The following is a 43,843-nucleotide window of genomic DNA, read 5'->3' as shown; positions in this document are numbered from 1 at the left end:
GGGGTTCGGTGGGCGGGGTTTGCGGGGCGGGGCCCGGCGCCGGCGGGGGGGGGGGGGCCCTTCCCGTACCCCCCGTGTCCCCGGCGGGTTCAGCCCCGGCGCAGTCGGCGCCGCAGCTTGCCCCGCTGGGTCTCCCACAGCCACTTCTGGAGCAGCAGGGTCAGGGTGCCCGACAGCATGATGCCCAGCAGGTTGAGCAGCAGCTGCTGCACCGAGCCCCAGGTCTGGCCGACCTCGCCGTAGCTCAGCGCCACCGCCGCGTTCGCCGCCGCCGGCACGGTCGTCACCGAGATCGCCACGCCCACCAGGGCGCCCGCCTTCGACGAGGTCAGCGACAGGGTGCCGGCCGCGCCCGCGAGCAGCGCCACCACGAAGGAGAACGGGTCCGGCTGCCAGATGAACGCGGTCTGCGGCCGCTCCGCGTCCAGCTGCGCCTTGCTGAACAGGCCCAGCCAGTCCATCAGCAGGCTGAACAGCGTCGTGACCGCGATCGCCGCCAGGAAGCCGACGAGCAGCGCCATCAGCGAGCGCGCCGCCAGCCGCGGGGCCCGCTGCACGATCGCCGTGCACACCCCGGCGAGCGGCCCGAACTCCGGGCCGACCGCCATCGCGCCCACGATCAGGATCGCGTTGTCCAGCACCACACCGCAGGCCGCGATCATCGTCGCCAGCAGCATGAAGGCGAGATAGGTGAAGGAGAGCGTCGACTCCTCGTGGGTCGCGGTCGCCAACTGCTCCCAGAGCACCGCGTCCGCGCCCTCGCCGGGGGCGTCCTCCTCGGCCGCGTCGGCCCGCTCCGACATCGACAGGTCGATGTTCTCGACCGCGATCGAGCCGTCCTGATCGAGCTTCAGCTCCCGGAGCCCGTGCAGGAGTTCGTCCCCCGCCTCGCGGGCGACGTCGCACATCACGACGTCACCGGACGGGTCGAGGGCCGCTCCCGGCAGCACCACCACATGGGTGGTGCCGACCGTCGACCCGATCAGTTCGGTCACCGCCTCCGTGCGGTCCGGGGGCACGATCATCCGCAGATGCAACATCCCCCGAGCTTACGGAGGTCAGAGCTTGCGGAGGCTGAGGCGCTGCACCTTGTGGTCCGGGCCCTTGCGGACGACGAGCGTCGCCCGGCCGCGCGTCGGCGCCACGTTCTCCAGCAGGTTCACCTTGTTGACGGTCCGCCACATCGTGCGGGCGTAGTCCAGGGCCTCCTCCTCGGACACCTGCGTCCACCGCCGGAAGTACGAGGAAGGGTCCTGGAAGGCGGTCTCCCGCAGCTTGCGGAAGCGGTTGAGGTACCAGCCCTCGATGTCCTCCGGCCGCGCGTCCACGTACACCGAGAAGTCGAAGTAGTCCGCCAGGCCCACCCGGGTCCGGCCGTCCTTGCCGGGCAGCGCCGGCTGGAGCACGTTCAGTCCCTCGACGATCAGGATGTCGGGCCGGCGCACCACCAGCTCCTCGCCCGGCACCCGGTCGTAGATGAGGTGCGAGTAGACCGGGGCGGTGACCTCCTCCTTGCCCGCCTTCACGTCGGCGACGAACCGGGTCAGCGCCCGCCGGTCGTACGACTCGGGGAAGCCCTTCCGGGACATCAGCCCGCGCGCCTTCAGCTCCGCCATCGGGTAGAGGAAGCCGTCGGTGGTGATCCGCTCCACCCGAGGGTGCTCGGGCCAGCGGGCCAGCAGCGCCTGGAGGAGGCGCGCCACCGTCGACTTGCCGACCGCGACCGACCCGGCCACCCCTATGACGAACGGCGTGCCGCGCTGCTCGCCGCTCTCCCCGAGGAAGGTGTTCAGCGCCCCCCGCAGGCCGCTGGTGGCCTGCACGTACAGGTTCAGCAGCCGGGAGAGGGGCAGATAGACGTCCCGCACCTCGTCGAGGTCGATGACGTCCCCGAGTCCCTTCAGCTGCTCGACCTCGTCGGCGGTGAGGGGGAGCGGGGTCTTGTCGCGCAGGGCGCTCCACTCGGCGCGGGTGAGGTCGACGTACGGGGTCGGCTCGGCGCCCCTGCGGGGGCCTCCGCTTCCGGCTCCGTTGCCGTTGGCGCTTCGTGGCGGCGAAGTGATCACCCCGCCATTGTCCCGGCTTCCCGGGCCGCGTGGGCCGTGGGGTGGGTCACGTGCCGCACGGTTGACGCCGGCCGGCCCCGCTCCGTGCGGGGTACCGGCCCGGCGCGGGGTTCGGCCGTAGGCTGCCGCCATGTGCGGAATCGTGGGATACGTCGGCGGGCAGTCGGCGCTTGATGTGGTCGTCGCGGGGCTGAAGCGGCTGGAGTACCGGGGGTACGACTCGGCCGGCGTCGCCGTGCTGGCGGACGGCGGGCTCGCCGCCGCGAAGAAGGCGGGCAAGCTCGTCAACCTGGAGAAGGAGCTCGTCGACCGGCCGCTGGCCGGCGGTTCCGTCGGCATCGGGCACACCCGGTGGGCCACCCACGGCGGCCCCACCGACGCCAACGCCCACCCGCACCTCGACAACGCGGGCCGGGTCGCCGTCGTGCACAACGGCATCATCGAGAACTTCGCCGCCCTGCGCGAGGAGCTCGCCGAGCGCGGCCACACCCTCCTCTCCGAGACCGACACCGAGGTCGTCGCCCATCTGCTGGCGGAGGAGTTCTCGTCCGTCGGCGACCTCGCCGAGGCCATGCGGCTGGTCTGCCGGCGGCTCGACGGGGCCTTCACCCTGGTCGCCGTCCACGCCGACCAGCCCGACGCCGTCGTCGGCGCCCGCCGCAACTCGCCGCTCGTCGTCGGCGTCGGCGAGGGCGAGAACTTCCTCGCCTCCGACGTCTCCGCCTTCATCGCCCACACCCGGTCCGCGATCGAGCTCGGCCAGGACCAGGTCGTCGAGCTGACCCGGGACGGCGTCACCGTCACCGACTTCGACGGGGCGCCCGCCGACGTCCGGGCCTTCCACGTCGACTGGGACGCCTCCGCCGCCGAGAAGGGCGGCTACGACCACTTCATGCTCAAGGAGATCGCCGAGCAGCCCAAGGCGGTCGCCGACACCCTCCTCGGGCGGATCGACGCCTCCGGGCGGCTCACCCTCGACGAGGTGCGCATCCCCGACGCGGTGCTCCGCGAGGCCGACAAGGTCGTCATCGTCGCCTGCGGCACCGCCTTCCACGCCGGTCTCATCGCCAAGTACGCCATCGAGCACTGGACCCGGATCCCGTGCGAGGTGGAGCTGGCCAGCGAGTTCCGCTACCGCGACCCGATCCTCGGGCAGCGGACGCTCGTCATCGCCATCTCGCAGTCCGGCGAGACCATGGACACCCTGATGGCGCTGCGGCACGCCCGCGAGCAGGGCGCCAAGGTCCTCGCCGTCTGCAACACCAACGGCTCGACGATCCCGCGCGAGTCGGACGCCGTGCTGTACACCCACGCGGGGCCCGAGGTCGCCGTCGCCTCCACGAAGGCGTTCCTGACGCAGCTGGTGGCCTGCTACCTCCTCGCCCTCTACCTGGGCCAGGTCCGCGGCACCAAGTGGGGCGACGAGATCCACGCCGTCGTCCGCGAGCTCGCCCGGATCGGCGAGGAGGTCGAGCGGGTCCTGGAGACGATGGAGCCCGTCCGGGCCCTCGCCCGCTCCCTCGCCCACAAGGACACGATCCTCTTCCTCGGCCGGCACGTCGGCTACCCGGTCGCCCTGGAGGGCGCGCTGAAGCTGAAGGAGCTGGCGTACATGCACGCCGAGGGCTTCGCGGCCGGCGAGCTGAAGCACGGGCCGATCGCCCTCATCGAGGAGGACCTGCCGGTCGTCGTCGTGGTGCCCTCGCCGAAGGGGCGCTCGGTCCTCCACGACAAGATCGTCTCCAACATCCAGGAGATCCGGGCCCGGGGCGCCCGGACCATCGTGATCGCCGAGGAGGGCGACGAGGCCGTCGTCCCCTTCGCCGACCACCTGGTCCGCGTCCCGGCCACGCCCACGCTGCTCCAGCCGCTCGTCTCGACGGTGCCGCTGCAGGTCTTCGCCTGCGAGCTGGCCACCGCCCGGGGCAACGAGGTGGACCAGCCGCGCAACCTGGCCAAGTCCGTGACGGTGGAGTGAGGGAAGACAGATGATCATCGGGGTGGGGATCGACGTGGCGGAGATCGACCGCTTCGCCGCGTCGCTGGAGCGGACGCCGGCGCTGATCGAGCGCCTCTTCGTGGAGGCCGAGCTGCTGCTGCCGAGCGGCGAGCGCCGGGGCCCGGCCTCCCTCGCGGTGCGCTTCGCCGCCAAGGAGGCGCTGGCGAAGGCGCTCGGCTCGCCCGGCAACCTGCACTGGACGGACGCCGAGGTGTACGCCGAGTCCACCGGCCAGCCCCGGATCCGGGTGCGCGGCACGGTGGCGGCCCGCGCGGCCGAGCTGGGCGTGCGGCACTGGCACGTCTCGCTGAGCCATGACGCGGGCGTCGCCTCGGCGGTGGTGATCGCCGAGGGCTGAGGCGCCCGCGGACGAGAGCGGGACCCGGCCGCGGGGAGGCGGCGGTGCCGGGCCCCGTTCCGTGCCCGTCGGGGCGTTCGGGGCGCTTCCCCGGCACGGGGGCGGGTGCGCGTCACGGAGCCGGCCTCCCCGGGGCGGGCCGACCCGCCCTTTCCGGCCGCCGCTCGGGAGCCCCCGGGCACCGGCCCCGCCCCTGGGGCAGACTGCTGACCATGCGCACCGCTCACCACGTGGAGACCGTCCGGGCCGCCGAGGCCGCACTCATGGCGGGGCTGCCCGAGGGCACGCTGATGCAGCGGGCCGCCGCCGGACTCGCCGCCGCCTGCTGCTCGCTGCTCGGCAAGGGCCGGGTGTACGGCTCCCGGGTCGTCCTCCTCGTCGGCACCGGCGACAACGGCGGCGACGCCCTCTACGCAGGAGCCCGGCTCGCCCGGCGCGGCGCCGGCGTCACCGCCGTGCTGCTCGGCCCCCGCGCCCACGGCGCCGGACTCGCCGCGCTCCGGGCGGCCGGCGGACGCGTCACCGAGGACCCGTACGAGGCGCTGGCCGCCGCCGACCTCGTCCTCGACGGCATCACCGGCATCGGCGGGCGCGGCGGACTGCGCCCCGAGGCCGTCCCCGTCGCCCGGGCCGCGCGCGGCTCCGACGCGGTCGTGGTCGCCGTCGACCTGCCCAGCGGCGTCGACGCCGACACCGGCGAGGTCGCCGGGGAGGCCCTGCGCGCCGACGCGACCGTCACCTTCGGCACGTACAAGCCCGGCCTGCTCGTCGACCCCGCCCGGGAGTACGCGGGCGCCCTGCGGCTCGTCGACATCGGGCTCGCCGCCACCCTCCCGTCCGTCCCCGACGCCGAGGCGCTCCAGCACCAGGACGTCGCCCGGATGCTGCCCGCGCCCGGCGCCGAGAGCGACAAGTACCGGCGCGGCGTCCTCGGCGTCGTCGCCGGCTCCGCCCGCTACCCCGGGGCCGCCGTCCTCGCCGTCGCCGGCGCCCTGCGCGGCGGCGCCGGGGCCGTCCGGTACGTCGGCCCCGCGCGCGAGGCGGTGATCGCCGCCCACCCGGAGACCCTGGTGCACTCGGGGCCGCCGGAGAAGGCCGGCCGCGTCCAGGCGTGGGCCGTCGGACCGGGGCTCGGCGACGGGCCCGGCGCCGCGGTCGCGGTCGCCGAGGTGCTCGCCTCCGACGTGCCCGTCCTGGTCGACGCCGACGGCCTGCGCGCCCTCGACCCGGAGGCCGTGCGCGGACGGACCGCGCCCACCCTGCTCACCCCGCACGCCGGCGAGGCGGCCGCCCTGCTCGGCACCGAACGGGCGGCCGTGGAGGCCGGCCGGCTCGCCGCCGTCCGCGAACTCGCCGCCCGCTACGGCGCCACCGTCCTCCTCAAGGGCTCCACCACCCTGGTCTGCGGGCCCGGCGGCACCGGCCCGGTCCGGGTCAACCCCACCGGCACCCCCTGGCTCGCCACCGCCGGCTCCGGCGACGTCCTCTCCGGCCTGGCCGGCTCCCTCCTCGCCGGCGGCCTCGACCCCGTCGACGCCGCCTCCTGCGCCGCCTACCTGCACGGCCTCGCCGCCCGCCGGGCCGCCGCCGGCACCGGCCCGATCACCGCCACCGAGGTCGCCGACTCCCTCCGCGCCGCCTGGCAGGACGTCCGGGAGCCCTGACCCCGCCACGCCCACGGTCGGCCCAACTCGGCTGCTCCGCCCGGGGGTCAGCGCGTGCCGGGCCGGTCCGGGGCGGGTTCGGATGGACCGGTGACCAGATGGAGAAGCCGCATCCTGCCGCCGTTGCTCGCCGCCGCCCTCCTGGCCGGCACCGCCCCCGCGCACGGGGACGAGCCCGACCCCACACCGCCCGGCCCCGCGCCCGAATCCGCAGCCGAATCCGCCGCCGATCCCGCGTCCGACGCGCTCGTCCCCGGGATCGCCGGCGCCGGGCGCCCCGAGTACCCCATGGACACCCCCGACCAGGTCCTGCCGCCGACCACCCCCGACGGCGAGTTCCCCGTCCCCGAACCGGAGGAGGAGGTCGACGAACTCGTCGAGTACCTCCCGCGCGGCGCGGTCAAGGCCGCCTGCACCGCCTCGACCGGGCTCTACCAGCGCCAGGTCGAGCGGCTGCTGAAGCTCAAGGCCGACGGGAAGCAGTCCGCCGCCGACTGCCGGGCCATCCGCGCCTTCCAGACCGCGCAGAAGATCAAGCCCGCCAACGGCTACGCGGGCCCCGTCACCTGGGCCCGCGCCGAACTCCTCGCCGCCCGCAAGAACCCCAACGCCGCCAAGAAGTGCCCCGTCCGCACCTACCCGGTCGCCTGCGTCGACCTGGACCGCGAGCTGATGTGGGTGCAGAAGGGCAAGAAGATCACGTACCCCGTGGTCAACATCCGCAGCGGCCGGGCCGGCTACCGCACCCGCACCGGCTGGCACTCCGTCTACTGGCGCCACAAGGACCACTGGTCGACCATCTACGACACGCCGATGCCGTTCTCCCAGTTCTTCGACGGCGGCCAGGCGTTCCACGGCGTCTACGGGGCGATCGCCACCCCCACCGGAAGCCGCGGCTGCGTGAACCTGAGCTACCGGAACGCCGAGAAGCTCTGGTCCGTCCTCCGCAAGGGTGACCGGGTCTACATCTGGGGCAAGCGGCCGGGGCTGTGACCACCTGAGAGACTGGGCGCGATGACTGAGACAGCACTCCCGCCCCGACGGGCCCGCGCCGAGATCGACCTCGGGGCGCTGCGCGCCAACGTCCGCGCGCTGCGCGCCCGCGTCGCCCCCCACGTCCGCGTGATGGCCGTGGTCAAGGCCGACGCGTACGGACACGGCGCCGAGCGCTGCGCCCGCGCCGCCCTCGACGCGGGCGCGGAGTGGCTCGGCACGGCCACCCCGCAGGAGGCGCTGGCCCTGCGCGCCGCCGGGATCACCGGCGTCCCGGTCCTGTGCTGGCTGTGGACGCCCGGCGACCCGTGGGACGAGGGCATCGAGGCCGGCCTCGACATGGCGGTCAGCGGCCGGTGGGCCCTCGACGAGGTCACCGCCGCCGCCCGCCGCACCGGCGGCACCGCCCGCATCCAGCTCAAGGCCGACACCGGCCTCGGCCGCAACGGCTGCCAGCCGGCCGACTGGCCGGCCCTCGTCGCCGAGGCCCTGAAGGCGGAGAAGGCGGGCCTCGTCAAGGTCACCGGCCTCTGGTCCCACTTCGCCTGCGCGGACGAGCCCGGCCACCCGTCGATCGCCGCCCAGCTGGAGGTCTTCCGCTCGATGCTCGACTACGCCGAGAAGGCCGGCGTCGAGCCCGAGGTCCGGCACATCGCCAACTCGCCCGCCACGCTCACCCTGCCCGAGGCCCACTTCGACCTGGTCCGCCCCGGCATCGCGATGTACGGCGTCTCGCCCGCGCCCGAACTCGGCACCTCCGCCGAGCTCGGCCTGCGCCCGGTGATGTCGCTGAAGGCGAGCGTCGCCCTGGTGAAGGAGGTCCCGCCCGGCCACGGCGTCTCCTACGGGCACCACTACGTCACCGGCGGCGAGACCACCCTCGGCCTGATCCCGGTGGGCTACGCCGACGGCGTCCCCCGGCACGCCTCGGGGCGCGGCCCGGTCCTGGTCGACGGCACGGTCCGCACGGTCGCCGGGCGGGTCGCCATGGACCAGTTCGTGGTCGACCTCGGCGGCGACCGGCCCGCCCCCGGCACCGAGGCCGTCCTCTTCGGCTCCGGCGAGCGCGGCGAGCCGACGGCCCAGGACTGGGCGGAGGCCGCCGACACCATCGCGTACGAGATCGTGACCCGGATCGGCGCGCGGGTGCCGCGCGTGTACGTGGGGGAGTAGCCCGGCGTGGGGGAGACGAGCGGGGGCGGGGGCTGGCGGCGCGCGGGGATCGCCGGCGCCGCGATAGGCGTGCTCGCCGCCGGCGCGGCGGCCGGAGTGGCGATCGAACGGCTCACGGTGGGCCGCTCGGTACGCCAGAAGGCCCGGCTCGCCCTGGACGCCACCGGCCCGTACGGCACCCTCCGCGGCACCCCCGGCCGGGCGCTCGCCGACGACGGCACCGTCCTCGCGTACGAGGTCGACGAGGCCGACGAGGCCGCGGCGAGCCCGGTCACCGTCGTCTTCTCGCACGGCTTCTGCCTCAGCCAGGACTCCTGGCACTACCAGCGCGCCGCCCTGCGCGGCCGGGTCCGCGCCGTCTTCTGGGACCAGCGCGGGCACGGCCGCTCGGGCCGCGGCGCGCGGGAGCCGGTCACCATCGACCGGCTCGGCCGCGACCTGAAGGCCGTCGTCGACGCCGCCGCGCCCGAGGGGCCGCTCGTCCTCGTCGGGCACTCGATGGGCGGCATGACCGTCATGGCGCTGGCCGACCGCCACCCGGAGCTGATCCGGGACCGGGTCGCCGGGGTCGCCTTCGTCGGCACCTCCCCGGGCCGCCTGGAGGAGGTCTCGTACGGACTGCCGCTCGCCGGCGTCAACGCGGTCCGCCGGGTCCTGCCGGGGATGCTGCGGGCCCTCGGCTCCCAGGCCGAGCTGGTCGAGAAGGGGCGCCGGGCCACCGCCGACCTCTTCGCCGGGCTGGTGAAGAAGTACTCCTTCGCCTCGAAGGACGTGGACCCGGCCGTCGTCCGCTTCGCCGAGCGGATGATCGAGTCCGTCCCGGTCGACGTGGTCGCGGAGTTCTACCCGGCCTTCGGCGCGCACGACGAGCTCGCCGCCCTCGCCGCCTTCCGGGGTCGGCCCGCGCTGGCCCTCGCCGGCGACCAGGACCTCGTCACCCCCGCCTCGCACACCGAGGCCATCGCGGCCGAGCTGCCCGGCAGCGAGCTGGTCGTCGTCCCCGACGCCGGCCACCTGGTGATGCTGGAGCGCCCCGACGCCGTCACCGCGGCGCTCGCCGCCCTGCTGGCCAGGGCCGGGGAGGGGCCGGACAACGGATAGGTTGGCGGCATGGAAGCAGCGCACCCGCCCGTCTCCGGCGCCACCCTGTCCGTCGACTCCCCCGAGCAGATGCGGGAGATCGGCCGCCGCCTCGCGAAACTCCTCCGGGCCGGCGACCTCGTCATGCTGACCGGCGAGCTGGGCGCCGGGAAGACCACGCTGACCCGCGGCCTCGGCGAGGGCCTGGGCGTGCGCGGCGCGGTCACCTCGCCGACCTTCGTCATCGCCCGCGTCCACCCGTCGCTGACCGGCGGCCCGGCCCTGGTGCACGTGGACGCCTACCGGCTCGGCGGCGGGCTCGACGAGATGGAGGACCTGGACCTCGACGTCTCGCTGCCCGAGTCCGTGGTGGTCGTGGAGTGGGGCGACGGCAAGGTCGAGGAGCTGACCGACGACCGGCTGCACGTGCTCATCCACCGCGTCACCGGCGACACCGACGACGACCGGCGCACGGTGGTGCTGCGCGGCATCGGCGGACGCTGGGCCGACGAGGACCTCGCGCTGCTCTGAACGTACGTAGGTTCCGACAGCATGTCGGGAAAATGTTGCGCAGCCGCTCCGCGCCGTGGTGACATGGAGGCACGAGCTGGTTAGGTGAACCTAACCTACGGGAGGCATGCATGGCGACGCAGATGCCGGAGCGCGACGACCGCACCGCCGAGGAGCGCGTCTCGATGAGCGAGCTGCTGGCCTCCTGCGCCGCGGCCAGCGCCGTCTCGACCCCGCCGCGGCCCGCCCTCGCGCCGGCCGCGGACGAGACCGGCCCCGACCCGGAGCTCCGGGACGAGGCCGCGTAACCCGTACGGGCGGTGGGGGAGGGGCGTCAGGAGACGACGACGACCTTCGCGCCGATCGACGCGAAGGTCCACATCGCGTCGCCGTCCGCCCGCTTCATCCGGATGCCGCCGGTCTTCTTCGTCGGGTCCGCCGACGGCATCGAGCCGTCCACCGCCGCGCTGAAGCCGACCGTCACGCCGTCCACGCTCGCGAAGCGCACCACGTGTTCGATCTGCACCCCGTCGGAGCCGGTCACCGAACCCGACCGGGAGGTCACCGCGTACGCCCCCGGCTCCGGGGAGACCGTGCTCGGCGCCACCGTGAAGGTGCGGACCGCCTTGTTCTTCTCGTCGACCAGCCACACCCGGCGGTCCTTCAGCGCGTACACCACGCGCTCGCCCGTGCCCGAGGCCGCCGGCACCGCCAGCGGGTTCTTCGCCGGCTTCGTCGCCCCGGCCGACGCCGAGGCCGACGGCGCGACCGTGCCCGGCGTCCGCGGCTGCTCCGCGAGGTCCGCCGGCACGCTCGCCGACGCCTGGTAGGCGAGGAAGGCGACCACGGCGACGGCCGCCGCGGTGAGCCCGGCCACGAATCCCGAGCTGCTCCTTGCCACCGTCTCCACCTCTTCGTACGTACGTGCCGAGCCTGATCGAGCTATCGCGCCTGACGGTAGCAGCCGGGTCCCCGAACGGCCGCGCGCCGCATCGCCCGCTCGTGGCGCCGTAGGCTGTTCGCGTGCTGTTGCTCGCCATGGATACCGCCACCCCCGCCGTCACCGTCGCCCTCCACGACGGCGCGGCCGTCGTCGCCGAGTCGACCGGCGTCGACGCCCGCCGCCACGGGGAACTGCTGCTCCCCGCCGTCGACCGGGTCCTCAAGGAGGCCGGGACCGCGCTCGACGCGGTGACCGGGATCGTCGTCGGCGTCGGCCCGGGCCCGTACACCGGCCTCCGGGTCGGGCTCGTCACCGCCACGACCTTCGCGTCCGCGCTCGGCGGCGTCCCCGTGCACGGCCTGTGCACGCTGGACGGCCTCGCGTACGCCTCCGGCATCGAGGGACCCTTCGCGGTGGCGACGGACGCCCGCCGCAAGGAGGTCTACTGGGCGCGCTACGACGACGCCCGCACCCGGGTCACCGACGCCTCCGTCGACCGGCCCGCCGACATCGCCGACCAACTCGCCGGACTCCCCGTCGTCGGCGCGGGCGCCCTGCTCTACCCGGACGCCTTCCCCGACGCTCGCGGCCCCGAGCACCAGTCCGCCGCCGCGCTGGCCGCCCTCGCGGCCGAGCGGATCGCGGCCGGCGGGGACGGCTTCCTCGACCCCCTCCCGATGTACCTGCGGCGGCCCGACGCGCAGGTGCCGAAGAACTACAAGGTGGTCACGCCCCAGTGAGCGGCGCACTGACGACCGGCGCCGTCCTGCGCGAGATGCGCTGGTGGGACCTGCCGGAGGTGCTCGCCCTGGAGGCCGACCTCTTCCCCGAGGACGCCTGGTCGGAGGGGATGTTCTGGTCCGAGCTGGCGCACGCGCGCGGGCCCGCGGCCACCCGGCGGTACGTCGTCGCCGAGACGCCCGCCGGGAAGCTGGCCGGATACGCGGGCCTGGCGGCGGCCGGCGGGCTCGGGGACGTCCAGACCATCGCCGTCGCCCGCGAGCAGTGGGGCACCGGGCTCGGCGCCCGGCTCCTCACCGACCTCCTCCAGCACGCCACCGCCTTCGAGTGCGACGAGGTCCTGCTCGAAGTGCGCGTGGACAACACCCGGGCGCAGAAGCTGTACGAGCGCTTCGGCTTCGAGCCCATCGGCTTCCGGCGCGCCTACTACCAGCCGGGCAACGTCGACGCGCTCGTGATGCGACTGACTGTTCAAGGAACTGGGACCGATATCTGATGGCTGCTGACGAACCCCTCGTGCTCGGCATCGAGACCTCCTGCGACGAGACCGGCGTCGGCATCGTGCACGGCACCACCCTGCTGGCCGACGCCGTGGCCTCCAGCGTCGACACCCACGCCCGCTTCGGCGGCGTCGTGCCCGAGATCGCCTCCCGGGCCCACCTGGAGGCCATGGTCCCGACGATCGAGCGGGCCCTGAAGACCGCCGGCGTCTCCCCGAAGGACCTCGACGGCATCGCCGTCACCGCGGGCCCCGGCCTCGCCGGCGCCCTGCTCGTCGGCGTCTCCGCCGCCAAGGCGTACGCCTACGCCCTCGGCAAGCCGCTGTACGGCGTCAACCACCTGGCCTCGCACATCTGCGTCGACCAGCTGGAGCACGGCAGGCTGCCGGAGCCGACGATGGCGCTGCTGGTCTCCGGCGGGCACTCCTCGCTGCTGCTCTCCACCGACATCACCTCCGACGTGCGGCCGATGGGCGCCACCATCGACGACGCGGCCGGCGAGGCCTTCGACAAGATCGCCCGGGTCCTCGACCTCGGCTTCCCCGGCGGCCCGGTCATCGACCGGCTCGCCAGGGAGGGCGACCCGGCCGCCATCGCGTTCCCGCGCGGCCTGAGCGGCGCCAAGGACCCCGCGTACGACTTCTCCTTCTCCGGCCTGAAGACCGCCGTGGCCCGCTGGATCGAGGCCAAGCGGGCGGCCGGCGAGGAGGTGCCGGTCCGGGACGTGGCCGCCTCCTTCCAGGAGGCCGTCGTCGACGTCCTCACCCGCAAGGCCGTCCGGGCCTGCAAGGACGAGGGCGTCGACCACCTGATGATCGGCGGCGGCGTCGCCGCGAACTCGCGGCTCCGCGCCCTCGCCGAGGAGCGCTGCGAGCGGGCCGGGATCCGGCTCCGGGTGCCCCGGCCGGGCCTGTGCACCGACAACGGCGCCATGGTCGCCGCGCTCGGCTCCGAGATGGTCGCCCGCAACCGGGCCGCCTCCGACCTGGAGCTGTCGGCGGACTCGTCCCTTCCGGTGACCGACCCGCACGTCCCCGGACACACCCACGACCACGACCACGTGCACGAGGTCAGCAAGGAGAACCTGTACTCGTGAGGGTCGCGCTGATGTGGGAGGCCCGGGCCGTGCAGGGCCGCGGCGCCGAGCTCCTGGAGTGGGCGCGGGCCCGGGTCCTGGCCCGCGAACCGCTCCGTCGGGAGGTCTTCCGCGCCCCCCAGGACCGGGTCCTCGTCCTCACCTGGTGGGAGGCGGACGGCCTCGACGCGGAGCTGCCCGAGCTGCCCGAGCCGGACGCGGAGCTGATCACCCGTCCGGTCCACCGCTGGCGCTTCGAAGCGGTCGAATAGGCGAACAATCCGATGATCGGGCAACCTTTCGATCGGATCGGGCATCCCACAGCCCGTGAAGAAGCAGATCGCGGTGTGGGCGGCGCTGACCGCAGTGACCCTCCTGATGACGGGCTGCACGGCCGAGACCCCGCCCCCGGCGGTCGCCCCGGCCCCGGCGACGCCCACCGAGGCCGTCGCCACCGCCCCGGAACCGGCGCCCGCCCCTGAGGCGGCCCGGGCGGCCGCGTACCGCAAGTGGGGCGTCGAGCCCCTTCCGGCGCCGCCCGCCCCGCCCGCCGTCAAGCCGGTGAAGCGGGCGCCGGGCGGCCCGGTCCCGGTGATCAGCGACATCCCGACCACCGACAAGGTCGTCTTCCTCACCATCGACGACGGCGCCGAGAAGGACCCCGAGTTCACCCGGATGATGGACGAGCTCGGCGTCCCCTTCACGATGTTCCTCACCGACTCCGTGATCAGCGCGGACTACGGCTACTTCGACCCGCTCGTCGCACAGGGCCACGGCGTCGCCAACCACACCCTCACCCACCCGAACCTGCGCACCCTCTCCCCGGAGGCCCAGCGCCGCGAGATCTGCGGCCAGCAGGAGAAGCTGCGGAAGCGCTACGGCACCGCCCCGCGCCTCTTCCGCCCGCCCTACGGCAACTGGAACGAGGCCACCCGCGCCGCCGCCGGCAGCTGCGGGATCGACGCGATCGTCCTGTGGCGCGAGTCCATGCAGATCAAGAACATGCAGTACCAGCGCGGCGACCGGAAGCTCCGCCCCGGCGACATCGTCCTCGCCCACTTCCGCGGCCCCGCCGAGCTCAAGGGCCGCACGATGACCGAGATGACCGCCACCCTGCTCCGGAAGATCCAGGAGCAGGGCTTCACGGTCGCCCGCCTGGAGGACTACGTCTGAGAAAAGTCCGGGCGCGGTGTCGATGCGGGCCCGGCCCGTTCGACGTATGAGTGGACGGCGGGGAACGGCCCCGCCACCGCACCCCCAGGAGTCACCATGCCCCGCTTCCTCTCCCTCGTCCGCATCGAGGAGAACACCATCGACATGGAGAGCGCCGACCCCGGCTTCGAGGAGCGGATGGGCGCCCTCTTCGAGGAGATCACCAAGGCCGGCGCCATGGTCGACACCGCAGGACTGAAGCCGACCGCCGAGGCCACCCGGATCACCTGGTCGGACGGGAGGCTGTCCTTCACCGACGGCCCCTTCACCGAGACCAAGGAGGTCGTCGGCGGCTACGCGATGCTCCAGTGCAAGGACATGGCCGAGGCCGTCGAGTGGGGCAAGCGGTTCCTCGCCGTCCACCCGCCGCACTGGAAGGTCGGCCTGGAGGTCCGCGAGGTCGAGGAGATGCCGGAGGGCTGACCCCCGCTGTGCTGTCATGTGGGGCGTGACGGTGGAGAGCACGCTGGAGACGGTCTTCCGGATGGAGTCGGCGCGGATCATCGCCACGGTGGCGCGGATCGTCCGGGACGTCGGCATCGCCGAGGAGATCGCCCAGGACGCGCTCGTCGCCGCCCTGGAGCAGTGGCCCGAGGCGGGCGTCCCGGACCGCCCGGGCGCCTGGCTGACGGCCACCGCCAAGCACCGCGCCGTCGACCTCGTGCGGCGCCGCGAGACGTACGCCCGCAAGCTCGCCGAGGTCGGCCGGACGCTCCCGGAGGAGTCGTACGACCCCGAGCCCTCCGGCCCCGGCGACATCGACGACGACGTGCTCCGGCTGGTCTTCACCACCTGCCACCCGGTGCTCTCCGCCGAGGCGCGCGCGGCGCTCACCCTGCGGCTCGTCGGCGGGCTGCGCACGGACGAGATCGCCCGCGCCTTCCTCGTCCCCGAGGCCACCGTCGCGGCCCGGATCACCCGCGCCAAACGGGCGCTCGCGAAGGCGGGCGTGGCGTTCGAGGTGCCGTACGGGGAGCAGCGGGCGGCCCGGCTCGGCTCCGTCCTCGAAGTCGTCTACCTGATCTTCAACGAGGGGTACGCGGCCACCGCCGGCGACGACCTGCTGCGCCCCGGGCTCTGCGAGGACGCGCTCCGGCTCGCCCGCGGGCTCGCCGCCCTGATGCCGGGCGAGAGCGAGGTGCACGGCCTCGCCGCCCTGCTCGAACTCCAGGCGTCCCGCGCCCCCGCCCGCATCGGCCCCGACGGGCGGCCGGTGCTCCTCGCGGAGCAGGACCGGCGGCGCTGGAACCGGCTCCTCGTCCGGCGCGGCTACGCGGCCCTCGCCCGGGCGGGCGACGGCCGCGCCTACGGCCCGTACGCCCTCCAGGCCGCGATCGCCGCCTGCCACGCGCGGGCGGCCTCGTACGAGGAGACGGACTGGGCGGTGATCGCCGGGCTCTACGGGCGGCTCATGGAGCTGGCCCCGTCGCCGGTGGTGGAGCTGAACCGGGCGGTGGCCGTCTCGATGGCCGACGGCCCGGCCGAGGCGCTCGCGATCGTCGACGCGCTCGCCGCCGAACCGGCCCTGGACCGCTACCACTTGCTGCCGAGCGTCCGCGGCGACCTGCTCGCCCGGCTGGGCCGCGACGCGGAGGCGCGGGCGGAGTTCGCGCGGGCGGCGGAGCTGACCCGGAACGAGCGGGAACGGGCGCTGCTGCGGGCCCGCGCCGGAGAACCGGACGCCGGGAGCGCCTAGGGTGCGGGGTATGTCTCCGCGCATACCGCTGCCCCCGCCGCCCCCGCCCGTCGAACTCCGCAGCTGGCCCGACCGGGACGCCCTGCTCGCGGACCGGGCCCTGGCGCTGGGGGAGTTGACGCGGCGTTCGCTGGGCGGCGGGCGGTTCGCGCTGTTCGCCGGCGCGATGCTGGTGCTGCAGCTGGGCTGGGGCATGGTGGGCGTGCTGCTCGTCGACCTCGGCCACGGGGCGATCCTCGACCCGATCACGTTCTTCATCGGCCTGTTCGTCGCCCTCCTCGGCCTCGGGGTGCTGGTGCCGGGCGTCTGGCTGGTGGTGCGCGGGGTGCGCCGGGACCGCGTGGTGCGCGAGCGGCTGCTCCTGTGGGCGGCGCTGGACCGGCACGGGCCGACGGACGCCCGGCTGCGGGCGCCCGTCGCCAGCGCGTGCTGGATGGTGGTCTCCGCCGTGCTGTGCGGCCTCGGGCTGTGGCTGGGCTTCGCCGTGCCCGCCGGGACGGACCCGGCGAACGGCTACGGCCTCGTCGCGTACGGCATGGGCGTCGCGCTGATCTGCTGGATCAACGGCCTGATCGGGCTCTTCAAGGCCGTCGGGCACTTCCGGACGGTGCTCAGGGTCGTGCCGGCCGGCCGATCAGCATCGTCGGGGCGCCCGCGACACGTGTGAGCAGCACCGTCGCGGAGTGCGGGCCCTTGGGCCGCACCTTCCGGCGGATCTCCTCGGGCTCGACGGCCGAGCCGCGCTTCTTCACCGTCAGGTTGCCCACCTCGCGTTCGCGGAGGAGGGCCTTCAGCTTCTTGAGGTTGAAGGGGAGCACGTCGGTGATCTCGTAGGCGGAGGCGTACGGGGTGGGGGTCAGGGTGTCGGCGGTGACGTAGGCGATCGTCTCGTCGATCAGGCCGCCGCCCAGCTCCTCGGCGGCCTCGGCGACCAGATGGGCGCGGATGACGGCGCCGTCGGGCTCGTAGAGGTAGCGGCCGACCGGGCGGACCGCCGGGTCGGGCAGGCCGCGGCCGGTGAGGCTCGCGCCGGAGGGCAGCAGGGTGGCGCGGCGCGCGCCGGGCTCCGTGCCGAACCAGAGCACCGCCTCCTTCACGTCGCCGCCGTCCGAGATCCACTCGGCCTCGGCCTCGTCCGGGACGGTCTCGTGCGGGATGCCGGGGGCGATCTTCAGGGCCGCGTGCGGGGCCTTGCGGGCGGCGTCCATGGCCCAGGAGAGCGGCGGGGAGTAGGCCTCGGGGTCGAAGATCCGGCCCCGGCCGCCGCGTCGCGCCGGGTCGACGAAGACGGCGTCGTAGGGTGCCGTGTCGATCTCGGTGACGTCGGCGCAGCGGACCTCGATCAGCCCGTCGAGGCCCAGCGCGGCGGCGTTGGCGCGGGCGACCTCGGCGGTGAGCGGGTCGCGGTCGACGGCGAGGACGGAGATGCCAGCGCGGGCGAGCGCGAGCGCGTCGCCGCCGACGCCGGAGCAGAGGTCGGCGACGCTGCGGACGCCGAGCGCCTTCATGCGGCCGGCGCGGTAGGAGCCGACGGTCGCCCGGGTGGACTGCTCGACGCCGTTCGGCGTGAAGTACATGCGGTACGCGTCCTCGGCGCCGAACTTCGCCACCGCGCGCTGCCGCAGCCGGGCCTGCCCGAGGGCCGCCGAGACCAGGTCGGCGGGGTGGTCGCGGCGCAGCCGGGAGGCGACCGCCAGCTCCTGGGCGGGGTCGTAGTCGCGCAGGGCGGCGAGGAGGGTCTGGCCCTCGGGGGTGAGCAGGGCGGTGAAGGCGGCGAGGTCGGTCACCGTCCCATTCTCCCTGTGGGCCGGGCGGGGGACCGTGGGGCCGGCTCGGCGGTGTCGCGGCCGGACGGGCGGGTCGCGCTGACAGGATGCGGCGCCATACCGGTCGTACGACAAAAGGAAGAAATGATGGCAAAGGGTCACTCCCGTCGTGCCCTGGGTGCCGCGCTCCTCGTCGCCGCGCTCACCTCCACCGCCGCCTGCTCCGGCGGTTCCGACGCCCCGGGCGCGGGCAGCGGCGGCGCCCCCGCGCCCGCCGCCGGCCAGCAGGCCCCGGTGAAGACCGCCGCCCAGCTGGCCCGGGAGAAGAAGGCCGCGCTGGCGAAGCGGCGGGCCGCCCGGGCCGTGGCCGCGAAGAAGTGGGGCCTCAAGCTGACCCCCCTCGAAGCGCCCGCCCCGCCGAGGAGCAAGCCGAGGATCACCACCCGGAAGGGATTCGAGACCGACGGCGAGGGACTGCCGCCCGTCTTCACCACCGTCCCCACCAAGGAGAAGATCGTCTTCCTGACGATCGACGACGGCGCCGAGAAGGACCCCGAGCTGATCCGGATGATGGCCGATCTGGACATCCCCTACAGCGCCTTCCTCAGCGACTACGTGGTCAGCGACGACTACGCCTACTTCGCGAAGATGCAGAAGTCCCAGCCGCGCGGGATCTCCCTCCACAACCACACCCTCAACCACAAGTACCTGCCGGGGCTCTCCTACGCGCGCCAGAAGCGCGAGATCTGCGGCATGCAGGACGTCATCGAGAAGAAGTACGGCAAGCGCCCCGAGCTCTTCCGCCCGCCGTACGGCAACTACAACGAGGACACCCTGCGCGCCGCCAAGTCCTGCGGCGTCAAGGCCGTCCCGCTCTGGGCCTCCGAGGCGTTCCCCGACCACATGGAGTGGCGCGAGTGGGACCGCGACCTGCACCCCGGCGACATCGTCCTCACCCACTTCCGCGGCGAGGAGGACTGGAAGGGCAGCATGCCCGACATGATCCGCCGGGCGATGAACGTGATCACGTCCAAGGGGTACGCGGTCGCCCGGCTGGAGGACTACGTATGAGCCGGCTCCGCCCGCTCGTGGTCGCCGCCCTCCTCCTCGGCCTCACCGGCTGCGCCTCCGCCGTCGACCCGCTCGAACGCCTCGGCCGCAAGGCCGTGGAGCGGGTCGGCGACGACAGGGACGCCGACCGCGGACCGGTCCGCGCGGAGGGGGGCCCGCGCTCCTAGCGGGCGGTGGCCACGGCGACGACCGCCGTGAGGACGGCGAGCAGACCCGTCGCGACCAACTGGGTCCACGCGGCCAGGCGCCAGCCCTGGCTCCGCAGGGCCCAGCAGGTCACCCCCGTGACCGCCGCGAGGCCGGCGAACCAGCAGGCGGGGACCCAGTCCGGCGGGGGCGGCGGACCGGGATAGCGGACGTCGCCCATGGCCCGCAGCCCCATCAGGACCATGACCGCCACGGTGACGAGGGCGTCCGCCGCCAGCAGCAGGACGGAGAGGGCGAGATCGGGGAGCGGGCGGACCCGGGGCGGGGCGGTGGTCATCTCCGTACCTTCGTACGGAACCCCGGACTCCGCGCGTACGTTCCCCGGATCGAGACCGGATCGCGGCGCCGGCACGCCCTTCCGGGGCCGCCACCGGGTGAGGAATTGGCACTCCGCTTGACCGAGTGCTAATCGCGGTCATAGTCTCGGCTCTGGCACTCCCCACCGGAGAGTGCCAACACAGCGACGGGCAGGTCCGGCACCCGCGACGACGGATCGACCTGGTCGCCACCTCAGACAGTTAACCCCGCGAGATCTCCGAAGGGGGAGGTCGGATCGTGACGACCGCCAGCTCCAAGGTTGCCATCAAGCCGCTCGAGGACCGCATCGTGGTCCAGCCGCTCGACGCCGAGCAGACCACGGCCTCGGGCCTGGTCATCCCGGACACCGCGAAGGAGAAGCCCCAGGAGGGCGCCGTCCTCGCCGTGGGCCCGGGCCGCTTCGAGAACGGCGAGCGCCTGCCGCTCGACGTCAAGGTCGGCGACGTCGTGCTCTACAGCAAGTACGGCGGCACCGAGGTGAAGTACAACGGCGACGAGTACCTCGTCCTCTCGGCCCGCGACGTGCTCGCGATCATCGAGAAGTAAGAGACGCCGTACCCGCAGTGCACCGCGCCCCTGACCCCTTGATCTCTTGGGCGTCCAGGGGCGCGGTTGTTTTCTCCACACGATTTCCGAGAGGGCTGAATCGCTCCCATGGCGAAGATCCTGAAGTTCGACGAGGACGCCCGTCGCGCCCTTGAGCGCGGCGTCAACAAGCTGGCCGACACGGTGAAGGTGACGATCGGCCCCAAGGGCCGCAACGTCGTCATCGACAAGAAGTTCGGCGCGCCCACCATCACCAACGACGGTGTCACGATCGCCCGCGAGGTCGAGATCGAGGACCCGTACGAGAACCTCGGCGCCCAGCTCGTCAAGGAGGTGGCGACCAAGACCAACGACATCGCGGGTGACGGCACCACCACCGCCACCGTGCTCGCCCAGGCGCTCGTCCGCGAGGGTCTGCGCAACGTCGCCGCCGGCGCCTCCCCGGCCGCCCTGAAGAAGGGCATCGACGCCGCCGTCAAGGCCGTCTCCGAGGACCTGCTCGCCACCGCGCGCCCGATCGAGGACAAGTCCGACATCGCCGCCGTCGCCGCGCTCTCCGCCCAGGACCAGCAGGTCGGCGAGCTCATCGCCGAGGCCATGGACAAGGTCGGCAAGGACGGTGTCATCACCGTCGAGGAGTCCAACACCTTCGGCCTGGAGCTGGAGTTCACCGAGGGCATGGCCTTCGACAAGGGCTACCTCTCCCCGTACATGGTCACCGACCAGGAGCGTATGGAGGCCGTCCTCGACGACCCGTACATCCTGATCAACCAGGGCAAGATCTCCTCGATCCAGGACCTGCTGCCGCTGCTTGAGAAGGTCGTCCAGGCGGGTGGCTCCAAGCCGCTGCTGATCATCGCCGAGGACGTCGAGGGCGAGGCCCTCTCCACCCTCATCGTCAACAAGATCCGCGGCATCTTCAACGCCGTGGCCGTCAAGGCCCCCGGCTTCGGCGACCGCCGCAAGGCGATGCTCCAGGACATGGCCACCCTCACCGGTGCCACCGTCATCGCCGAGGAGGTCGGCCTCAAGCTCGACCAGGCCGGTCTGGACGTGCTGGGCACCGCCCGCCGCGTGACCGTCTCCAAGGACGACACCACCATCGTCGACGGTGGCGGCAAGTCCGAGGACGTCGCGGGCCGCGTCGCCCAGATCAAGGCCGAGATCGAGAACACGGACTCCGACTGGGACCGCGAGAAGCTCCAGGAGCGCCTCGCGAAGCTGGCCGGCGGCGTGTGCGTGATCAAGGTCGGCGCCGCCACCGAGGTGGAGCTGAAGGAGAAGAAGCACCGTCTGGAGGACGCCATCTCCGCGACCCGCGCCGCGGTCGAGGAGGGCATCGTCTCCGGTGGTGGCTCCGCGCTCGTCCACGCCGTCAAGGTGCTGGAGGACAACCTCGGCAAGACCGGCGACGAGGCCACCGGTGTCTCCGTCGTCCGCCGCGCCGCCGTCGAGCCGCTGCGCTGGATCGCCGAGAACGCCGGCCTGGAGGGCTACGTCATCACCTCCAAGGTCGCCGACCTCGACAAGGGCCAGGGCTTCAACGCCGCCACCGGCGAGTACGGCGACCTGGTCAAGGCCGGCGTCATCGACCCGGTGAAGGTCACCCGCTCCGCCCTGGAGAACGCCGCCTCCATCGCCTCCCTGCTCCTCACCACCGAGACCCTCGTGGTGGAGAAGAAGGAGGAGGAGCCGGCGGACCACGGCCACGGCCACGGTCACGGCCACTCCCACTGAGGCACGCCGCAGTCGTTGTCCCAGGCCCCGGGGGGCCCCGCCGCCGGGGGCCCCGCGCGCGCGCGGGAGCGGGGCAGGCCCGCCGCCCCCCCGCGGAGCCCCCGTGTGCCGCTCCGCTCGCGGGGGGGGGGGGGGGGGGCGGGGGGCGGGGGGGGGCGCCCCCCCGGCCGCTCGGTGCTTCCTCCGTTCACGCCTCCACGGCGCCGAGCTGCCCCATCAGGCCGAGCAGGTCGTACTGCCACCAGCCCTCGACCGCCTTGCCGTCCTCCCGGAAGCGGTGGACGACCATCCCGGTCATGCTCACCTCCATGCCGGTGGGCTGGATCCCCATGAAGTCGCCGTTGTGCGTGCCGTTCCACGTCCACCGGGTGCAGACCCGGTCGCCGTCGGCGATCTGGTCCTCGATGGTGAAGGCGAAGTCGAACCCCGCCCGCCACATCTCCGCCTCGCGCCGCAGCGCGTCCATGCCGTAGACGTCGCTCGGGTTGCTCGGGTCGTGGTCGTGGTAGCCCTCGGCGAAGACCTCGTCGAGCGGCGGCAGCTCCCCGGGCGAGGAGATCAGCTCGAAGAACCGCCGCGCGTTCGCCTTGTACAGCGCCTCGTCCCGGACCACGTCCAGGTCCGTGAAGGTCGGCATCTCGTCACAGAGGGCGACCATCTCCCGGAAGATCCGGTCGGTCTCCGGCAGCTGCGAGTTGCGCATGGCCACGTCGTACGAGGGGAACTCGACGATCTCCACGATGTGCGAGGCGTCGGACCGGTCCGTCCCGACGATGCTGTGGGTGGCGGTCCGTTTCCCCCGGGTCTCCTCGACCCACCGGTCCATGAGCCGGTTGAGCTCCTCGACCCGGCTCGTCCTGCACTCGATGATCTGCACGAAGGTCATGGCCGCCTCCGACCGGGCGAAGCCGCGGATGGACCTCTCCAGTCTAGGCCGAGTGGGTGAGGTCGGCGGCTCTGACCTCCTCGGCGAAGGGCTCGCCCCGGGTGTAGCGGGCGATCTCCGCCAGGGCCTGGTCGGTCATCCGGTGCAGCTCGTTGCCGAGCGAGCCGGCGATGTGGGGGGTCAGGAGGACGTTGGGGAGGCTGTAGAGCGGGGAGTCCGCCGGAGGGAGTTCCGGGTCGGTCACGTCGAGGACCGCGTGGAGGCGGCCCGCGGTCAGATGGGGGAGGAGGGCGTCCTCGTCGATCAGGGAGCCCCGGGAGGTGTTGATCAGGGTGGCGCCGTCGGGCAGGGCGGCGAGCTGGCGGGCCCCGATCATGCGGTACGTGGACGGGAGTTGGGGCGCGTGCACGGAGACCACCGAGCTGCGGGCGCAGAGTTCGTCCAGGCCGGCGAGGGCCGCGCCCGGCGGCGGGGCCGTCAGGTACGGGTCGTACAGCAGCACCTCGACGTCGAAGGGGCGCAGCAGTTCGACGACCCGGCGGCCGATGCGGGAGGCGCCGACGATGCCGACCGTGCGGCGGTAGTTGCCCCAGTCGGCGGACTCGGCGAGCCAGGCGTGGTCGGCGCGGAGTTCGGCGTACCGCTGGGCCGAGCGCAGCACCCGCTTCCCGGCGAAGAGGATCGCGGCGAGGGTGTACTCGGCGACCGGCAGGGCGTTGGCGGCGGCGGCGCTGGTGACCCGGAGGCCGCGTTCCCAGCAGGCGTCGGTGATGTGGTGCTTGACCGAACCGGCCGCGTGCACCACGGCCTTCAGGCGCGGGGCGCGGGCCAGCACCTCCGGGGTGAGCGGGGTGGCGCCCCAGCAGGTGAGGAGGAGTTCGGCCTCGGCGAGGGCGGCGGCGGAGCGCGGGTCGGGGGCGGTCAGGTCGTGGGCGACCAGGTGCGGGTCGGTGCGGGTGAGCTCCGCGAGGCGGGCGCGGTGGGCGTCGGTGAGGAGCCGGCCGGCGACGCCGGGGCCCATCGCGAGCAGGAGGGAGGGGCGGTTGTCGGTGGTGGGGTGCATGGTGGGACCTGGGCTCCTCACTTGACGCTGCCGGCGGTCAGTCCGGCCTTCCAGTGGCGCTGGAGCGAGACGAAGGCGACGACGAGGGGGACGACGGCGAGCAGCGAACCGGTGACGACGAGGGGGTAGTAGTCCGGCTCGGCGTGGGCGTTGCTGTTCCACGCGTAGAGGCCGAGGCTCAGCGGGAAGAGCTTCTGGTCCGAAAGCATCACCAGGGGGAGGAAGAAGTTGTTCCAGACGGCGGTGAACTGGAAGAGGAAGACGGTCACGAAGCCCGGCATGACCGTGCGCAGACCGATCGACCAGAAGACCCGCAGCTCGCCGGCGCCGTCGATCCGGGCGGCTTCGAGCGCCTCGTCGGGGACGTAGGCGGCGCACAGCACCCGGGAGAGGTAGACCCCAAAGGGGTTGACCAGGACCGGCAGCAGCACGGCGGCGTAGGTGTTGACGATGCCGATCTCGCTGGCGAGCAGGTACATCGGCAGGGCGAGGGCGGTGGGGGGGACGAGGACGCCGAGGAGGACCAGGCCGAAGAGCTTCTCCTTGCCCCGGAAGTCGTAGACGTGGAAGGCGTATCCGGCGGCGACGCTGATCAGCGCGCAGGCGGCGGCGCCGACGCCGGCGTAGAGGAGGCTGTTGAGGTACCAGCGGAAGTAGACGCCGTCGTTGTACTCGGCGAGCCGGGCGAGGTTGCCGCCGAGGTCGAAGCCGTCGAAGGAGAAGGCGTTCCCGGCGAGCAGGCCGCCGGCGTCCTTGGTGGCGGCGGTGACCAGCCAGACGAGCGGGAAGAGCATGTAGCAGGTGGCGAGGAGCAGGACGCCGTTGACGGCGGTCCTCGACAGCCAGCGGGAGCGGGGGGCGCTCATGCGGCCTTCTCCTTCCGGTCCCGGGTGAGGCGGGTGACGGCGAAGGACAGCAGCGCGGCCGTCAGGGCGAGCAGGATCGAGGCGGCCGCGGCCAGTCCGTAGTCGTTGCGGTCGAAGGCGGCGGAGTAGGCGTACATGTTCGGCGTCCAGGTGGAGGTGACGGCGGAGCCCGTGCCCCTGCTGAGGATCAGCGGTTCGGTGAAGAGCTGGAGGGAGCCGATGACGGTGAAGAGGCCGACCATCGCCAGGGAGCCGCGGAGCAGCGGGATCTTCACGGCGAAGGCGGTGCGCCAGGCGCCGGCCCCGTCGACGGTGGCGGCTTCGAGGACGGAGCGGTCGATGGCCTGGAGGGCGGCGTAGAAGATGATCAGGTTGTAGCCGAGCCATTCCCACAGGGCGATGTTGACGACGGACGGCAGGGCGCCCTCGGGGGAGAAGAAGTCGAAGCCGATCCCGCCGGCCTCCATCGCCTGGACGACCGGGCTGAGCTGGGGCGTGTAGAGATAGACCCAGATCAGGGCGGCGATGATGCCGGGGACGGCGTGCGGCAGGAAGAGCGCGAGCTGGAAGAAGCGGCGGGCGCGGGCGAGGGCGGTGTCGAGGAGCAGCGCGAGGCCGAGGGCCCCGGCGAGCAGCAGCGGCAGGTAGAGCAGGCAGTAGCCGAGCAGCACGCCGAAGCCCTCGCGGAAGGCCCGGTCACCCAGTGCCGCGGCGTAGTTGCCGAGTCCGGTGAAGACGGTCTCGGAGCCGCCGAAGCCCAGTCCCGACTGCTTCTCGGTGAAGAGGCTGAGCCAGACCGCGTATCCGATCGGCACCACCAGCACCGCGGTGAAGAGCAGGAAGAACGGGGTCAGCAGGAGTGCCGCGGCACGGGTGCGGGCCTTCACGCGCTCAGCCCTCGACCTTCAGGCCGCGCTTGGTGAGTTCGGCGACGGTGGCGTCGTGGCCTGCCTTCACCGCGTCGGCGAGGGTGGGGCCGCCGGGGGCGACGGCGCCGAAGCGGTCCTTGATGGCGGTGTTGGTGGTGCCGGTGGTGGGGCCCCAGGACCACTGCGGGGTGATGGAGGCGCCGGCGGCCTCGAAGAGGGCGTAGATGTCCTGGCCGCCGTAGAAGCTCGCGTCGAACGCCTTCTTGGCGGCGGGGCGCAGGGCGGTGGCGGCGGGGAAGGCGCTGGAGGTGCCGGAGGCGATGCGGGCCTTGACGCCCTCCTCGGTGGTGGCCATCCAGGTCGCGAACTCGACGGCCGCGGCCTTCTTCCGGCTGTTCTTCGGCACGGCGAAGGTGGAGCCGCCGAGCATGCCGGAGGCGGGCTTGCCGTCCCAGCTGGGCATGGGGGCGACGGCCCACTTGCCGGCCTGCTCGGGGAGGGTGCCCTTGAGGACGCCGGCGCCCCAGGAGGCGCCGAGGTAGGCGTAGGTGGTGCCGTTCTTCAGGGAGCCGGTCCACTCGGGGCTGAAGGAGGCGTTCTTGTGGACGAGGCCGGCGTCGAGGAGGCCCTGCCAGTAGGCGGTGACCTTGGTGGTGGCCGGGTCGGTGGTGTCGATCTTCCAGGTGTCGTTCTCGGCCTTGAACCACTGGGCGCCGGCCTGCCAGGCCATCGCCTCGAAGGTGGTGGGGTCGTCGGGGAAGAAGGTGGCGATGCGGGCCCCGGCGTCGGCCTTCCGCACCTGCTCGGCGGCCTTCCGGAAGGCGTCCCAGGTGGTGGGGACCTGGATCCCGTGCTTCTCGAAGAGGTCCTTGCGGTAGTAGAGCGCCTGCGGGGCGGCGTCGAAGGGGACGGCCCAGCTCTTGCCGCCGAGGGTGGTGAGGTCGACGGCCTGGGGGAGGAGGCCGGCCCGGGCGGACTCGGGGAAGACGTCGCCGATCTCCTGGAGGGCGCCGGAGGAGACGAACTCGGGGAGCGAGGGGTACTCGATGGAGACCAGGTCGGGGGCGTTGCCCGCCTTCACGGCGTTGGAGATCTTGGCGTAGCCGCCGGCGTTGCCGGAGGGGATCTCCTCGAAGGTGACCTTGATGTCGGTGTGGGAGGCGTTGAAGGCGTCGACGACGTCCTTGGAGCCCTTGGCCCAGCCCCAGAAGGTGACGGTGACGGGCTTCCCGGCGGCGGAATCGGTGTCGTCACCGCCTCCGCCGCAGGCCGTGAGGACGGCGAGGGCGGTGGCGGTGCCGGCTATGACGCGGGACGTTCTGCTCCAACTGAGGCTCACGGCACGGCTCCTGATCGGCGGCGTGGACGGGGTTGGCCGTGATCCTGGGACCGTTCATGAACGAAGTCAAGAGCGAAAGATTGAATGATCGAAAAAAGATCAGATCGATCAGGGGGAGGCGACCGGGCGGGCGGCCCCGCAGGACGCCCGCACCCGCAGCCGCGGCAGCAGGCTCACATGGCGGCTCGCCGCGTCCTCGTCGGCACCCCCGGCCAGCCGCTCCACCAGCAGTTCCGTGGCGTGCCGGCCCACCTGTCGCTTGGGCGGGGCGACCGCCGTCAGCGGGGTGTCGGCCAGTGCGGCGACCTCGTCGTCGTACGCGATGACGGCCAGGTCCTCCGGGACGCGCACGCCGAGCGGGGCGAGCCGCTGCACGATCTCGATCGCGTCCACGTCGTTGTGGACCAGCACCGCGCTCGCCCGCCCCGAGCGGACCTCCTCGTACAGCGCCCGCACCGCCCGCTCGAACCCCTCCGGATCCGCGTCGGCCGGTACGGAGTCGATCACCGGCCGCGGCTGCGCCAGGCCCAGCACGGCCAGCGCCTCCGCGTACCCGGCCCGCACCGCGAGCGCGGTCGGCGAGTCCCCGCGGGCCACCAGGAGCGGGGTCGCGTGCCCCAGCCCGACCAGATGGCGCAGGGCGAGCAGCACCCCGTGCGCGTGGTCGGAGGAGACCCGGTCGAGCCCGTCGAGCGCACTGCCCGGCTCGGCGCGCCGCTCCAGGAGCACGGCCGGCACCGGCAGCCGGGTCAGCCAGTCCCCGTACGCCCGCCGGTCCTCGGGCCCGAGCCAGCCCGGCGCCACGAGCACGCCCTCGGCACCGGCCGCGAGCAGCCCCTCGGTGCGGGCCCGGTCCTCCTCCGGGCGGTAGTCCGAGATCCGCAGCACCAGCCGCGCGCCGGCCCGGGCGGCCGCCTCGTGCGCGCCCCGGATGACCTCGGCGAAGTAGTACGTGGCGGAGGGCGCGAGCAGGCCGAGCACCAGGCCCTCGCCGGCACCGGGCCCGGGCCGCTGGTCGCCCGGCGCGGCGGGGCGCGGCCAGGAGACCTGGCCGTGCACCCGGTCGAGCAGCCCCCGCGAGGCCAGCGCCTCCGCGTCGCGGCGGGCGGTGACGGGGGAGACCCCCAGGAGGCCGGCCAGCTCGGCGACGCGGACCGTGCCGCGCTCGCGCACCAGGTCCAGCAGTCGGGCGTGTCGTTCGGCGGCACTCTCGCGCACGTGCGGTTCCCCCTCGCGGTGTGGTGGTTCCCCGACCTTAGACGACAATGATCGAACGCCGGGAGTTTCGATCATTCGCTCCGAATCTCTTGACGATTCGATCGGGCCCCGCGGAGGATGCGAGCGCGGGCCCGACGGGCCTACTGGGGCCCGTACTTGCGGCCCGCCTTCGACGACACCCCGCCGAGCAGCGCGCGCGGCGCCAGCTTCACCACGCCCATCAGGGCCTTGTAGCGCGGGTCCGGGATCGACAGGGTCCTGCCCCGCGCCAGGTCCGACAGGGCCGCCGCCACCAGCTTGTCCGCGTCCAGCCACATCCAGCCGGGGATGTTGTCCGTGCCCATCCCGGCCCGCTCGTGGAACTCGGTGCGGACGAAGCCGGGGCAGAGCGCCATCAGCCGCACCCCGCTGCCCGCGAGGTCCCGGGCCGCGCCCTGGGTGAACTGCACGACCCACGCCTTCGAGGCGCCGTAGGTGCCGCGCGGCACGAAGGCCGCCACCGAGGCCACGTTCACCACGCCGCCCCGCCCGCGCTCCTTCATCGCCGCGGCCGCGGCCGAGGTCAGCCGCAGCACCGCCTCGCAGTGCACGGTCAGCATCCGCAGCTCGTCGGCCATCGACACGTCGAGGAACCGGCCCTTGTTGCCGAAGCCCGCGTTGTTCACCAGCAGGTCGACCGGGCGGCGCGGGTCGGAGAGCCGGGCCTCCACCGCGGCGATCCCCTCCTCCGAGGAGAGGTCCGCGGCGAGCACCTCGGCCTCCACCCCGTGCCGGTCGTGCAGCTCGGTCGCCTGCTCCCGGAGGCGCTTCAGGTCCCGCGCCACCAGGACGACGTCATGGCCGTCGGCCGCCAGCCGCCGCGCGAACGCGGCCCCGATGCCGGCGGTGGCTCCCGTGATCAGTGCAGTGGTCATACCGGAACCGTAGTGCCCGGAACCGACGCCCCGGGCCCCGTACGGCCCCGGCCCCGACCCCGTACGACCCGGGCGTCCCGGCGCGTACGGCCCCGGCGTCCCACCCCCGTACGGCCCCGGCCTCAGGCGCCGTACTTCTCCACGTGCTGGCGGGCCAGCGCGAGGAGTCCGGACTCCATCCACTCGGCGGCCACCAGCGTCTCGGCCAGCCGCTCCCGCTCGGTGGTCGCCGCCCGGTGCAGGAGGGCGACCGTGACGTGGTGGTCCGGCCGGTGCACCACCGTGACCGGGTCGCCGGCCCGCACCTCGCCCGGCTCGATCACCCGCAGCAGCGCGCCCGGCGCGCCGGCCTGGGTGAACCGCTTCACCCAGCCCTTGGGATCGTGGCCCTGCTCCTCCAGGTGCCCCTGGAAGGTGCGGCAGGGGATCCGGCCGCCGGTGACCTCGACGACCAGGGACCCGCCGATCCGCCAGCGCTCGCCGATCAGCGCCCCGTTCACGTCCAGGCCGTTCGTCGTCAGGTTCTCCCCGAAGGAGCCGTTCGCCAGCTCCCGGCCCAGCTCCCGCTCCCAGTGGTCCAGGTCCTCGCGGGCGAAGGCGTACACCGCGCGGTCGGCGCCGCCGTGGAAGCGCAGGTCGCACACGTCGTCCCCGGCGACTCCGCTCGCCCCGACGCCGTTGGGCCCGGGCGACTCGATCCGTACGGGGCCCTCGACGGGGCGCTTGTCGATGCCCGTCATCCCGGAGGCGGAGTCGGTGTAGTCGACCGTCTTCGCCCGGCCCGCGTTCACACTCAGCAAGGTCGTCATGGGGGCAGCGTAAGCGCGGACCCACCCTCGGGTCTCAAAGATTTGATCGAAGATTCGCGCCCGGATCCAAGAGTCGCTTATGCTCGACCCATGATCGAGGCACGTCATCTCCGCGTCCTGCGGGCCGTCGCCGCCACCGGCTCCTTCTCCGCCGCCGCGCGCGAACTCGGCTGCACCCAGCCCGCCGTCAGCCAGCAGATGAAGGCCCTGGAGACCTCGGCCGGCACCCCGCTGCTCATCCGGACCGGCCGCGAGATGCGCCTCACCCAGGCCGGCGAGGTCCTCGTCCGGCACGCCGCCGGCATCCTCGCCGGACTCACCGCCGCCGAGGAGGAGGTCGCCGCCATCGCCGGGCTGCGGGCCGGCCGGGTCCGCCTGGTCTCCTTCCCCAGCGGCAGCTCCACCCTCGTCCCCACCGCGCTCGCCGCCCTGCGCGCCGCCCACCCCGGCACCCGGGTCTCCCTCGTGGAGGCCGAGCCGCCGCGCTCCGTCGAGATGCTCCGCGAGGGCGACTGCGACATCGCCCTCGCCTTCCGGTACGGCTCCGGCCAGACCGTCGGCGAATGGGACGACCTGGTGGTCCGCCCGCTGCTCACCGACCGGCTCGTCGGCCTGGTCCCCGAGGCGCACCCGCTCGCCGGCGCCGGCTCGGTCTCCATCGCCGAGCTGGCCGGGGACCCCTGGATCGCCGGCTGCCCCCGGTGCCGCCGACAGCTCGTCGACGTCTGCGAGGAGGCCGGCTTCGCCCCGCGCATCGACTTCGCCACCGACGACTACCCGGCCGTGGTGGGGCTGGTCGGCGCGGGGCTCGGCGTGGCCGTCCTGCCGGAGCTGGCCATCGAGTCCGTACGGCCCAAGGGCGCGCGGACCGTCGCGGTCGAGCCGGCCGTGGAGCGGGAGATCGTGGCGCTGACCCTGCCGGACCTGGCCCAGGTCCCGGCGGTCGCGGCCACCCTCGACGAACTGGCCCGGGCCGCCACGCGCGCGTGATCCGCACCCGGGGCCACGCGCGCGTGCGCCCGGGTCGCCTGGGGAGCCCCGGATCAGGGGCTCAGCTCACGAGGAAACGTTCCTTCATGCATGCCCCACGATCGATCGACCGGCGGCCGACGTCGCCGGCGCCGCCGTGATCAGTCGGTTGCGCGCGCGTCCCATGAGTTCTTCGCGTTCGTCCTCGGTGAGGCCGCCCCAGACGCCGTAGGGCTCCCGCACGGCGAGTGCGTGTGCCGCGCACTCCGCGCGGACCGGGCACCGCATGCAGACCTCTTTCGCCGAGTTCTCACGCGCACTCCGTGCCGCGCCGCGCTCTCCCTCGGGGTGGAAGAACAGGGAGCTGTCGACCCCGCGGCAGGCCGCGAGCAGTTGCCAGTCCCACAGATCGGCGTTGGGTCCGGGAAGGCGGGAGAAATCTGCCATTGCGCTAGTCCCCTTGAAACCGTGTCGAAACGGGTTGGTGGGTGGGCGGGAAGTGGCTGTCGCTCCGGGGTTCCTCGGGCCCCGGTCGGTCCGGATGTGTCCGACTACTGTCGAAGTAGATGTAAATATGACTCATTGCGAATCTAGCCACAGACACCGCGAAAAGGGAAGAAAACCCGCTAAATGGGGCATAGCTTCTGATGTGTGGACGCACGACCTGCGACGCTCTTCTCCGTGCACGGCCCCTCACAAGGAGTGCCGAAGGTCTCGTCCGACCCGTAACTCTTTCGAGTGACCATCGTTGAGAGTGCGAGGCGGTTGAATGAACAAGCGATCGGGCAGGTGTCCGGGAGCGTCAACCGCACAGGTGACGATACGTACCAGCCCTGGAGGCTCAAGGTGACGCGCATCAGCTGCGAGAGCCGCGGAGGTCGGTCATGACCTCCGTTCTCGTCTGCGACGACTCCCCGCTTGCCCGAGAGGCGCTTCGCCGCGCGGTCGCGACCGTGCCCGGCGTGGAGCGCGTGACCACCGCGGCCAACGGCGAGGAAGTCCTCCGCCGCTGGGGCGCGGACCGCTCGGACCTCATCCTGATGGACGTGCGCATGCCCGGCCTCGGCGGTGTGGAAACCGTCCGCCGGCTGCTCTCCGCCGACCCCGGCGCCCGGATCATCATGCTCACCGTCGCCGAGGACCTCGACGGCGTCGCCCTCGCGGTCGCCGCCGGCGCGCGTGGCTATCTGCACAAGGACGCCTCGCGCGCCGAGCTGCGGGCCACCGTCACCCAGGCGCTCGCCGACCCGACCTGGCGGCTCGCCCCGCGCCGGCTCCGTTCGGCCGAGATGGGCGCCGCGCCCACCCTCACCGCGCGCGAGATCCAGGTCCTCGAAGGCATGAGCCACGGCCGGTCCAACGCGGAGATCGGGCGCGAGCTCTTCCTCTCCGAGGACACCGTCAAGACCCACGCCCGGCGCCTCTTCAAGAAGCTCGGCGCCTCCGACCGGGCGCACGCCGTCGCGCTCGGATTCCGCTGGGGCCTGGTCCGCTGAACCGGCGGACACATGCCTCCTCCCCGTCCGCCGAGCGGCGGACGGGGCGGGCCTGTGTCGATTCCCCGCCCGATGCCGCATCCTTGAGGTGTGGAGTTCCTCGGGGACGAGTCGATCGAGCGGAAGGGGAGGGCGCCAGAGATGAATCCCGGCGCACCTGCTCATAACGCTTCGGTGCACAACTACGGACACGGTGCCGCGGACGGACAGGCGTCCAGGCACCATGGAGCGATGCGCGACGACGAGACCATGGGTTCCCCCATGCCTGCCGGGCAGGGGGAGATCGGTGCGCTCGTCCACCGCGCCGTCGAAGGGGACGCGCAGGCCACCCACGACCTGCTCGCGCGCGTCCACCCCCTCGCGCTGCGCTACTGCCGCACCCGGCTCAACCGGCTCCCCGGTGACGCCCGCCACTTCGTCGAGGACCTCGCGCAGGAGGTCTGCGTCGCCGTCCTCATGGCCCTGCCCCGCTACAAGGACACCGGCCGCCCCTTCGAGGCGTTCGTCTTCGCCATCGCCGGACACAAGGTCGCCGACCTCCAGCGCGCCGCCATGCGGCACCCCGGCTCCACCGCCGTGCCCTCCGACGAGATGCCCGAGCGGCCCGACGACTCCCTCGGCCCCGAGGAGCGCGCCCTCCTCAGCGACGACGCCGAATGGGCCAAGAAGCTCCTCGCCAACCTCCCGGAGAACCAGCGCGAGCTCCTCGTCCTCCGGGTCGCCGTCGGGCTGACCGCCGAGGAGACCGGCCAGATGCTCGGCATGTCCCCGGGCGCCGTCCGGGTCGCCCAGCACCGCGCCCTCAGCCGGCTGCGGGCCCTGGCCGAGCAGTAAGCCTCGCAGGGCCCCGTCGTCCCTTTCGTACACGTGCGAACGTCCAAAGCTCGCCGCTGATCTTGATCGTGGAATGAGACACCGCTCCGGGCCGTTAGCATGGACATCCCGCACCGATCAAGGCCATTTGGGAAGGTGTCATGACTGCCAACGTCGACGGAGTGCCCGGTAAATTCGCGACACTCGGGCTGACCTACGACGACGTGCTGCTGCTGCCGGGAGCCTCCGAGGTGCTCCCCAACGCGGTCGACACCTCGTCCCGCATCTCTCGTAACGTCCGGGTCAACATCCCGCTGCTCTCCGCGGCGATGGACAAGGTGACCGAGTCCCGCATGGCGATCGCCATGGCCCGTCTGGGCGGCGTCGGCGTGCTCCACCGGAACCTGTCCATCGAGGACCAGGTCAACCAGGTGGACCTCGTCAAGCGCTCCGAGTCCGGCATGGTGACCGACCCGATCACCGTCCACCCGGAGGCGACCCTCGCCGAGGCCGACGCCCTCTGCGCCAAGTTCCGCATCAGCGGCGTCCCGGTCACCGCCCCCGACGGCAAGCTCCTCGGCATCGTGACCAACCGCGACATGGCCTTCGAGACCGACCGCAGCCGTCAGGTCCGCGAGGTCATGACGCCGATGCCGCTGGTCACCGGCAAGGTCGGCATCTCCGGCGTGGACGCCATGGAGCTGCTGCGCCGCCACAAGATCGAGAAGCTGCCGCTCGTCGACGACGAGGGCGTCCTCAAGGGCCTCATCACCGTCAAGGACTTCGTCAAGGCGGAGAAGTACCCGAACGCCGCCAAGGACGCCGAGGGCCGGCTGCTCGTCGGCGCGGCCGTCGGCGCCAGCCCCGAGGCCCTGGAGCGCGCCCAGGCGCTCGCCGCCGTCGGCGTCGACTTCCTCATCGTCGACACCTCGCACGGCCACAACAGCAACGCCCTGAGCTGGATGTCGAAGATCAAGTCGAGCGTGAACGTCGACGTGATCGGCGGCAACGTCGCCACCCGCGACGGCGCCCAGGCGATGATCGACGCCGGTGTCGACGGCATCAAGGTCGGCGTCGGCCCCGGCTCCATCTGCACCACCCGCGTGGTCGCCGGCATCGGCGTCCCGCAGGTCACCGCGATCTACGAGGCCGGTCTCGCGGCCCGCGCGGCGGGCGTCCCGCTCATCGGCGACGGCGGCCTGCAGTACTCCGGCGACATCGGCAAGGCGCTCGCCGCCGGCGCCGACACCGTGATGCTCGGCAGCCTCCTCGCGGGCTGCGAGGAGTCGCCCGGCGAGCTGCTCTTCATCAACGGCAAGCAGTTCAAGTCGTACCGCGGCATGGGCTCGCTCGGCGCCATGCAGTCCCGCGGCCAGGGCCGGTCCTACTCCAAGGACCGCTACTTCCAGGCCGACGTCACCTCCGACGACAAGCTCGTGCCCGAGGGCATCGAGGGCCAGGTGCCGTACCGCGGTCCGCTCTCCTCCGTCGTGCACCAGCTCGTCGGCGGTCTGCGCCAGACGATGGGCTACGTGGGCGCCGCCTCCATCGAGGAGATGGAGTCGAAGGGCCGCTTCGTCCGGATCACCTCGGCGGGTCTCAAGGAGAGCCACCCGCACGACATCCAGATGACGGTCGAGGCGCCGAACTACAGCAGGAAGTAGTCCGCGCACACGGGAGGGGGCGGTTCCGGCATGTGGCCGGAGCCGCCCCCCACGCGTGTGTCGGGGATACTGGTAGGCGCAGACATAGAGGGAAAGGCCACATATCGTGACTGAGATCGAGATCGGGCGCGGCAAGCGCGGCCGCAGGGCGTACGCGTTCGACGACATCGCCGTCGTACCGAGCCGGCGCACCCGGGACCCGAAGGAGGTCTCGATCGCCTGGCAGATCGACGCCTACCGCTTCGAGCTGCCGTTCCTGGCCGCCCCGATGGACTCGGTCGTCTCCCCGCAGACCGCCATCCGGATCGGCGAGCTCGGTGGCCTGGGCGTGCTGAACCTCGAAGGACTGTGGACCCGCTACGAGGACCCGCAGCCGCTGCTCGACGAGATCGCCGAGCTGGACGAGGCCACCGCCACCCGCCGTCTGCAGGAGATCTACGCCGCTCCGATCAAGGAGGAGCTGATCGGGCAGCGCATCAAGGAGGTGCGCGACTCCGGCGTCGTCACCGCCGCCGCGCTCTCCCCGCAGCGCACCGCCCAGTTCTCCAAGGCCGTCGTCGACGCGGGCGTGGACATCTTCGTCATCCGCGGCACCACGGTCTCCGCCGAGCACGTCTCCGGCGCCGCCGAGCCGCTGAACCTGAAGCAGTTCATCTACGAGCTGGACGTCCCGGTCATCGTCGGCGGCTGCGCCACGTACACCGCCGCCCTGCACCTGATGCGGACCGGCGCCGCGGGCGTCCTGGTCGGCTTCGGCGGCGGCGCCGCGCACACCACCCGGAACGTGCTGGGCATCCAGGTCCCGATGGCGACCGCCGTCGCCGACGTGGCCGCGGCCCGCCGCGACTACATGGACGAGTCCGGCGGCCGGTACGTGCACGTCATCGCCGACGGCGGCGTGGGCTGGTCCGGCGACCTGCCGAAGGCCATCGCCTGCGGCGCCGACGCCGTGATGATCGGCTCCCCGCTGGCGCGCGGCACCGACGCGCCGGGCAAGGGCCACCACTGGGGCATGGAGGCCGTCCACGAGGACGTGCCGCGCGGCAAGCTGGTCGACCTGGGCATCGTCGGCACCACCGAGGAGATCCTCACCGGTCCGTCGCACACCCCGGACGGCTCGATGAACTTCTTCGGCGCCCTGCGCCGCGCGATGGCCACCACCGGCTACAGCGAGCTCAAGGAGTTCCAGCGCGTCGAGGTCACCGTCGCGGACTCGCAGCACCGCCGCTGACGCTTCTTGCTCGTACGGGAGAGGGCCCCGCACCGACCGGTGCGGGGCCCTCTCCCGTACGCGCGCGTGCCCCGGGTCAGTCGGAGGCGCCGGCCTTCCGGGCGCCGGAGAACGCGGCGACGGCGCCGAGCGCGAGGAAGAGGAAGGTCATCGCGTCCTTGCCCTCGCTCCACGCCTCCATCAGCCCGCCGAATTCGTCGAGGAGGATGTCGGTGAAGGAGATGTGCAACTCCTTGGAGATGTAGACCGCGATGCCGACGAGCTGGCCGAGGTAGACGGCGCCGAGCGACAGGACCGCGGAGACGATCGGCAGCACGGGGTTGTTGCCGCCGACCTTGCCGGCGGCGAAGCCGACCGCGAAGCCGACGCCGACCGCGGCCCAGCCGATCTCGGCCTCGATGCCGCCGAGGATGGCGCCGTAGATGCCGGCGGTGACCAGCGCGGCGACGACGGCGGCGAGGAGGCCGAGGCCGATGTTGTTCCGGCGGGGCGCGGGCGCGGGCGCCGGCGGGTAGGCGCCGAACGGGTTCTGGCCGGCGGGCTGCTGGGGCGCGCCGGGGGCGAACGGGTTCTGGCCGGCGGGAGCCTGACCGTACGGGTTCTGGCCGGCGGGCTGCTGGCCGGGGGCTCCCTCGGCGTACGGGTTGCCGGGCGGCGGAACGGGCTGGCTCATGGTGGTGGTCCCCCAAGACGGATGCCGCACGGGTGTGCGACCAATGGGGCCGGACACTAGCAGTCCGCTCCGACAGTGGCCCACCCGTTACCTGTACCTGTGCCTCAGAGGCGGTGCGCGGTGCCGGCGGGGGTGGCGCCGCGGGTGTCGAGGAGGAGCTGGGCCTTCACCGCGAGGCCCTGGAGGTCGTAGACGCGGTGGTGCTGGAGCAGGACGGTCAGGTCGGCGTGGGCGGCGGCCTCGTAGAGGGAGTCCGCGCGGGGGACGGGGAGGTCCCGGACCCGCCAGTCGGGGACGTGCGGGTCGTGGAAGCTGACCGCCGCGCCGAGGTCCATGAGGCGGTGGGCGATCTCGTCGGCGGGGGAGCCCTCGCGGTCGGCGAGGTCGGGCTTGTACGTGATGCCGAGCAGCAGGATCCGGGCGCCGCGGGCGGACTTGCCGTGCTCGTTGAGGAGCGTGGCGGCGCGCTGGACGACGTACTTCGGCATCCGCTGGTTGACCTGGCCGGCGAGCTCGACGAGCCGGAGCGGGCGGTGGCCGCCGAGCCGGTCGACGGGGACGCCGTGGCCGCCGACGCCGGGGCCGGGGCGGAAGGCCTGGAAGCCGAAGGGCTTGGTCTCGGCGCAGCGGATGACGTCCCAGAGGTCCACGCCGAGTTCGTGGCAGAGCACCGCCATCTCGTTGACGAGGGCGATGTTGACGTGCCGGAAGTTGGTCTCCAGGAGCTTGACCGTCTCGGCCTCGCGGGGGCCGCGCGCGCGGACCACCTTGTCGGTGAAGCGGCCGTAGAAGGCGGCGGCGGACTCGGTGCACGCGGGCGTGAGGCCGCCGATGACCTTCGGGGTGCCGGCGAGGCCGGGGAGGCGGGCGCCGGGGTCGATGCGGCCGGGGGAGTACGCGAGGTGGAAGTCGCGGCCGGCCCGCAGGCCCGAGCCCTGCTCCAGGAGCTCCCGGAGCGGGCCCTCGGTGGTGCCGGGCGGGACGGGGGACTCCAGGACGACGGTGGTGTGCGGGCGGAGCCGGGCGGCGAGCGCGCGGGCGGCGTCGGTGACGGCGGTGAGGTCGAGGCCGCCGTCGGGGCCCGGCGGGGTCGGGGCGCAGATCACCGCCGTGCGGACCCGGCCCAGTTCGGCCGGGCCGGTGGTGGCGCGGAAGCCGCCGGAGAGCATCCGGCGGATCTCGGAGGCGGTGAGGGAGCCGTCGACCGGGGGCCGGCCCGCGGTGAGCTCGGCGACCGGGCGGGGGTCGGTGTCGAAGCCGACGGTGGCGATGCCCGCGGCGGTCGCGGCCTGGGCGAGGGGGAGTCCGTGGTGGCCGAGGCCGATGACGGCGAGGTCTGCGGGCATGGGGGTGGGCCGTCCTTCCCGGTAGCCGTTGTCCGCTGCATACGCAACAGGTAACCAATGTCAGACTAGGAGTAAATATGACCGATATGCGGCATTGCATGATCGAAGGTCGCCGAGTGTTATCCACAGGTCCGCACGGGGGCGGTGGCCGAAGCCGCCGGACCGGTCCAGAATCGGGACTGTGAACCGGGCCACACGCGGTCCGGTTCGCCGCTGCGACGACGAAGGACACCGGACGACGCACGACGACGGGAGGCGGCAGCCGTGAGGACAGCGACACTGGGACCCGCCGAGCGCGCCGCGGCACTGGCGGCCATGGCCGAGCGCGAGCTGGACGTGCTCGTCGTCGGCGGCGGCGTGGTCGGCGCCGGCACCGCCCTCGACGCGGTCACGCGCGGGCTCTCCACCGGCATCGTCGAGGCCCGCGACTGGGCCTCCGGCACCTCCAGCCGCTCCAGCAAGCTCATCCACGGCGGCCTCCGCTACCTGGAGATGCTCGACTTCGCCCTGGTCCGCGAGGCCCTCAAGGAGCGCGGACTGCTCCTGGAGCGGCTCGCCCCCCACCTGGTGAAACCCGTGCCGTTCCTCTACCCCCTCCAGCACCAGGGCTGGGAGCGGCTCTACGCGGGCTCCGGCGTCGCCCTGTACGACGCCATGTCCGTCTCCTCCGGGCACGGCCGCGGCCTCCCCGTCCACCGCCACCTCAGCCGCAAGGGCGCCCTCCGCGTCGCCCCCTGCCTGCGCAGGGACGCCCTCACCGGCGCCCTCCAGTACTACGACGCCCAGATGGACGACGCCCGCTTCGTCCTCACCCTGGTCCGCACCGCCGCCTCCTACGGCGCCCTGGCCGCCGCCCGGGCCCGGGTCACCGGCTTCCTCCGGGAGGGCGAGCGGGTCGTCGGCGCCCGCGTCCAGGACGTCGAGACCGGCGGCGAGTACGTCATCCGGGCCAAGCAGATCGTCAACGCCACCGGGGTGTGGACCGACGACACCCAGGCCCTCATCGGCGAGCGCGGCCAGTTCCACGTCCGCGCCTCCAAGGGCATCCACCTCGTCGTCCCCAAGGACCGGATCCACTCCACCACCGGCCTCATCCTGCGCACCGAGAAGTCCGTCCTCTTCGTCATCCCCTGGGGACGGCACTGGATCATCGGCACCACCGACACCGACTGGGACCTCGACAAGGCCCACCCCGCCGCCTCCAGCGCCGACATCGACTACCTGCTCGAACACGTCAACACCGTGCTCGCCACCCCGCTCTCCCGCGACGACGTCCAGGGGGTCTACGCGGGCCTGCGCCCGCTGCTCGCCGGCGAGTCCGACGCCACCAGCAAGCTCTCCCGCGAGCACACCGTCGCCCACCCGGTCCCCGGCCTGGTCGTCGTCGCCGGCGGCAAGTACACGACCTACCGGGTGATGGCCGAGGACGCCGTCGACGAGGCCGTGCACGGCCTCGACCAGAGGGTCGCCCCCTGCGTCACCGAGGACACCCCGCTGATCGGCGCCGAGGGCTACCGGGCGCTGTGGAACGCGCGGGCCAGGATCGCCGCCCGCACCGGCCTGCACGTCGTCCGCGTCGAGCATCTGCTCAACCGGTACGGCTCCCTGACGGAGGAACTGCTCGCCCTCGTCGCCGAGGACCCCTCGCTCGGCGAGCCGCTCGCCGCGGCCGACGACTACCTGCGCGCCGAGGTCGTCTACGCGGCCTCCCACGAGGGCGCCCGCCACCTCGACGACGTCCTCACCCGCCGCACCCGCGTCTCCATCGAGACCTTCGACCGCGGCACCCGCAGCGCGCGCGAGGCGGCCGAGCTGATGGCGCCGGTCCTCGGCTGGGACCGGGGCCAGATCGAGAGGGAGATCGCGCACTACGAGAAGCGGGTCGAGGCGGAGCGGGAGTCGCAGCGGCAGCCCGACGACCAGACGGCGGACGCCGCACGGCTCGGTGCGCCCGACATCGTCCCGATCTGACGGGGGCTCCGCCTGACGGTACGTCCGGGACGGGAGGGAACCCCGGGGCGCCGGTGGCGCGTCGTCATACCGGAGTCTGGACCCGGGGGCGCCCCCCGCCGCGAGGTGAGGGACAATGGGCTCTCTTCCAGGGCGGGTTGCCGCAGCGTGCGGAGTGCGGCGGGCGCGGCGGAGATCAGGGATCGCAGAGGGGACGCATGTCGGAGTCGGAGCAGTCGCGGGACACGGCGAAGGACCCCCGGCGGGACGCCGCCGCGGGGGCCGCGACCGACGGCGGGCGGGGGACGGTTCCGGCCGCGCGCGAGGCGGAGCGGGACGCGGCGGAGCGGGACGCGGGAGCGCCCGGCGAGAAGGCCGCCGGCACGGAGCCGGACGGCGGGGCCCGGCCGGAGACCGCGCGGGCGACCTCCCAGGACCCCGCGCCGGAGTCGACGCGGCCTCAGGACGCCGCGCCCCGGGACGCGAAGGAAGCCGCGAAGCCCCGGGACGTGAAGCCGGAGGCCGGCGCGGGCGCGCCGCGCGACCGGGTGCCGGGGACCGAGCCGTCCACCGGACGGGCCGGCTTCGGCGCCGGGGACGGCGACGGGCAGCGGCCCGCCGCCGACCGGCTCCGCAAGGGCTCCTCGTCCACCACCGCCGAGACCGAGGGCCGGCTGCTCGCCGGCCGCTACCGGCTCGGCGCCCTCGTCGGCCGCGGCGGCATGGGCACCGTCTGGCGCGCCGTCGACGAGACCCTCGGCCGCACCGTCGCCGTCAAGGAACTCCGCTTCCCCAGCAGCATCGACGAGGACGAGAAGCGCCGCCTGATCACCCGGACCCTGCGCGAGGCCAAGGCCATCGCCAAGATCCGCAACAACGGCGCCGTGACCGTCTACGACGTCGTCGACGAGGACGACCGCCCGTGGATCGTCATGGAACTCATCGAGGGCAAGTCGCTCGCCGACGCCGTGCGCGAGGACGGCGTCCTCACCCCGCGCCGCGCCGCCGAGGTCGGCCTCGCCATCCTCGACGTGCTGCGCTCCGCGCACCGCGAGGGCATCCTGCACCGCGACGTGAAGCCGTCCAACGTCCTCATCGCCGACGACGGCCGCGTCGTCCTCACCGACTTCGGCATCGCCCAGGTGGAGGGCGACCCCTCCATCACCTCCACCGGCATGCTCGTCGGCGCCCCCTCGTACATCTCGCCCGAGCGCGCCCGCGGCCACAAGCCCGGCCCGGCCGCCGACCTGTGGTCGCTCGGCGGACTGCTGTACGCGGCGGTCGAGGGCTGCCCGCCGTACGACAAGGGCTCCGCGATCGCGACCCTCACCGCCGTGATGACCGAGCCCGTCGACCCGCCGAAGAACGCGGGCCCCGAACTGGAGCAGGTCATCTACGGCTTGCTGGCCAAGGACCCGGCGCAGCGGCTCGACGACGCCCGCGCCCGGGTGCTGCTGCGCGCCGTGCTCGACGCCCCCGAGGCCGCGCCGGAGCCGTCGCCCGAGGTGACCAGGATCGTTCCGCTGCCGACCCGCCCCGAGCGGGACCCGGCGGCCCCGGCCGCCGGCCGGGAGAAGGCCCCCGAGCCCGCCGCCGAGCGGATGCGGGGCGCCCTCGCCTCCGTACGGAACGCGGCCGCGGCGGCCAAGGCCGAGGCGAAGGCGAAGGACCGCGCCAAGGACAGGACCGCCAAGGACAAGGGCGCCAGGGAGCAGACCCGGCCGGTGCCCGCGCAGGGCGGCGCCCGGCCGGCGCCGGTGCGCGCCCCGCTCACCGACGTCGTCCCCCGGCGCACCCTGGTGATCATCGCCGCGGTCGCCGTCCTCGCCGTGCTCGGCACCATCCTCGCGGTCTCCCTCAACGGCGACGACAAGGGCGACGAGGGCAAGGGCGGCGACACCACCGTCTCGGCCGGCACCACCGCCGGCGGCGACGGCGGCGCCGGCACCGACGGCGGCACCGGCACCGGGACCGGCGACCCCAGCCAGCAGGGCGACGCTCAGCCCGGCGACAACGGCGGCTCCGCCGACGGCGGTTCGACGGCGACCGGCGGCGCGACCGGCACCCCGGGCACCTCCACCGGCCAGACCGGCACCACGCCCACCGCCAAGCCGAGCGGCGGCACCGGCACCGCGCTGCCGGCCGGCTACGCCCTGGTCACCAACGACCGCTTCCACTTCTCCATGGCCATGCCCTCCTCCTTCGTCATGCGCCCGATAGACGGCTACAGCGGCGGCGCCATATGGAGCGAGAAGGGCGGCTTCCCGCGCGTCCAGGTCGACTTCAACGGCAGCCCCAAGGACGACGCGAAGGCCGCCTGGCTCGCCGCCGTCGGCGGCGTCCGCCTCACCAGCTCCGGCTACAAGCACCTCGGCATCGACACGGTGTCGTGGAAGGGCTACCCGACCGTCGCGGACTGGGCGTTCGAGCGGAACCAGAAGGGCGAGCGGGTCCGCGTCCTCAACCGCGGCTTCAAGGTCGACGCGAAGCACGGCTACTCGATCATGATCACCTGCCGGGCCGCCGAGTGGGACGGCGCCGAGTGCCGGACGCTGCGCGACACCGCGTTCGCCACGTTCAGCCCCAAGGACTGACCGACGCCCGTATCGTGAGGGACGGGGGACGACCGAAGCGCAGGGGGAGGCGCCGTGGACGAGTACGCGGGAAGAGTGCTCGCTGAGCGCTACCGCCTGCCGCTGCCGCCCGCCGGCGCCGACGCGCTCGTCGACCTCGTGGAGACCCGCGCCTTCGACACGTACAGCGGGCAGGAGGTGCGGATCCGTCAGGTCCCCCTGCCCGAGTTCGTCGACGCCGAGGTCCTCGGCGAAGGCCCGCCGCCCACCGGCCCGTACGGGACGGGCGGGGCCACCCGGCGGCCCGCCGAGCCGGTGGTCCGGCGGGCGATCGAGGCGGCCCAGGCCGCCGCCCAGATCCCCGACCACCCCTTACTCGACCAGGTCTTCGACGTCTTCGCGGAGGCCGGCTCGCTGTGGATAGTGAGCGAACACGTCGCCGCCCGCCCCCTCTCCGCGCTCCTCGCCGAGGGCCCGCTCAACCCGTTCCGCGCCGCCGAGATCGCCGCGGACGTCCTCACCGCCCTGCGTGCCCTGCACGCCCACGGCTGGGTCCACCGCAACATCACCGCCCGCACGGTCCTGGTCTGCGACGACGGCCGCGTCGTCCTCACAGGCCTGGCCGCCGGCGCCGCCGAGGAGGCCCTCTGCGGCTACGCCCCCGTCCCGGACCCCGACGACCCCGCCTTCCGGCCGCCCGCGCCGGAGTTCGGGGAGCGGGAGGAGTACGAGGGGTACGAGGACCACGAGGAGCACGCGGAGTACGCGGAGTACGGCGAGGATTCGGACGACGCGGAAGAGCCGTACGAGACGCAGGAGCCGTACGAGACCTACGAGAGCCACGACACCTACGAACCCGAGGCGCCCGAGCCCGACGCCTACGAGCACGAGGTGTACGAGACCGGCGAGTACGCGGCGCCCGAGCCGCCGCCGGAGCCGGAGCCCGTCCCGTACGGCGCCGACCCCTACGGCCGGGCGACGCCGGCGCCCCGCCCCGTGAGCCCGCCGGAGGCTCCCGCGGTGCCGCCCAGCGCCGATCTGCGGGCGGCCAGGGCGGGGGCCATCGCCGCCTACCGCGCGGCCACCCGCGCCGCCGCCGCGCGGCTCGGCGACACCGGCCCGCTCCCGGCCCCGCGCCCGCCCGAGCCCCAGGCCGCCCTCGAACCGGCCCCCCCACCCGCCCCCGAGCCCGAGGCGACGGAACCCGACACCCCCGCCCTCCCGGAGGCCACCCGCCCCGGCCCGGCCCCCCAGTGGTGGGCGCGCACAGCGGACGACGACGAGGACGAGGACGACGAGGACGACGAGGGCGACGCCGAGGACGCGTACGGCGGCGAGGACCGCGGCCCGCGCCCGCCCCGCCTGATGCTCAAGGGCACCTGGAGCGACGGCCCGCACGCCTCCCGGGACGCCGCACCGCCCGTCCCGGCCGGTGGCGGTTCCGTGCTGCCCGGCTCCGGCCGGCCCGCGCTGCCCGCCGGGTACGCGCCCGCCGCCCCGGAGCCCGTC

General features: G+C 73.6%; 44 protein-coding genes. 28 read left to right on the top strand and 16 right to left on the bottom strand.

Annotated features, from left to right (window positions below; all coding sequences use genetic code 11):
* Window positions 1–89: 89 nt before the first annotated feature.
* Together ACFW1I_RS13240 and coaA are read right to left on the bottom strand one after the other, a co-directional pair.
* Window positions 90–1,040 carry a DUF389 domain-containing protein gene (locus ACFW1I_RS13240; protein WP_384669384.1) on the bottom strand — a complete coding sequence of 317 codons (951 nt, stop codon included), beginning with the start codon at window positions 1,038–1,040 and terminating at the stop codon, window positions 90–92.
* 18 nt (window positions 1,041–1,058) lie between these two features.
* Window positions 1,059–2,066, bottom strand: coding sequence for a type I pantothenate kinase (gene coaA / locus ACFW1I_RS13235; RefSeq protein WP_384669382.1), 1,008 nt, complete (start codon window positions 2,064–2,066; stop codon window positions 1,059–1,061).
* Between the two features lie 130 nt (window positions 2,067–2,196).
* Here coaA and glmS point away from each other — a divergent pair, with 130 nt between their 5' ends.
* From glmS to ACFW1I_RS13195, 8 genes are all read left to right on the top strand, one after another.
* Entirely contained in the window at window positions 2,197–4,044 is a 1,848-nt protein-coding gene (glmS, locus tag ACFW1I_RS13230) for a glutamine--fructose-6-phosphate transaminase (isomerizing) (RefSeq protein ID WP_384669380.1), read from the top strand.
* 10 nt (window positions 4,045–4,054) lie between these two features.
* Window positions 4,055–4,423 (top strand): holo-ACP synthase, encoded by a 369-nt coding sequence (locus tag ACFW1I_RS13225; RefSeq protein ID WP_384669378.1) that lies wholly within the window; start codon window positions 4,055–4,057, stop codon window positions 4,421–4,423.
* A 212-nt stretch (window positions 4,424–4,635) separates the two neighbouring features.
* Window positions 4,636–6,087 carry an NAD(P)H-hydrate dehydratase gene (locus tag ACFW1I_RS13220; RefSeq protein WP_384669376.1) on the top strand — a complete coding sequence of 484 codons (1,452 nt, stop codon included), beginning with the start codon at window positions 4,636–4,638 and terminating at the stop codon, window positions 6,085–6,087.
* Window positions 6,088–6,177: 90 nt separating this feature from the next.
* Complete coding sequence (locus ACFW1I_RS13215) at window positions 6,178–7,080, top strand: L,D-transpeptidase family protein (RefSeq protein ID WP_384669374.1); 903 nt, start codon at window positions 6,178–6,180, stop codon at window positions 7,078–7,080.
* A 21-nt stretch (window positions 7,081–7,101) separates the two neighbouring features.
* Window positions 7,102–8,253, top strand: coding sequence for an alanine racemase (gene alr, locus ACFW1I_RS13210; RefSeq protein ID WP_384669372.1), 1,152 nt, complete (start codon window positions 7,102–7,104; stop codon window positions 8,251–8,253).
* A 6-nt stretch (window positions 8,254–8,259) separates the two neighbouring features.
* Entirely contained in the window at window positions 8,260–9,354 is a 1,095-nt protein-coding gene (locus ACFW1I_RS13205) for an alpha/beta fold hydrolase (RefSeq protein WP_384669370.1), read from the top strand.
* A gap of 9 nt (window positions 9,355–9,363) precedes the next feature.
* Window positions 9,364–9,864: a tRNA (adenosine(37)-N6)-threonylcarbamoyltransferase complex ATPase subunit type 1 TsaE gene (gene tsaE, locus ACFW1I_RS13200; protein ID WP_384669368.1), complete on the top strand. Its 501-nt coding sequence runs from the start codon at window positions 9,364–9,366 to the stop codon at window positions 9,862–9,864.
* Between the two features lie 110 nt (window positions 9,865–9,974).
* A complete protein-coding gene (locus tag ACFW1I_RS13195; RefSeq protein WP_384669366.1) occupies window positions 9,975–10,151 on the top strand; it encodes a hypothetical protein in 177 nt (58 codons plus the stop codon).
* A gap of 26 nt (window positions 10,152–10,177) precedes the next feature.
* Here ACFW1I_RS13195 and ACFW1I_RS13190 read toward each other — a convergent pair whose 3' ends face one another.
* On the bottom strand, window positions 10,178–10,744 hold the full coding sequence (locus tag ACFW1I_RS13190; protein WP_384669364.1) for a hypothetical protein: 567 nt from the start codon (window positions 10,742–10,744) through the stop codon (window positions 10,178–10,180).
* A 122-nt stretch (window positions 10,745–10,866) separates the two neighbouring features.
* Between ACFW1I_RS13190 and tsaB the strand changes: the two genes are divergently transcribed.
* The 8 genes from tsaB (at window position 10,867) to ACFW1I_RS13150 (ending at window position 16,677) form a co-directional block, all read left to right on the top strand.
* A complete protein-coding gene (gene tsaB, locus ACFW1I_RS13185) occupies window positions 10,867–11,526 on the top strand; it encodes a tRNA (adenosine(37)-N6)-threonylcarbamoyltransferase complex dimerization subunit type 1 TsaB (protein WP_384669363.1) in 660 nt (219 codons plus the stop codon).
* Between the two features lie 35 nt (window positions 11,527–11,561).
* Entirely contained in the window at window positions 11,562–12,023 is a 462-nt protein-coding gene (gene rimI, locus ACFW1I_RS13180) for a ribosomal protein S18-alanine N-acetyltransferase (protein ID WP_384669405.1), read from the top strand.
* Window positions 12,023–13,123 (top strand): tRNA (adenosine(37)-N6)-threonylcarbamoyltransferase complex transferase subunit TsaD, encoded by a 1,101-nt coding sequence (gene tsaD, locus ACFW1I_RS13175; RefSeq protein ID WP_384669362.1) that lies wholly within the window; start codon window positions 12,023–12,025, stop codon window positions 13,121–13,123. Before rimI ends, tsaD begins: the two co-directional genes overlap by 1 nt.
* The gene (locus ACFW1I_RS13170; protein ID WP_384669360.1) at window positions 13,120–13,374 is read left to right on the top strand and encodes a hypothetical protein; all 255 of its coding nucleotides are present in this window, start codon (window positions 13,120–13,122) and stop codon (window positions 13,372–13,374) included. Before tsaD ends, ACFW1I_RS13170 begins: the two co-directional genes overlap by 4 nt.
* Window positions 13,375–13,429: 55 nt before the next feature.
* A complete protein-coding gene (locus ACFW1I_RS13165) occupies window positions 13,430–14,275 on the top strand; it encodes a polysaccharide deacetylase family protein (RefSeq protein WP_384669358.1) in 846 nt (281 codons plus the stop codon).
* Window positions 14,276–14,371: 96 nt separating this feature from the next.
* Window positions 14,372–14,737: a YciI family protein gene (locus ACFW1I_RS13160; RefSeq protein ID WP_384669357.1), complete on the top strand. Its 366-nt coding sequence runs from the start codon at window positions 14,372–14,374 to the stop codon at window positions 14,735–14,737.
* 16 nt (window positions 14,738–14,753) lie between these two features.
* Window positions 14,754–16,010: an RNA polymerase sigma factor gene (locus ACFW1I_RS13155; RefSeq protein WP_384669355.1), complete on the top strand. Its 1,257-nt coding sequence runs from the start codon at window positions 14,754–14,756 to the stop codon at window positions 16,008–16,010.
* Window positions 16,011–16,020: 10 nt separating this feature from the next.
* Entirely contained in the window at window positions 16,021–16,677 is a 657-nt protein-coding gene (locus ACFW1I_RS13150) for a hypothetical protein (protein ID WP_384669353.1), read from the top strand.
* On the opposite strand, the gene ACFW1I_RS13145 is transcribed toward ACFW1I_RS13150, so the two are convergent.
* Window positions 16,622–17,797: a methyltransferase domain-containing protein gene (locus tag ACFW1I_RS13145; RefSeq protein ID WP_384669352.1), complete on the bottom strand. Its 1,176-nt coding sequence runs from the start codon at window positions 17,795–17,797 to the stop codon at window positions 16,622–16,624. The two genes, ACFW1I_RS13150 and ACFW1I_RS13145, sit on opposite strands and share 56 nt — an antisense overlap.
* A 126-nt stretch (window positions 17,798–17,923) precedes the next feature.
* On the opposite strand from ACFW1I_RS13145, the gene ACFW1I_RS13140 reads away from it, so the two are divergent.
* Both ACFW1I_RS13140 and ACFW1I_RS13135 read left to right on the top strand, forming a co-directional pair.
* Entirely contained in the window at window positions 17,924–18,847 is a 924-nt protein-coding gene (locus tag ACFW1I_RS13140) for a polysaccharide deacetylase family protein (protein WP_384669351.1), read from the top strand.
* Window positions 18,844–19,014, top strand: a complete 171-nt coding sequence (locus tag ACFW1I_RS13135; protein ID WP_384669349.1) for a hypothetical protein — start codon at window positions 18,844–18,846, stop codon at window positions 19,012–19,014. The genes ACFW1I_RS13140 and ACFW1I_RS13135 overlap by 4 nt, the downstream gene beginning before the upstream one ends.
* Here ACFW1I_RS13135 and ACFW1I_RS13130 read toward each other — a convergent pair.
* Window positions 19,011–19,331, bottom strand: a complete 321-nt coding sequence (locus tag ACFW1I_RS13130) for a hypothetical protein (protein ID WP_384669348.1) — start codon at window positions 19,329–19,331, stop codon at window positions 19,011–19,013. The genes ACFW1I_RS13135 and ACFW1I_RS13130 overlap by 4 nt on opposite strands.
* 278 nt (window positions 19,332–19,609) lie before the next feature.
* Between ACFW1I_RS13130 and groES the strand changes: the two genes are divergently transcribed.
* Both groES and groL read left to right on the top strand, forming a co-directional pair.
* The gene (gene groES, locus ACFW1I_RS13125; protein ID WP_004955293.1) at window positions 19,610–19,918 is read left to right on the top strand and encodes a co-chaperone GroES; all 309 of its coding nucleotides are present in this window, start codon (window positions 19,610–19,612) and stop codon (window positions 19,916–19,918) included.
* 108 nt (window positions 19,919–20,026) lie between these two features.
* Window positions 20,027–21,655, top strand: a complete 1,629-nt coding sequence (gene groL / locus ACFW1I_RS13120; RefSeq protein ID WP_384669347.1) for a chaperonin GroEL — start codon at window positions 20,027–20,029, stop codon at window positions 21,653–21,655.
* 187 nt (window positions 21,656–21,842) lie between these two features.
* Here groL and ACFW1I_RS13115 read toward each other — a convergent pair whose 3' ends face one another.
* From ACFW1I_RS13115 to ACFW1I_RS13080, 8 genes are all read right to left on the bottom strand, one after another.
* Window positions 21,843–22,541, bottom strand: coding sequence for an ester cyclase (locus tag ACFW1I_RS13115; RefSeq protein WP_384669345.1), 699 nt, complete (start codon window positions 22,539–22,541; stop codon window positions 21,843–21,845).
* A gap of 43 nt (window positions 22,542–22,584) precedes the next feature.
* Window positions 22,585–23,604 (bottom strand): hydroxyacid dehydrogenase, encoded by a 1,020-nt coding sequence (locus ACFW1I_RS13110; protein ID WP_384669343.1) that lies wholly within the window; start codon window positions 23,602–23,604, stop codon window positions 22,585–22,587.
* A gap of 17 nt (window positions 23,605–23,621) precedes the next feature.
* Window positions 23,622–24,470: a carbohydrate ABC transporter permease gene (locus tag ACFW1I_RS13105; RefSeq protein ID WP_384669341.1), complete on the bottom strand. Its 849-nt coding sequence runs from the start codon at window positions 24,468–24,470 to the stop codon at window positions 23,622–23,624.
* Window positions 24,467–25,357, bottom strand: a complete 891-nt coding sequence (locus ACFW1I_RS13100) for a carbohydrate ABC transporter permease (protein ID WP_031012184.1) — start codon at window positions 25,355–25,357, stop codon at window positions 24,467–24,469. Before ACFW1I_RS13100 ends, ACFW1I_RS13105 begins: the two co-directional genes overlap by 4 nt.
* A 4-nt stretch (window positions 25,358–25,361) precedes the next feature.
* Window positions 25,362–26,678, bottom strand: a complete 1,317-nt coding sequence (locus ACFW1I_RS13095) for an ABC transporter substrate-binding protein (RefSeq protein WP_384669339.1) — start codon at window positions 26,676–26,678, stop codon at window positions 25,362–25,364.
* 108 nt (window positions 26,679–26,786) lie between these two features.
* A complete protein-coding gene (locus tag ACFW1I_RS13090; RefSeq protein WP_384669337.1) occupies window positions 26,787–27,896 on the bottom strand; it encodes a substrate-binding domain-containing protein in 1,110 nt (369 codons plus the stop codon).
* A 140-nt stretch (window positions 27,897–28,036) separates the two neighbouring features.
* Window positions 28,037–28,810 carry an SDR family NAD(P)-dependent oxidoreductase gene (locus tag ACFW1I_RS13085; RefSeq protein WP_384669335.1) on the bottom strand — a complete coding sequence of 258 codons (774 nt, stop codon included), beginning with the start codon at window positions 28,808–28,810 and terminating at the stop codon, window positions 28,037–28,039.
* Between the two features lie 122 nt (window positions 28,811–28,932).
* On the bottom strand, window positions 28,933–29,619 hold the full coding sequence (locus ACFW1I_RS13080; RefSeq protein WP_384669333.1) for an MOSC domain-containing protein: 687 nt from the start codon (window positions 29,617–29,619) through the stop codon (window positions 28,933–28,935).
* A 90-nt stretch (window positions 29,620–29,709) separates the two neighbouring features.
* On the opposite strand from ACFW1I_RS13080, the gene ACFW1I_RS13075 reads away from it, so the two are divergent.
* Window positions 29,710–30,609: a LysR family transcriptional regulator gene (locus ACFW1I_RS13075; protein WP_384669332.1), complete on the top strand. Its 900-nt coding sequence runs from the start codon at window positions 29,710–29,712 to the stop codon at window positions 30,607–30,609.
* Between the two features lie 84 nt (window positions 30,610–30,693).
* On the opposite strand, the gene ACFW1I_RS13070 is transcribed toward ACFW1I_RS13075, so the two are convergent.
* A complete protein-coding gene (locus ACFW1I_RS13070) occupies window positions 30,694–31,035 on the bottom strand; it encodes a WhiB family transcriptional regulator (protein ID WP_384669331.1) in 342 nt (113 codons plus the stop codon).
* A 437-nt stretch (window positions 31,036–31,472) separates the two neighbouring features.
* Between ACFW1I_RS13070 and ACFW1I_RS13065 the strand changes: the two genes are divergently transcribed.
* The 4 genes from ACFW1I_RS13065 (at window position 31,473) to ACFW1I_RS13050 (ending at window position 35,792) form a co-directional block, all read left to right on the top strand.
* Window positions 31,473–32,084, top strand: coding sequence for a response regulator transcription factor (locus tag ACFW1I_RS13065; RefSeq protein ID WP_003948568.1), 612 nt, complete (start codon window positions 31,473–31,475; stop codon window positions 32,082–32,084).
* A 231-nt stretch (window positions 32,085–32,315) separates the two neighbouring features.
* Complete coding sequence (locus ACFW1I_RS13060) at window positions 32,316–32,918, top strand: sigma-70 family RNA polymerase sigma factor (RefSeq protein ID WP_030750140.1); 603 nt, start codon at window positions 32,316–32,318, stop codon at window positions 32,916–32,918.
* Between the two features lie 140 nt (window positions 32,919–33,058).
* Entirely contained in the window at window positions 33,059–34,561 is a 1,503-nt protein-coding gene (gene guaB / locus ACFW1I_RS13055; protein ID WP_384669329.1) for an IMP dehydrogenase, read from the top strand.
* Window positions 34,562–34,667: 106 nt separating this feature from the next.
* Window positions 34,668–35,792, top strand: coding sequence for a GuaB3 family IMP dehydrogenase-related protein (locus tag ACFW1I_RS13050; protein WP_150230835.1), 1,125 nt, complete (start codon window positions 34,668–34,670; stop codon window positions 35,790–35,792).
* Window positions 35,793–35,868: 76 nt separating this feature from the next.
* Here ACFW1I_RS13050 and ACFW1I_RS13045 read toward each other — a convergent pair whose 3' ends face one another.
* On the bottom strand, window positions 35,869–36,465 hold the full coding sequence (locus ACFW1I_RS13045; RefSeq protein WP_384669327.1) for a hypothetical protein: 597 nt from the start codon (window positions 36,463–36,465) through the stop codon (window positions 35,869–35,871).
* Window positions 36,466–36,569: 104 nt separating this feature from the next.
* Entirely contained in the window at window positions 36,570–37,811 is a 1,242-nt protein-coding gene (locus ACFW1I_RS13040) for a nucleotide sugar dehydrogenase (protein ID WP_384669326.1), read from the bottom strand.
* Window positions 37,812–38,075: 264 nt separating this feature from the next.
* On the opposite strand from ACFW1I_RS13040, the gene ACFW1I_RS13035 reads away from it, so the two are divergent.
* From ACFW1I_RS13035 to ACFW1I_RS13025, 3 genes are all read left to right on the top strand, one after another.
* Window positions 38,076–39,782 carry a glycerol-3-phosphate dehydrogenase/oxidase gene (locus ACFW1I_RS13035; protein ID WP_384669325.1) on the top strand — a complete coding sequence of 569 codons (1,707 nt, stop codon included), beginning with the start codon at window positions 38,076–38,078 and terminating at the stop codon, window positions 39,780–39,782.
* A 197-nt stretch (window positions 39,783–39,979) separates the two neighbouring features.
* The gene (locus tag ACFW1I_RS13030) at window positions 39,980–42,355 is read left to right on the top strand and encodes a protein kinase (RefSeq protein WP_384669323.1); all 2,376 of its coding nucleotides are present in this window, start codon (window positions 39,980–39,982) and stop codon (window positions 42,353–42,355) included.
* Between the two features lie 54 nt (window positions 42,356–42,409).
* The coding region (locus ACFW1I_RS13025; RefSeq protein ID WP_384669320.1) for a protein kinase at window positions 42,410–43,843 on the top strand (1,434 nt) is incomplete at its 3' end.

The sequence above is a fragment of the Streptomyces sp. NPDC058955 genome (assembly GCF_042741435.1).
GTDB lineage: Bacteria > Actinomycetota > Actinomycetes > Streptomycetales > Streptomycetaceae > Streptomyces.
Note: the sequence above shows the minus strand (reverse complement) of the source record. Positions and strands in the feature narration are given on the sequence as shown.

Coding starts and splice junctions, on each gene's coding strand:
- ACFW1I_RS13240 (WP_384669384.1), bottom strand. CDS start 1,040: ATGTTGCATCTGCGGATGATCGTGCCCCCGGACCGCACGGAGGCGGTG.
- ACFW1I_RS13105 (WP_384669341.1), bottom strand. CDS start 24,470: ATGAGCGCCCCCCGCTCCCGCTGGCTGTCGAGGACCGCCGTCAACGGC.
- ACFW1I_RS13220 (WP_384669376.1), top strand. CDS start 4,636: ATGCGCACCGCTCACCACGTGGAGACCGTCCGGGCCGCCGAGGCCGCA.
- tsaE (WP_384669368.1), top strand. CDS start 9,364: ATGGAAGCAGCGCACCCGCCCGTCTCCGGCGCCACCCTGTCCGTCGAC.
- ACFW1I_RS13115 (WP_384669345.1), bottom strand. CDS start 22,541: ATGACCTTCGTGCAGATCATCGAGTGCAGGACGAGCCGGGTCGAGGAG.
- ACFW1I_RS13085 (WP_384669335.1), bottom strand. CDS start 28,810: ATGACCACTGCACTGATCACGGGAGCCACCGCCGGCATCGGGGCCGCG.
- ACFW1I_RS13070 (WP_384669331.1), bottom strand. CDS start 31,035: ATGGCAGATTTCTCCCGCCTTCCCGGACCCAACGCCGATCTGTGGGAC.
- ACFW1I_RS13110 (WP_384669343.1), bottom strand. CDS start 23,604: ATGCACCCCACCACCGACAACCGCCCCTCCCTCCTGCTCGCGATGGGC.
- ACFW1I_RS13030 (WP_384669323.1), top strand. CDS start 39,980: ATGTCGGAGTCGGAGCAGTCGCGGGACACGGCGAAGGACCCCCGGCGG.
- ACFW1I_RS13150 (WP_384669353.1), top strand. CDS start 16,021: ATGTCTCCGCGCATACCGCTGCCCCCGCCGCCCCCGCCCGTCGAACTC.
- tsaD (WP_384669362.1), top strand. CDS start 12,023: ATGGCTGCTGACGAACCCCTCGTGCTCGGCATCGAGACCTCCTGCGAC.
- ACFW1I_RS13060 (WP_030750140.1), top strand. CDS start 32,316: ATGCGCGACGACGAGACCATGGGTTCCCCCATGCCTGCCGGGCAGGGG.
- ACFW1I_RS13080 (WP_384669333.1), bottom strand. CDS start 29,619: ATGACGACCTTGCTGAGTGTGAACGCGGGCCGGGCGAAGACGGTCGAC.
- ACFW1I_RS13225 (WP_384669378.1), top strand. CDS start 4,055: ATGATCATCGGGGTGGGGATCGACGTGGCGGAGATCGACCGCTTCGCC.
- rimI (WP_384669405.1), top strand. CDS start 11,562: ATGCGCTGGTGGGACCTGCCGGAGGTGCTCGCCCTGGAGGCCGACCTC.
- ACFW1I_RS13160 (WP_384669357.1), top strand. CDS start 14,372: ATGCCCCGCTTCCTCTCCCTCGTCCGCATCGAGGAGAACACCATCGAC.
- ACFW1I_RS13155 (WP_384669355.1), top strand. CDS start 14,754: ATGTGGGGCGTGACGGTGGAGAGCACGCTGGAGACGGTCTTCCGGATG.
- groL (WP_384669347.1), top strand. CDS start 20,027: ATGGCGAAGATCCTGAAGTTCGACGAGGACGCCCGTCGCGCCCTTGAG.
- alr (WP_384669372.1), top strand. CDS start 7,102: ATGACTGAGACAGCACTCCCGCCCCGACGGGCCCGCGCCGAGATCGAC.
- guaB (WP_384669329.1), top strand. CDS start 33,059: ATGACTGCCAACGTCGACGGAGTGCCCGGTAAATTCGCGACACTCGGG.
- ACFW1I_RS13130 (WP_384669348.1), bottom strand. CDS start 19,331: ATGACCACCGCCCCGCCCCGGGTCCGCCCGCTCCCCGATCTCGCCCTC.
- ACFW1I_RS13065 (WP_003948568.1), top strand. CDS start 31,473: ATGACCTCCGTTCTCGTCTGCGACGACTCCCCGCTTGCCCGAGAGGCG.
- ACFW1I_RS13075 (WP_384669332.1), top strand. CDS start 29,710: ATGATCGAGGCACGTCATCTCCGCGTCCTGCGGGCCGTCGCCGCCACC.
- glmS (WP_384669380.1), top strand. CDS start 2,197: ATGTGCGGAATCGTGGGATACGTCGGCGGGCAGTCGGCGCTTGATGTG.
- ACFW1I_RS13040 (WP_384669326.1), bottom strand. CDS start 37,811: ATGCCCGCAGACCTCGCCGTCATCGGCCTCGGCCACCACGGACTCCCC.
- ACFW1I_RS13140 (WP_384669351.1), top strand. CDS start 17,924: ATGGCAAAGGGTCACTCCCGTCGTGCCCTGGGTGCCGCGCTCCTCGTC.
- ACFW1I_RS13195 (WP_384669366.1), top strand. CDS start 9,975: ATGGCGACGCAGATGCCGGAGCGCGACGACCGCACCGCCGAGGAGCGC.
- ACFW1I_RS13135 (WP_384669349.1), top strand. CDS start 18,844: ATGAGCCGGCTCCGCCCGCTCGTGGTCGCCGCCCTCCTCCTCGGCCTC.
- ACFW1I_RS13045 (WP_384669327.1), bottom strand. CDS start 36,465: ATGAGCCAGCCCGTTCCGCCGCCCGGCAACCCGTACGCCGAGGGAGCC.